This window comes from Pseudomonas sp. E1MeOHC2, assembly GCF_058745025.1.
In genome coordinates this window covers 5645299-5702969 of the sequence record NZ_CP196675.1, presented here as the reverse complement: position 1 = coordinate 5702969, position 57671 = coordinate 5645299, and the positions used below count along the sequence as shown (strand labels likewise).

The 57671-nt window shown below is 63.2% G+C and carries 47 protein-coding genes (2 of these 47 only partly in view); 30 read left to right on the top strand and 17 right to left on the bottom strand.

Features of this window, described 5'->3' with window-relative positions; translation table 11 throughout:
- Nucleotides 1-775, bottom strand: partial view of a YVTN family beta-propeller repeat protein gene (locus ACSSU5_RS25920; RefSeq protein WP_264312969.1) — the 5' portion only. The gene continues 215 nt to the left of window position 1, outside the view; 775 of the gene's 990 nt are visible here — the first part of the coding sequence; the start codon lies at nt 773-775; its stop codon lies beyond the left edge, outside the window.
- A 30-nt stretch (nt 776-805) separates the two neighbouring features.
- Nucleotides 806-2002, bottom strand: coding sequence for an ABC transporter substrate-binding protein (locus tag ACSSU5_RS25915; RefSeq protein WP_492560240.1), 1197 nt, complete (start codon nt 2000-2002; stop codon nt 806-808).
- A 164-nt stretch (nt 2003-2166) separates the two neighbouring features.
- Here ACSSU5_RS25915 and ACSSU5_RS25910 point away from each other — a divergent pair, with 164 nt between their 5' ends.
- Entirely contained in the window at nt 2167-3441 is a 1275-nt protein-coding gene (locus ACSSU5_RS25910) for a HAMP domain-containing sensor histidine kinase (RefSeq protein WP_492560239.1), read from the top strand.
- Nucleotides 3441-4079: a response regulator gene (locus ACSSU5_RS25905; RefSeq protein ID WP_492560238.1), complete on the top strand. Its 639-nt coding sequence runs from the start codon at nt 3441-3443 to the stop codon at nt 4077-4079. The genes ACSSU5_RS25910 and ACSSU5_RS25905 overlap by 1 nt, the downstream gene beginning before the upstream one ends.
- 140 nt (nt 4080-4219) lie before the next feature.
- On the opposite strand, the gene ACSSU5_RS25900 is transcribed toward ACSSU5_RS25905, so the two are convergent.
- Both ACSSU5_RS25900 and exaA read right to left on the bottom strand, forming a co-directional pair.
- Nucleotides 4220-4879: a pentapeptide repeat-containing protein gene (locus tag ACSSU5_RS25900; protein WP_492560237.1), complete on the bottom strand. Its 660-nt coding sequence runs from the start codon at nt 4877-4879 to the stop codon at nt 4220-4222.
- A 65-nt stretch (nt 4880-4944) separates the two neighbouring features.
- Nucleotides 4945-6840 carry a quinoprotein ethanol dehydrogenase gene (gene exaA / locus ACSSU5_RS25895; RefSeq protein ID WP_264312974.1) on the bottom strand — a complete coding sequence of 632 codons (1896 nt, stop codon included), beginning with the start codon at nt 6838-6840 and terminating at the stop codon, nt 4945-4947.
- Nucleotides 6841-7093: 253 nt separating this feature from the next.
- Here exaA and pedF point away from each other — a divergent pair, with 253 nt between their 5' ends.
- The 13 genes from pedF (at nt 7094) to ACSSU5_RS25830 (ending at nt 20316) form a co-directional block, all read left to right on the top strand.
- Nucleotides 7094-7555, top strand: coding sequence for a cytochrome c-550 PedF (pedF, locus tag ACSSU5_RS25890; protein WP_264312975.1), 462 nt, complete (start codon nt 7094-7096; stop codon nt 7553-7555).
- A gap of 5 nt (nt 7556-7560) precedes the next feature.
- Entirely contained in the window at nt 7561-8436 is an 876-nt protein-coding gene (locus ACSSU5_RS25885) for a substrate-binding periplasmic protein (protein ID WP_264312976.1), read from the top strand.
- A complete protein-coding gene (locus ACSSU5_RS25880) occupies nt 8433-9194 on the top strand; it encodes a quinoprotein dehydrogenase-associated SoxYZ-like carrier (protein ID WP_264312977.1) in 762 nt (253 codons plus the stop codon). Before ACSSU5_RS25885 ends, ACSSU5_RS25880 begins: the two co-directional genes overlap by 4 nt.
- Nucleotides 9195-9235: 41 nt before the next feature.
- Nucleotides 9236-10174, top strand: a complete 939-nt coding sequence (locus ACSSU5_RS25875; protein ID WP_492560236.1) for a quinoprotein relay system zinc metallohydrolase 1 — start codon at nt 9236-9238, stop codon at nt 10172-10174.
- Between the two features lie 278 nt (nt 10175-10452).
- Entirely contained in the window at nt 10453-12267 is a 1815-nt protein-coding gene (gene pedH, locus ACSSU5_RS25870; RefSeq protein WP_492560235.1) for a PQQ-dependent alcohol dehydrogenase PedH, read from the top strand.
- A 135-nt stretch (nt 12268-12402) separates the two neighbouring features.
- Nucleotides 12403-13923, top strand: a complete 1521-nt coding sequence (gene exaC / locus ACSSU5_RS25865; RefSeq protein WP_264312980.1) for an acetaldehyde dehydrogenase ExaC — start codon at nt 12403-12405, stop codon at nt 13921-13923.
- 216 nt (nt 13924-14139) lie between these two features.
- Nucleotides 14140-14211: a pyrroloquinoline quinone precursor peptide PqqA gene (gene pqqA, locus ACSSU5_RS25860; RefSeq protein ID WP_003253598.1), complete on the top strand. Its 72-nt coding sequence runs from the start codon at nt 14140-14142 to the stop codon at nt 14209-14211.
- Between the two features lie 53 nt (nt 14212-14264).
- Entirely contained in the window at nt 14265-15179 is a 915-nt protein-coding gene (pqqB, locus tag ACSSU5_RS25855; RefSeq protein WP_492560234.1) for a pyrroloquinoline quinone biosynthesis protein PqqB, read from the top strand.
- A 31-nt stretch (nt 15180-15210) separates the two neighbouring features.
- Entirely contained in the window at nt 15211-15963 is a 753-nt protein-coding gene (gene pqqC / locus ACSSU5_RS25850) for a pyrroloquinoline-quinone synthase PqqC (protein ID WP_264312982.1), read from the top strand.
- On the top strand, nt 15960-16232 hold the full coding sequence (gene pqqD / locus ACSSU5_RS25845) for a pyrroloquinoline quinone biosynthesis peptide chaperone PqqD (RefSeq protein ID WP_264312983.1): 273 nt from the start codon (nt 15960-15962) through the stop codon (nt 16230-16232). The genes pqqC and pqqD overlap by 4 nt, the downstream gene beginning before the upstream one ends.
- The gene (pqqE, locus tag ACSSU5_RS25840) at nt 16210-17352 is read left to right on the top strand and encodes a pyrroloquinoline quinone biosynthesis protein PqqE (RefSeq protein ID WP_492560233.1); all 1143 of its coding nucleotides are present in this window, start codon (nt 16210-16212) and stop codon (nt 17350-17352) included. Before pqqD ends, pqqE begins: the two co-directional genes overlap by 23 nt.
- 89 nt (nt 17353-17441) lie before the next feature.
- The gene (ercA, locus tag ACSSU5_RS25835; protein ID WP_099429598.1) at nt 17442-18605 is read left to right on the top strand and encodes an alcohol dehydrogenase-like regulatory protein ErcA; all 1164 of its coding nucleotides are present in this window, start codon (nt 17442-17444) and stop codon (nt 18603-18605) included.
- Complete coding sequence (locus ACSSU5_RS25830) at nt 18589-20316, top strand: PAS domain-containing hybrid sensor histidine kinase/response regulator (RefSeq protein ID WP_264312985.1); 1728 nt, start codon at nt 18589-18591, stop codon at nt 20314-20316. Before ercA ends, ACSSU5_RS25830 begins: the two co-directional genes overlap by 17 nt.
- An 81-nt stretch (nt 20317-20397) precedes the next feature.
- On the opposite strand, the gene ACSSU5_RS25825 is transcribed toward ACSSU5_RS25830, so the two are convergent.
- Nucleotides 20398-21189, bottom strand: coding sequence for a MipA/OmpV family protein (locus tag ACSSU5_RS25825; RefSeq protein WP_492560232.1), 792 nt, complete (start codon nt 21187-21189; stop codon nt 20398-20400).
- Between the two features lie 501 nt (nt 21190-21690).
- Here ACSSU5_RS25825 and ACSSU5_RS25820 point away from each other — a divergent pair.
- From ACSSU5_RS25820 to bcsC, 9 genes are read left to right on the top strand one after another with little or no spacing between them, the layout of a single operon-like run.
- Nucleotides 21691-23181, top strand: a complete 1491-nt coding sequence (locus ACSSU5_RS25820; RefSeq protein ID WP_492561368.1) for a BcsE family c-di-GMP-binding protein — start codon at nt 21691-21693, stop codon at nt 23179-23181.
- Nucleotides 23178-23363 carry a cellulose biosynthesis protein BcsF gene (bcsF, locus tag ACSSU5_RS25815; RefSeq protein WP_492560231.1) on the top strand — a complete coding sequence of 62 codons (186 nt, stop codon included), beginning with the start codon at nt 23178-23180 and terminating at the stop codon, nt 23361-23363. The genes ACSSU5_RS25820 and bcsF overlap by 4 nt, the downstream gene beginning before the upstream one ends.
- A complete protein-coding gene (gene bcsG / locus ACSSU5_RS25810; RefSeq protein WP_492560230.1) occupies nt 23356-24975 on the top strand; it encodes a cellulose biosynthesis protein BcsG in 1620 nt (539 codons plus the stop codon). The genes bcsF and bcsG overlap by 8 nt, the downstream gene beginning before the upstream one ends.
- The gene (bcsR, locus tag ACSSU5_RS25805; RefSeq protein WP_492560229.1) at nt 24972-25190 is read left to right on the top strand and encodes a cellulose biosynthesis protein BcsR; all 219 of its coding nucleotides are present in this window, start codon (nt 24972-24974) and stop codon (nt 25188-25190) included. Before bcsG ends, bcsR begins: the two co-directional genes overlap by 4 nt.
- Nucleotides 25187-25894: a cellulose biosynthesis protein BcsQ gene (gene bcsQ, locus ACSSU5_RS25800; protein ID WP_492560228.1), complete on the top strand. Its 708-nt coding sequence runs from the start codon at nt 25187-25189 to the stop codon at nt 25892-25894. The genes bcsR and bcsQ overlap by 4 nt, the downstream gene beginning before the upstream one ends.
- Nucleotides 25891-28500, top strand: a complete 2610-nt coding sequence (gene bcsA, locus ACSSU5_RS25795; protein ID WP_492560227.1) for a UDP-forming cellulose synthase catalytic subunit — start codon at nt 25891-25893, stop codon at nt 28498-28500. The genes bcsQ and bcsA overlap by 4 nt, the downstream gene beginning before the upstream one ends.
- Nucleotides 28497-30779, top strand: coding sequence for a cellulose biosynthesis cyclic di-GMP-binding regulatory protein BcsB (gene bcsB, locus ACSSU5_RS25790; RefSeq protein WP_492560226.1), 2283 nt, complete (start codon nt 28497-28499; stop codon nt 30777-30779). The genes bcsA and bcsB overlap by 4 nt, the downstream gene beginning before the upstream one ends.
- Nucleotides 30779-31894, top strand: coding sequence for a cellulose synthase complex periplasmic endoglucanase BcsZ (bcsZ, locus tag ACSSU5_RS25785; RefSeq protein WP_492560225.1), 1116 nt, complete (start codon nt 30779-30781; stop codon nt 31892-31894). Before bcsB ends, bcsZ begins: the two co-directional genes overlap by 1 nt.
- Complete coding sequence (gene bcsC, locus ACSSU5_RS25780; protein WP_492560224.1) at nt 31882-35397, top strand: cellulose synthase complex outer membrane protein BcsC; 3516 nt, start codon at nt 31882-31884, stop codon at nt 35395-35397. The genes bcsZ and bcsC overlap by 13 nt, the downstream gene beginning before the upstream one ends.
- Here the strand turns inward: bcsC and ACSSU5_RS25775 are convergent.
- The 8 genes from ACSSU5_RS25775 to ACSSU5_RS25740 all read right to left on the bottom strand — a co-directional run bounded on the left by ACSSU5_RS25775 (nt 35379) and on the right by ACSSU5_RS25740 (nt 43481).
- Complete coding sequence (locus ACSSU5_RS25775; protein ID WP_492560223.1) at nt 35379-36005, bottom strand: HAD family hydrolase; 627 nt, start codon at nt 36003-36005, stop codon at nt 35379-35381. The genes bcsC and ACSSU5_RS25775 overlap by 19 nt on opposite strands.
- Nucleotides 36002-36790: a UTRA domain-containing protein gene (locus ACSSU5_RS25770; RefSeq protein ID WP_492560222.1), complete on the bottom strand. Its 789-nt coding sequence runs from the start codon at nt 36788-36790 to the stop codon at nt 36002-36004. Before ACSSU5_RS25770 ends, ACSSU5_RS25775 begins: the two co-directional genes overlap by 4 nt.
- Nucleotides 36787-37383: a nicotinamide riboside transporter PnuC gene (gene pnuC, locus ACSSU5_RS25765; protein WP_492560221.1), complete on the bottom strand. Its 597-nt coding sequence runs from the start codon at nt 37381-37383 to the stop codon at nt 36787-36789. The genes ACSSU5_RS25770 and pnuC overlap by 4 nt, the downstream gene beginning before the upstream one ends.
- A gap of 19 nt (nt 37384-37402) precedes the next feature.
- A complete protein-coding gene (locus ACSSU5_RS25760) occupies nt 37403-38236 on the bottom strand; it encodes a 5'-nucleotidase, lipoprotein e(P4) family (protein ID WP_492560220.1) in 834 nt (277 codons plus the stop codon).
- A 9-nt stretch (nt 38237-38245) separates the two neighbouring features.
- Nucleotides 38246-40411, bottom strand: coding sequence for a TonB-dependent siderophore receptor (locus ACSSU5_RS25755; protein ID WP_492560219.1), 2166 nt, complete (start codon nt 40409-40411; stop codon nt 38246-38248).
- A 115-nt stretch (nt 40412-40526) separates the two neighbouring features.
- Nucleotides 40527-41405 (bottom strand): sulfurtransferase, encoded by an 879-nt coding sequence (locus ACSSU5_RS25750; protein WP_492560218.1) that lies wholly within the window; start codon nt 41403-41405, stop codon nt 40527-40529.
- A gap of 10 nt (nt 41406-41415) precedes the next feature.
- Nucleotides 41416-42564: a phosphotransferase enzyme family protein gene (locus tag ACSSU5_RS25745; RefSeq protein WP_492560217.1), complete on the bottom strand. Its 1149-nt coding sequence runs from the start codon at nt 42562-42564 to the stop codon at nt 41416-41418.
- Entirely contained in the window at nt 42561-43481 is a 921-nt protein-coding gene (locus tag ACSSU5_RS25740) for an ABC transporter substrate-binding protein (RefSeq protein ID WP_492560216.1), read from the bottom strand. The genes ACSSU5_RS25745 and ACSSU5_RS25740 overlap by 4 nt, the downstream gene beginning before the upstream one ends.
- Before the next feature lie 250 nt (nt 43482-43731).
- On the opposite strand from ACSSU5_RS25740, the gene ACSSU5_RS25735 reads away from it, so the two are divergent.
- A complete protein-coding gene (locus ACSSU5_RS25735; protein WP_492560215.1) occupies nt 43732-45060 on the top strand; it encodes a cation:proton antiporter in 1329 nt (442 codons plus the stop codon).
- A gap of 31 nt (nt 45061-45091) precedes the next feature.
- On the opposite strand, the gene ACSSU5_RS25730 is transcribed toward ACSSU5_RS25735, so the two are convergent.
- The 3 genes from ACSSU5_RS25730 to ACSSU5_RS25720 form a co-directional block, all read right to left on the bottom strand.
- On the bottom strand, nt 45092-47131 hold the full coding sequence (locus ACSSU5_RS25730; RefSeq protein WP_492560214.1) for a YeeR family protein: 2040 nt from the start codon (nt 47129-47131) through the stop codon (nt 45092-45094).
- A 193-nt stretch (nt 47132-47324) separates the two neighbouring features.
- Nucleotides 47325-47789, bottom strand: coding sequence for a PA2171 family ribosome-binding persister protein (locus ACSSU5_RS25725; RefSeq protein WP_492560213.1), 465 nt, complete (start codon nt 47787-47789; stop codon nt 47325-47327).
- 122 nt (nt 47790-47911) lie between these two features.
- Complete coding sequence (locus tag ACSSU5_RS25720; protein WP_492560212.1) at nt 47912-48769, bottom strand: SDR family oxidoreductase; 858 nt, start codon at nt 48767-48769, stop codon at nt 47912-47914.
- Nucleotides 48770-49020: 251 nt separating this feature from the next.
- Here ACSSU5_RS25720 and ACSSU5_RS25715 point away from each other — a divergent pair, with 251 nt between their 5' ends.
- The 4 genes from ACSSU5_RS25715 (at nt 49021) to ACSSU5_RS25700 (ending at nt 53976) form a co-directional block, all read left to right on the top strand.
- Nucleotides 49021-50424: an ATP-binding protein gene (locus ACSSU5_RS25715; RefSeq protein ID WP_492560211.1), complete on the top strand. Its 1404-nt coding sequence runs from the start codon at nt 49021-49023 to the stop codon at nt 50422-50424.
- On the top strand, nt 50409-51758 hold the full coding sequence (locus ACSSU5_RS25710; protein WP_492560210.1) for a sigma-54-dependent transcriptional regulator: 1350 nt from the start codon (nt 50409-50411) through the stop codon (nt 51756-51758). Before ACSSU5_RS25715 ends, ACSSU5_RS25710 begins: the two co-directional genes overlap by 16 nt.
- A gap of 169 nt (nt 51759-51927) precedes the next feature.
- On the top strand, nt 51928-52614 hold the full coding sequence (locus ACSSU5_RS25705) for a hypothetical protein (RefSeq protein WP_492560209.1): 687 nt from the start codon (nt 51928-51930) through the stop codon (nt 52612-52614).
- Nucleotides 52615-52644: 30 nt separating this feature from the next.
- On the top strand, nt 52645-53976 hold the full coding sequence (locus ACSSU5_RS25700; RefSeq protein WP_492560208.1) for an MFS transporter: 1332 nt from the start codon (nt 52645-52647) through the stop codon (nt 53974-53976).
- A gap of 290 nt (nt 53977-54266) precedes the next feature.
- Here the strand turns inward: ACSSU5_RS25700 and ACSSU5_RS25695 are convergent, their stop codons facing one another.
- Complete coding sequence (locus ACSSU5_RS25695) at nt 54267-55343, bottom strand: hypothetical protein (protein WP_492560207.1); 1077 nt, start codon at nt 55341-55343, stop codon at nt 54267-54269.
- A 635-nt stretch (nt 55344-55978) separates the two neighbouring features.
- Here ACSSU5_RS25695 and ACSSU5_RS25690 point away from each other — a divergent pair.
- A protein-coding gene (locus ACSSU5_RS25690) for a beta strand repeat-containing protein (protein WP_492560206.1) crosses the window boundary here: on the top strand, nt 55979-57671 show its 5' portion. 1028 nt of this gene lie beyond the right edge of the window; 1693 of the gene's 2721 nt are visible here — the first part of the coding sequence; the start codon lies at nt 55979-55981; its stop codon lies beyond the right edge, outside the window.

Genomic DNA, 57671 nt, shown 5'->3' with positions numbered 1-57671 from the left:
GGTTGGCCGGGCCCAGGGCGACGAACGCGTACTGGCCATCGGCGCTGAGCTTGATGCCCACCGGCTGGACCTTGTCCGGGTGCACCCCCTTGATCTGGAAGTTGAGGGTTTTCAGTACCTGGCGCGTGGCCACGTCGAGAACAGTCACCGTACCGCCGATTTCCGCCGAGGCCCAGAGCCGCGAACCCTCCTGGTTAAACTCGACGAAGCGCGGCCGTTGATCCACCAGGGTGCTGTCGGCCAGGGTCTGGGTGCTGGTGTCGATCCAGTGCAGCATGTTGGTGGTTTCGCTGGTATTGACCGCCCACTTGCCATCGGGGCTCACCGCCATGCCCTCGGGTTCGATGCCGACGTTGATCTGCCCGAGCACCTTGTCAGTCTGGGTGTCGATCACGGTCACCAGCGCGTCGTCCTCGTTGGACACGTACAGCCAGCGGTCGTTGGGGTGCAGGGCGAATTGCTCGGGGTCTTTGCCGGAGGGCAGCTCCTTGATGATCTTGCGGGTGGCCACGTCCATCACCTGGACCCGGTCCGAATCACTGGCGCAGATGTACAGCAGCGTGTTGTCGTGGGACAGCAGCAGGCCGCGTGGGCGCTGGCCCACCGGCAGGGTCTCGGTGACTTCCAGGGTTTGCATGTCGATCAGGCTGAGGCTGTTGTCTTTCTCGTTCGAAACCCAGGCGGTGGCGGCACTGGCGTGCCCGGTGGCTAGCGCCAGCGCAGCGGCCAGCAGGGTAGGGAAAAGCACAGGCCGGTAGCAAAGGGGGCGACGCATGGCGGAATCCTTTTTTTGTGATTATCGGTTTCAGGGGTAGCCGCAGGTCACTTCGGGCTTGTCGTAGCCCAGGCTGTCCATTTCGTTGAAGGGGTGCAGGAAGCCCTCCTGGGGCGAAGTGCTGACCAGCGCGCGGGGCTGGACCAGCGGGATGGGTTGGCGAAGTTCACCGTTCCACGGCCGGTAGCTGAGCTTGCGGCCCTTGAAACCGTCCAGCGGCAGTTGGTCGCTGAGCAGCAGGTGCTGCAGGGCGCGTGCCTCGACTTGGCGCAGTTTGCTCACTGCGCTGGCGATGCTGCGCACGGCCATCCAGGCGGCAAAATCGCGGTCGTTCATCCAGCGACCGGCCTGGGCCTCGAAGCGTTTTTGCAACTGCGCGGCGCCGAAGGTTTCCACGGTCTTGTGCCAGCCGGTGGGCGTCAGGCCCTGAGTGCCGGCTACGGGGCGGGGGTACCAGGTTTGGTAGGGCAGGTACTCGCCGAAATCACCGCGCTCGTCGGCCACCAGCACCACGTCGTACTCGGCGGTCTGGGTAAACAGCGGCATGTCGGCCTGGGCGCTGCGGCGCTGGTCGTTGTCGAAGCGCCAGGTTTTTTCGGCAACCAGTTGCATGCCGAAGCGCTTCAGGGACCTGCGCAGGGCTGCGGCATAGGCCTGGTCGTCCTCGGCCTGGCCGACAATGAGCAGGGCCCGCTGCCATTTGCGCAACACCAGAAACTGCACCAGGGCATCGGCCAGCATGGCGCGGCTTGGCAGGCTGTGCAGCACATTGCCCAGGCACTGGCTGCTGCGCAGGCTGTCGTCTGGGCTACCGGCGTTGAACAGCAGGCTGTCGGGCAGGGCGGCAGACAGTACGCGCAGGCTGGCCGCGGGCGCGTTCACCACGAACAGCCGCAGGCCCTGGTCATGCTGGGCCTTGGCGGCTTGCAGCAGGGCCTCGGGGCTGTCGACGTTAGCGCTGGCCAGGCTGAACGCCTGCTTGAGGAAACGCCCGGTGCTGTTGCTGTCGACAATTGCCAGTTCGGCGCCCTGCAGCCCTGCGTCGGCGGGCTCGGGGATGATGTTGGACAGCAACGGGCCGGGGTCGGGGCGATAGCTCAGGTAACCGATACGCACCTGCAACAGCTGCTCTGCGACCGGGGGCTGGTCGGCGGACGCAAAGACCGGGCACAGCGCCGTGGCCAGGGCCAGCAGGCAAGTCAGGGCAACAGAGGCAGGCTGGCGCATAAACGCACTCCACGGCAGATGGCGCCAGCATAGGAAGCCTGCCGGGAGCGGGAAATATGCAGAAAGTAGCGCTCGGCCAGTACCAAGGTAGTAAATCACCACTAAGGCCTCGGTTTTACGATGGACCGCAGCCCTGGCCGCGTTCACCCGGAGGAAACTGCCCAATGCGCCTCATCAATCTGTCGGCCCAGTGGCGGATCAACCTTTGGGTCACGTTTTTTTTCGCCCTGGTGACGTTGGCCTGTGGTGGATTGCTGTTGCACCAGGCGGTGGCCGACGTCGAGCGTGAGTTGCAGTCCGCCGAGGCCGTGGTGGAGTACCTCGCAGACACGGCCGAGCGCGACCCGGCGAGCCTGCAACCGCGGCTAACCCAGAGCCTGCGCCATGTGCGGGTGCATTGGCTGGCGGCGGCGGAAACCGCGCAGATGCCGCTGGATGCAGGCCTTGATGCCTGGCTGGGTCGCCAGCTGTTTGGCGATCGGCGCCACAGCACCCGGCTATTGGACTTGAGTGACGGGCGCCGAGTATCGATCGCCGTGGATGCGCGGGATGAAATCGACGAAGTCCGGGATTCCCTGCAGCAGTTGCTGGGCGTGTGCGGCCTGGCCTTGCTCTTGAGCCTGTTGACCATCCGCTGGGCGGTGCGGCGGGGCCTGGGCTTGCTGGATGAACTGTTGCGGGCCTTGCGTCAGGTCTCCGGTGGGCAACTGACTGCGCGCCTGCGCGAGGCCGGCCTGCCGGAGGCACGCCAGCTGGCGGAGCACTTCAACCACATGGCCGCGACGCTGGAGCAGACCCGCGCCGACAATGCCCAACTGACCCAGGCGCTGCTGGCGGTGCAGGAACAGGAACGCACCCACCTGGCGCAGGCCCTGCACGACGACCTGGGGCAATACCTGGCGGGTATCCGCGCCCAGGTCTGTCTGCTGCGCATGGTGGCGGACCAGCCCACGGTGGTGGAGCAGACCGCGCGGGCCCTGGAACTCAATTGCGAACGCCTGCAGCAAGGCTTTCGTGCCCTGGTACACGACCTGTACCCGGTGGCGTTGCAACACGTGCCGCTGGCCGAAGCGTTCGGCGTGCTGGTAAGCCGCTGGCAGGCCAGCCAAGGCATCGATTGCCGCTTGCGGGTCGGCGAGCGCCTGCCGGCGTTGCCTGGGCAAAGTAGAACGCACTTGTATCGCTTGCTGCAGGAAGCGTTGACCAACGTCGCTCGGCATGCCGGCGCCAGCCAGGTGCGGGTACGCCTGCAACGCAGCGCCAAGGGCTTGCGTCTGCTGGTTCGCGACAACGGCTGCGGCGCGCACCAACCCCAGCGACCTGGAGTAGGCCTGCATTCGATGGCCGAACGCGCCCGCAGCCTGGGGGGCGAATTGCGTATTTTCAGCCGTCCCGGCGCCGGTTGGGCGTTGGCCCTGAACATTCCCATGGAGGTCTGATGAATATCGTATTGGTGGATGACCACGCCGTGGTTCGCCAGGGTTATGCCAGCCTGCTGCGGGCAGTGCTGCCATTGATGCAGGTGCGCGAGGCCGCCAGTGGCGAAGAGGCCCTGATCCGGGTTCAGGAGCAAGTGCCGAACTTGGTGATCATGGACTTCGGCCTGCCCGGCATCAGCGGCCTGGAGACCACCCGCCGCCTGCGCCAGCGCCTGCCACAGCTGCGGGTGCTGTTTTTCAGCATGCACGACGAACTGCCCTTGGTGCGCCAGGCCTTGGACGCGGGCGCTGCGGGTTACCTGACCAAGAACTCGGCGCCTGAGGTGCTGATCGAGGCGGTGCATCGGGTGTTGGCTGGGCATGCCTATATCGAACAGTCCCTGGCCACTCAGCTGGCCTGTGCCTCGCAACAGGGCGCCCGCGACCCGCGCTTGCAGCGCATGACCCAGCGCGAGCTGGAGATCTTCGTGATGCTGGCCAAGGGCACCCCGATGCGGGTGATTGCCGAGCAGCTGTGCATCAGCGCCAAGACGGTGTCCAACCACCTGACCTTGCTCAAGAGCAAGTTGCAGGTGAGTTCCCATGCCGAGTTGGTGCATTTGGGGATTGATCTGGGGGTGGTGAGGGTGGCGGGGTGAGGCCTTTGTAGTTTGAGCATGGAACGGTGGGAGCGGGCTTGCCCGCGAACACCGGCGAAGCCGGTGCCAGGCACCGCGTCGCCTTCTTCGCGGGCAAGCCCGCTCCCACAGATAACTGAGTGGCTGCAGGCTGGCTGCGATCACTTGTCCCACGTTTCAGGGCATCCTTTGCACCCCTCCATATTGGCCTCCTGAAAATTCCCATAATGCTGCCGCGCCCCGCGCAGGTCCGCTTGCGCCAGGTTGCTCTGGCCAAACTTGGCTTCCTGCAGGTTGGCATCGCCGAGGTTGGCCCCTTGCAGGTCGGTCTTGCTCAGCCAGGCCATCTCCAGGTCCGCCGCCCGCAGGTTGGCCTGGTGCATTTTCGCCCCTGAAAGCCTGGCGAACTGCAGGTACGCCGCGCTGAGGTCGGCCTTCTCAAACTGCGCACCCTGGGCAAACAGCCCCCAACCTTGAATGGCAATCAGCATGCTATGGCTCAGGTCCGCCAGCCGCAGGTTGCTCTGCTGCAGGCTGGCGCGGGTCAGGTTGGCGCCCTGCAAGCGGGCTTTTTCCAGGTTGGCCAGGTCCAGACGGGCATGGCGCAGGTCGGCATCGCGCAGGTCGGCGCCGGCCAGGTTCATCTTGCGCAGGTCCTGGTTGGCCAGGTTGGCGCCACGCAGGTTGGCCCCCGGGCACTGGCTGGCTTCGGCGATCACGCAGCCGTTGATGGTCAAGGGCGCATCGTTGCCCGCGTCGTCGGCGGTCACGGCCATGGCAGGGGTAAAGGCCAGCAGCAGGGCAAATGGCAGGTAGTTCATGGCGAAAGACTCCCGGTGAAAGAAGGGCTGTTGCGGGGAGGGCGCTGGCCGCTCCCCGCAGGCGGTCACCGCTGAGCGGTCTTGTTGTCCCAGCTCGGGATCTTGAACACCCAGAACGAGCCGCCCTGAGCCACTGGCTTGGTCAGCTCGGCCATGTCGCCGCCCCACAGCGGCACCGCGCCGCCATAGCCCACGGTCACGCCGATGTACTGCTCGCCGTCCTGCTCCCAGGTGATCGGCGGCGAGACGATGCCGCTGCCGGTCTGGAACTTCCACAGCTCCTTGCCCGTTTTGGCGTCGAAGGCCTTGAAGAAGCCGTCGCCTGTGCCGGTGAACACCAGGTTGCCCTTGGTCGCCAGTACGCCGGCCCACAGCGGCAGTTGCTCCTTGTGCTCCCAGACCAGCTTGCCGGTGGTCGGGTCCATGGCGCGCAAGGTGCCGACGTGGTCGTCGTACATGCGCTTGATACGGAAGCCCATCCCCAGGTAGGCCGAGCCCTTCTTGTAGTTCACTTCCTCGGTCCAGTACTCCTCCTTCCACTGGTTGCCGGGGATGTAGAACAGGCCAGTGTCCTGGCTGTAGGCCATGGGGTTCCAGTTTTTGCCGCCCAGGAACGGTGGTGAGACTTCCACCGGCTTGCCCTTGGTTTCACCCGGCAGCGGCTTGGCCGGACGCTGGCCGGGGTTTTCGACCGGGCGCCCGGTCTTGAGGTCGATATGGCTGGCCCAGGTGATGTTGTCGACGAAGGGGAAGGCGTTCTGCAACTTGCCGTTGTTACGGTCCACCACGTAGAAGAAACCGTTGCGGTCGGCGTGGCCGGTGGCCTTGACCTGTTTGCCGTCCTTGTCCTTGTAGTCGAACAGCACCAGCTCGTTGTTGCCGGAGAAGTCCCAGGCATCGTTCGGCGTGTGCTGGTAGAACCACTTCACCTCGCCGGTGCTCGGATCGACGCCGACCTGGCCTGAGGTGTAGAGGCTGTCGTAGTCGTGAGGGTTGCCATCCTTGGACGTGCGCGCCCAGGTGTTCCAGGGGCCGGGGTTGCCGGCGCCGACGATGATGGTGTTGCTCTCGGGGTCGAAGCTGGCGCTCTGCCAAGGGGCGCCGCCGCCGTGGCTCCAGGCCTCGACCTTGCCGGTCTCGGTGGTGGGGTCGTCTGGCCAGGACGGCGCCTTGACGTCGCCGGTCGGGGTGCTGTCCTTGCCGTTCAGGCGGCCCATGTGGCCTTCGACGAAGGGCCGCATCCACACCTCTTCGCCGGTGTCAGGGTCGCGGGCGAACAACTGGCCGACCACGCCAAACTCATCGCCGGAGCTGCCGTGGATGAGCAATACCTTGCCGCTGGTCTTGTCCTTGATCAGCACCGGGGCGCCGGTCATGGTGTAGCCGGCGCTGTGGTCGCCGAACTTCTTGTTCCACACCACTTTGCCGGTGCGCTTGTCGAGGGCGATGAGGCGGGCGTCGAGGGTGCCGAAGTAGATCTTGTCACCGAAGATCGCCGCCCCGCGGTTGACCACGTCACAGCACGGGCGAATGTTGTCAGGCAGGCGGTGGTTGTAGGTCCACAGGCGTTTGCCGGTCTTGGCATCGAGGGCGAAGACCCGCGAGTAGGAGCCGGTGACGTAGACCACGCCGTCGCTGACGATGGCCTGGGATTCCTGGCCGCGCTGTTTTTCGTCGCCGAAGGAATAGGACCAGGCCGGGGTCAGCTTGAACACGTTCTGGTCGTTGACCTGGGCCAGCGGGCTCCAGCGTTGGGCGTTGGTGCCCATGCCGTACTGCAGCACGTCCTTTGTGGTCAGGTGATCGTTGGCGATGTCTTCCCAGGTCACGTTCTTGCTGGCAGGTGCCGCTGGGGCGGTGGCCGCAGTGGCCGCAGTGCAGAAGGCCAGGCTACCGGCCAGCAGCAGGGCCCGCACGCTCAGGGCCAGAGGGGAAGGGGCGGGTAGCGATCTTATTGTCATGGTTGCAGTTCCCTGTGGAGGTATTGGCCTGCACAGGGTGCGGCGGGACGGTTGCCGGGGATACGGAAAAGTTCCCGCCCTTGCCGGGAATAGTTCCCAGACGGCACCTCATTTGGCCCTTCGCCACACGCCCTACTACCAAGGGAGTACGGCCCGGCCACCAAAGCAGCATACGGCCGCGCGCGGGCAGTTTCTAAGATGGCGGCACGGCCTCTGTGGTTGAGGCCTTGCGTGCAATCTTGAGGGCATAACAATGACAAAAAAACGCAACGTCTTGCTCGCCACAGGCCTGCTGGCCAGTGCTTTGCTGACCGGCACGGTGTGGGCCCATGGCAATGTGGTGCCCCAGGCGGTGGAAACCCAAGGCCTGACCCCGATCAAGGACGCTGGGGTAAGCCTGGACGGCGACGGCTGGGCGGCGGTCAACCCGTACCGTACCTCCCCCGAGCACGACAAGGCCGTGGAAATCGGCGCCTCGGCCTACAACCAGAACTGCGCGGCCTGCCATGGCCTGGAAGCCAAGTCCGGCGGTATTGCCCCGGATCTGCGCATGCTCGATGTCGGCGAGGCCGGCGATGAGTGGTTCGTCGAACGGGTACGCCACGGCGCGGTGCGTGACGGGCGGGTGTACATGCCGAAGATGGCCGACTACCTGAGCCAGGAAGCCTTGTGGGCGGTGCGCACCTATCTGGACAGCGTGCACGTCGAGGAGTGATTGCCATGCGTCTGTCGGCCGTGCTGTTGACTGGCCTGCTACTGTGCTGTGCGGCCGTGCAGGCACAGGTGCGCAACTACGACGCGATCATCGCCGCCGGTGAACTGCAGGTGGCGGTGTACAAGGATTTTGCGCCTTACAGCTTCGAGGATCACGGCCAGCCTCGCGGTGTTGATGTGGAGCTTGCGCAAGCGCTGGCCACGGCCCTGGGTGTACGCCTGCAACTGATCTGGGCGCCGCCGGGGGAAAAGCTCGACGATGATCTGCGCGACTACATCTGGCGCGGCAGCCCGTTGCGCCACCAGCAGTTGGCCGACCTGATGATGCGCGTGCCCTACGACCACGCCTACGCGCAGAAGCGCAACGAACTGGGCGAGCTGGAAAACGCCCAGGTGGTGATGTTTGGCCCCTATCAGCAGGAGCGCTGGCAGGTGGCCTATGATCGCCGCCGCCTGGCGTCGGTGGCCAGTGTCGCGGTGTTCCAGGAGCACCCCATCGGGGTTGAGGTGGACAGCGTGCCGTCGTTCTACCTGACCTCGGTGTTCAACGGCATGCTCAGCGCCAAGACCCACCATTACCCCAGCGTGCAGCAGGCGTTCGGCGCGTTGCAGGCCGGCCAGGTGGACGCTGTGATGGCGATGCGCGGCGAGGTGGACTGGCAGTTGCACCGGGCCGCCGACCCGCAACTGGCCCTGGCAGAAAACGCCTACCCCAACCTTGGCAAGCAGGCCTGGGACATCGGCATGGCGGTGCATGAGAGCAACCGCCAGTTGGCTTATGCGGTGGAAGAAGCCCTTGAGGCGATGATCCGCGATGGTCGGCTGAAGGCGATGTATGCCACGTACGGCCTGCGTTACGAGGTCCCGGAGATGTACCAATGAACTGGCGAGCGACGTTACTGCTGGCCTGCTGGATGCCTTGGGCAGCCCAGGCCAGTGAACCGATCAGCAAGACCGACCCGGTGCCCTCGGTGATGTGGGATTTCTACCACAAGCAATTACTGGGGCAGGCACCTTTCGTTTTCGATGACCGGGTCAAGCTGCTGGCGCCGCCCTTTGCCGAGGACGCCCGCCAGGTGCCGCTGGAGATCGACGCCCGGGCATTTGCCGGCGAGGTGGTACGGATCATCGCCTGGGCCGAGCTCAACCCCCTGCCGCGCATTGTCGACTTCGAGCCTGGCGAGCGTGTGCTGCCGTGGCTGTCGATCCGCATCCGCATCGAGCAGGCCACGCCGCTGCGCGCCGCCGTGCTGACACGTGACGGCCTGTGGCATGTCGGCTCGACCCTGATCGACGCGGCCGGCGGCGGCTGTACCGCGCCCAGCGTGGTGCGCACCCAGCCTGGCTGGGAGGAACACGTCGGTGAGGTACTGGGCGGGCGCTACCCGCGCAGCGATGGCAGCCGCTTGCGTTTGCAGGTGTCCCACCCGATGGACAACGGCCTGGTCAGCGGCATTCCCGAATTCTTCCTTGAGCATGCCGAGTTGCAAGGCGCGGATGGCCAGCGCCTGGCCAGCCTCGCGCTGTATCCGGCGGTCAGCGAGAACCCCAACCTGGGCTTCGATATCCAGGGCCCCGGGCTTACCCGGCTGCTGTTGCGGGACAACAGCGGTAACCGGTTCGAGGCGGCGGTTCCGTGAGCGTGTTGCTCGATTTCACTCCCTGACCAGAGGCGCCCCTCATGCGTTGGATGCTGTTGTTATTGCTGTGCCTGGGCCTGCCGGCCTGGGCTGACCTGGACTATCGACTTACGCCCCGGCAGATAGCGGAAGGCACCTGGCTGCTGGAGGGCAGCACCGACAATTTCGCCAAAGGCAACGGCGGCAATATCGTCAATACCGCGTTCATCGTCACCGACAGCGGCGTGGTGGTGATCGACAGCGGGCCGTCCAAGCGCTACGGCGAGGCCTTGCGCCAAGCCATTGCCGCCACCACCGACAAGCCGGTGGTCGAAGTGCTGCTGACCCATCATCACCCCGACCATGTGCTGGGCAACCAGGCCTTTACCGATGTGCCCATCGGTGCTCTGGCCGGGACTGGCGACCTGTTGCGCCAGCAAGGCGAGGCGATGGCCGAGAATATGTACCGCCTGGTCGGCGACTGGATGCGCGGCACCGAGGTGGTGCTGCCGACCCGGGTGCTGGAGCCCGGCGTGCATGAGGTGGGTGGGCATCGCCTGCGGCTGTTGGCGTTGGGCGGGCATACCGGTGCGGACCTGGCGATTCTCGATGAGAAGACCGGCGTGCTGTTTGCCGGCGACCTGGTGTTTTACGAGCGCGCCCTGACCACCCCCAACAGCCCAGGGTTGGACATCTGGCTCAAGGACCTGGACACCCTGCAGGCCTTGCCCTGGAAACTGCTGGTGCCCGGGCATGGCCCGGTGGCCAGCGATGCCAAGCCGTTTGCGCAGATGCGTGATTACCTGGGTTGGCTGGATGGCCTGATGCGCGACGGCGCGGCGCGCGGGGATGACATGGTCGAGATGATCCGCAGCCCGATCCCTGAGCGGTTTGCCGGTATCAGCCTGACCCGGTACGAGTTGATTCGCAGCGTGAGTCATCTGTATCCGCGGTATGAGCGTTTGCGGTTGCAGCGTATCGACGGCAAGCCGCCTATTTGACCAGCAGAAGCAGCCTACAGGCTGTGGGAGCGGGCTTGTCCCGCGAATGGGGCTACGCGGTGCTTGGCACCGGCTTTGCCGGTGTTCGCGGGACAAGCCCGCTCACACAGGGTCCCTGCTACCTCAACAAGCTATGCGTTGTTCTATGAGAGGCGTTGTACCAAGGAACTAGAAAACTCCACATTGCGGGCAATTGTTGGCAAGCAGGTCGGGCCCAAGAATTCTCGGCACACCGGGAAAATTTCCCGGGGACAACAAAAAAACCAAAGGTAGCCGTCATGACCCGATCCCCACGTCGTCCCTTGTTCGCCGTGAGCCTGGTGCTCAGCGCCATGCTGCTGTCCGGCGCGGCACAGGCCGCTGTCAGCGATGAAGAAATCCTCCAGGACCCCAAGAACCCCCAGCAGATCGTGACCAACGGCCTGGGTGTCCAGGGCCAGCGCTACAGCCCGCTGGACCTGCTCAATGTCGGCAACGTCAAGGAGCTGCGGCCGGTCTGGGCCTTTTCGTTTGGCGGTGAGAAGCAGCGCGGCCAGCAGGCCCAGCCGCTGATCAAGGACGGCGTGATGTACATGACCGGTTCCTATTCGCGGGTGTTCGCTGTCGATGCCCGTACCGGCAAAAAACTCTGGCAATACGATGCGCGCCTGCCGGACGACATCCGCCCCTGCTGTGACGTGATCAACCGCGGCGTCGCGCTGTACGGCGACCTGGTGTTCTTCGGCACCCTGGATGCCAAGCTGGTGGCCCTGAACAAAGACACCGGCAAGGTGGTGTGGAGCAAAAAGGTCGCCGACCACAAAGAAGGCTATTCCATCAGCGCCGCGCCGATGATCGTCAATGGCAAGCTGATCACCGGTGTGGCCGGTGGCGAGTTCGGCGTGGTGGGCAAGATCCAGGCCTACAACCCGGAAAACGGTGAGCTGCTGTGGATGCGCCCGACCGTGGAAGGGCACATGGGCTACGTCTACAAGGACGGCAAGGCGATCGAGAATGGGATTTCTGGCGGCGAGGCGGGCAAGACCTGGCCCGGCGACCTGTGGAAGACCGGCGGTGCAGCGCCGTGGCTGGGCGGTTACTACGACCCAGAAACCAACCTGCTGCTGTTCGGCACCGGCAACCCAGCGCCGTGGAACTCCCACCTGCGCCCCGGCGACAACCTGTATTCCTCGTCGCGCCTGGCCCTGAACCCGGACGACGGCACCATCAAGTGGCACTTCCAGAGCACGCCCCATGACGGCTGGGATTTCGACGGCGTCAACGAACTGATCTCCTTCAACTACAAGGAGGGCGGCAAAGAGATCAAGGCCGCCGCTACCGCTGACCGTAACGGCTTCTTCTACGTGCTGGACCGCACCAACGGCGCATTCATCCGCGGCTTCCCCTTCGTCGACAAGATCACCTGGGCAACGGGCCTGGACAAGCATGGCCGACCTATCTACAACGAGGCCAGCCGGCCAGGGGCACCCGGCAGCGAGGCCAAGGGCAGTTCGGTGTTCGTCGCCCCGGCCTTCCTCGGTGCCAAGAACTGGATGCCGATGGCCTACAACAAGGACACCGGGCTGTTCTACGTGCCGTCCAACGAATGGGGCATGGACATCTGGAACGAAGGCATCGCGTACAAGAAGGGCGCGGCGTTCCTCGGGGCCGGGTTCACCATCAAGCCGCTCAATGAAGACTACATCGGCGTGCTGCGCGCGATTGACCCGGTCAGCGGCAAGGAAGTCTGGCGGCACAAGAACTACGCGCCGCTGTGGGGCGGGGTGCTGACCACCAAGGGCAACCTGGTGTTCACCGGCACGCCAGAAGGCTTCCTGCAGGCGTTCAACGCCAAGACCGGCGAGAAGGTCTGGGAATTCCAGACCGGCTCCGGTGTGCTCGGTTCGCCCGTGACCTGGGAAATGGACGGCGAGCAATACGTCTCGGTGCTTTCCGGCTGGGGCGGCGCGGTGCCGCTGTGGGGCGGAGAAGTGGCCAAGCGGGTCAAGGACTTCAACCAGGGCGGCATGCTCTGGACCTTCAAGCTGCCCAAGCAATTGCAGCAGGCGGCCAGTGTCGAGGCACAAACGCCTAGCGCCAAGCCGCAAAGCTGACAGCGGGCCGCTTGCGGCCCTACTACCAAATGACGAGAGCTCCGCTGCCAACGATGCATTCGTCCGGCAGGCGGGGCTTTTTACCATGGGTTCATCGCCTGTCGTTGGACAGGCATCGACCAGCAGAGGCTCAGCATGATCTACGCACAACCCGGAACCCCAGGCGCCGTCGTGTCCTTCAAGCCACGCTACGGCAACTTTATCGGCGGCGAGTTCGTGCCGCCGTCCGGTGGCCAGTACTTCACCAACAGCTCGCCGGTCAATGGCCAGCCGATTGCCGAATTCCCGCGCTCCACCGCCCAGGACATCGACCTGGCCCTGGACGCTGCGCATGCCGCTGCCGAGGCCTGGGGCAAGACCTCGGTCCAGGACCGTGCCTTGGTACTGCTTAAGATCGCTGACCGCATCGAGCAGAACCTGGAGGTCCTCGCCGTCAGCGAAAGCTGGGACAACGGCAAGGCCGTGCGCGAAACCCTCAATGCCGACGTACCGCTGGCGGCGGATCACTTCCGCTACTTCGCTGGCTGCATCCGGGCCCAGGAAGGTGGCGCGGCAGAGATCAACGAACTGACCACGGCTTATCATTTCCACGAACCCCTGGGGGTGGTCGGGCAGATCATTCCGTGGAACTTCCCGCTGCTGATGGCCGCCTGGAAACTCGCCCCGGCCCTGGCCGCCGGCAACTGCGTGGTGCTCAAACCCGCTGAGCAGACGCCTTTGTCGATCACGATTTTCGCCGAGCTGATCGCCGACCTGCTGCCAGCGGGCGTGTTGAACATCGTCCAGGGCTTCGGCCGTGAAGCTGGCGAGGCCCTGGCCACCAGCAAGCGCATCGCCAAGATCGCCTTCACAGGCTCCACCCCGGTGGGCTCGCACATCATGAAGTGCGCGGCCGAGAACATCATCCCGTCCACCGTCGAGCTGGGCGGCAAGTCGCCGAACATCTTCTTCGAAGACATCATGCAGGCCGAGCCTGCGTTTATCGAAAAGGCTGCCGAAGGCCTGGTGCTGGCGTTTTTCAACCAGGGCGAGGTTTGCACCTGCCCCTCGCGAGCGTTGATCCAGGAATCAATCTACGAGCCGTTCATGGCCGAGGTGATGAAGAAGATCGCCAAGATCACCCGTGGTAACCCGCTGGACACCGAGACCATGGTGGGTGCCCAGGCCTCCGAGCAGCAATACGACAAGATCCTCTCCTACCTGGAGATTGCCAAGGAGGAGGGCGCGCAGTTGCTCACCGGCGGCGGCGCCGAACGGCTCGACGGTGACCTGGCGACCGGTTACTACATCCAGCCGACCCTGCTCAAGGGCCACAACAAGATGCGCGTGTTCCAGGAAGAAATCTTTGGCCCGGTGGTGGGCGTGACCACCTTCAAAGATGAAGCCGAAGCCCTGGCCATCGCCAACGACAGCGAGTTCGGCCTGGGCGCTGGCCTGTGGACCCGCGACATCAACCGTGCCTACCGCATGGGCCGGGCGATCAAGGCCGGGCGCGTGTGGACCAACTGCTACCACCTGTACCCGGCGCATGCGGCGTTTGGTGGTTACAAGAAATCCGGCGTGGGCCGCGAGACCCACAAGATGATGCTCGACCACTACCAGCAGACCAAGAACCTGCTGGTGAGCTATGACATCAATCCGCTGGGCTTCTTCTAAGGGCACACAGGCGCGGCGGTAGGGTGCCGCCGTGCCTGGATGCAACGACGCACGCGGGGAGGGCTCTGGGTGGGCGCCTCCCCGCGTGCGTGAAGGCCCGCGTTACCCCCTACCAACGCACCCCGCAAGCTCGTTCCAAAGTAGCATTCGGCCCCGCCGCCCCCCGTGCATTAATGCCTCTACCGGAATCGCCCGGCACAAGAAGAGGAATGCTCCATGTGGACTAAACCCGCCTTTACCGACCTACGCATTGGCTTCGAAGTGACGATGTACTTCGCCAATCGTTAATGGCTTTGCGGCCATCGCTGCGATGGCCGTTCCTTCTCTGGGGATAGTTGCCCATGCACATTCGTGTTCTCGGCTCCGCCGCTGGCGGTGGTTTTCCGCAGTGGAACTGCAACTGTCGTCAATGCACCGGTGTGCGCAACGGTAGCCTGAGGGCGCAGCGGCGCACGCAGTCTTCGATCGCGGTGAGCGACGACGGCGAGCAGTGGATCCTGTGCAACGCCTCGCCCGACATCCGCGTCCAGCTCGAAAACTTCCCCGCCTTGCAACCGGCGCGCCGCCTGCGCGACACGGCGATTGGCGCGGTGGTGCTGCTGGACAGCCAGATCGACCATTGCACGGGCCTGCTCAGCCTGCGCGAAGGTTGCCCGCATACGGTGTGGTGCACCGAGCGGGTTCATCAAGACCTGAGCAGCGGTTTCCCGCTGTTCACCATGCTCAAGCACTGGAACGGTGGCTTGCAGTGGCAATGCATCGGCCTGGACCGCGAACCATTTCGCATCGCCGCCTGCCCCAACCTGCAATTTCGCGCGATCCCGTTGGTGAGCAACGCACCGCCATACTCGCCCAATCGCGGTAATCCGCAGCCGGGCGACACCATCGGCCTGCTCATCGAGGACCGGCGCAGCGGTGCCTCGGTGTTCTATGCGCCGGGCCTGGGGCAGGTCGATGCCGAGGTGTCGAGCTGGATGCGCCATGCCGACTGCCTGCTGCTGGACGGCACGCTGTGGCGCGACGATGAGATGCGTGTGTGCGAAGTCGGCCAGAGCCTGGGCAGTGAGATGGGCCACCTGGCGCAGAGCGGCCCCGGTGGCATGCTCGACGTGCTGGAGGGCTTCAGCCGTCAGCGCAAGATCCTCATCCATATCAACAACACCAACCCGATCCTCGACGAAGACTCGGCCGAGCGGGCCTTGCTGGATCGGCGGGGGATTGAAGTGGCGTATGACGGCTTGTCTATCGCGCTGTAGTGGCTGGCACCGCGCAACCTGGAGAACCGCAATGACCGACACCCCCATGACACCCGGCGAATTCGAAGCGGCCCTGCGGGCGAAGGGCGCTTACTACCATATTCATCATCCCTTCCATCAGGCGATGTACGCCGGGCGTGCGACCCGGGCGCAGATTCAGGGCTGGGTTGCCAACCGCTTCTATTACCAGGTCAACATCCCGCTCAAGGATGCCGCGATACTTGCCAACTGCCCGGACCGTGAGGTACGCCGGCAATGGCTGCAACGGGTGCTCGACCACGATGGCGCGCCGGGCAGCGAAGGCGGCATCGAGGCCTGGTTGCGCCTTGGCGAAGCGGTCGGGCTGGACCGTGAACGCATCCTGTCCCAGGAGATGGTCCTGCCGGGGGTGCGGTTTGCCGTGGACGCCTACGTCAATTTCGCCCGCCGCGCAGGCTGGCAGGAGGCTGCCAGCAGTTCGCTGACCGAACTGTTCGCGCCACAGATCCATCAGTCGCGCCTGGACAGCTGGCCCCAGCACTACCCGTGGATCGATGCCGCCGGCTATGACTATTTCCGCACACGCCTGGGCCAGGCACGACGCGACGTCGAACATGGCCTGCGCATCACCTTGGCGCACTACGTCACGCGTGCGGGCCAGCAACGGATGCTGGAAATTCTGCAGTTCAAGCTGGACGTGCTGTGGAGCATGCTCGATGCCATGAGCATGGCGTATGAGCTGGAGCGGCCGCCGTACCACAGCGTGACGCAGGAAAGCGTCTGGCATCGGGGGATCGCCCTGTGAAACTGATCGATGGCGAACAGGTGCTGGGTTTGCGCCGCGGGTTCCGCCTGCAATGGGAACCGCGTCAGGACTGCCATGTGCTGCTGTACCCCGAGGGCATGATCAAGCTCAATCCCAGTGCCGGCTGGGTACTTGAATTACTGGACGGCCAGCGTTGCGTGGCGGCGATTATCGACGGCCTGGCGCAACGGTTCCCCGATGTTCAGGGGCTAGACGAGGATGTGCTGGCGTTTCTGGAGGTGGCCCGTGCCAAGCACTGGATTGAATGACCCGCGCCCTGGGCCGCCGCTGTGGCTGCTGGCGGAGCTGACCTACCGCTGCCCGCTGCAATGCCCGTATTGTTCCAACCCGTTGGACTTTGCCCAGCATGGCCAGGAGCTGACCACTGAGGAGTGGATCCGGGTATTCCGCGAGGCACGGGCGATGGGCGCCGCGCAACTGGGTTTTTCCGGCGGCGAACCGCTGGTGCGCCAGGACCTGGCGCAGCTGATCAAGGCTGCGCGGGACATGGGGTACTACACCAACCTGATCACCTCTGGCATCGGCCTGACCGAACAGAAAGTCCGCGACTTCAAGCTCGCCGGGCTCGACCATATCCAGATCAGCTTCCAGGCAGCAGATGAGGCGGTCAACAACATGCTGGCCGGCTCGCGCAAGGCGTTCGCCCAGAAGCTGGCGATGGCCAAGGCGGTCAAGGCCCAGGGGTATCCGATGGTGCTGAACTTCGTGACCCATCGGCACAACATCGACCAGATTGCCGACATTATCGAGCTGTGCCTGGCGTTGCAGGCGGACTTCGTGGAGCTGGCGACCTGCCAGTTCTACGGTTGGGCTGAGCTCAACCGTGTCGGCCTGTTGCCGACACGCGAACAATTGCAGCGTGCGGAGCGCATTACCCAGGGCTATCGACAACGGCTGGAGGCCGAAGGGCATCCGTGCAAGCTGATTTTCGTCACGCCGGATTACTACGAAGAACGCCCAAAGGCCTGCATGAACGGCTGGGCCAACCTGTTCCTCGATATCACCCCAGACGGCACTGCGTTGCCGTGCCACAGCGCCCGCCAGTTGCCGGTGGCCTTCCCCAACGTGCGCGAGCACAGCATCGAGCACATCTGGAACGATTCATTCGGCTTCAACCGCTTCCGTGGCAATGACTGGATGAAGGAGCCCTGTCGCTCGTGCGATGAAAAGCACCAGGATTTCGGTGGCTGCCGCTGCCAGGCATACATGCTCACCGGCGATGCGGCCAATGCAGACCCGGTGTGCAGCAAGTCGCCGCACCACGGCGTGATTCTCAAGGCCCGGCAGGAAGCAGAGACGGCGGGGCAGGGGCTGGCGCAACTGACCTTGCGCAACGAGCAGGCGTCGCGCCTGATTTATCGTGGCTGAGCCGTGGCAACGCTTTGGTCTGATTACTTTCTCGGCGGGATGCATTACGCTGGCGGTCACCTTCCAGAACAATAAGAACAGGCTTTCCAATGAGCCAGAGTTTCAGCCCGCTGCGTAAGTTTGTTTCGCCTGAAATCATCTTCGGTGCCGGCTGCCGGCATAACGTCGCCAATTACGCCAAGACCTTCGGCGCCCGCAAGGTACTGGTGGTCAGCGACCCCGGTGTGATTGCCGCCGGTTGGGTGGCGGATGTCGAGGCCAGCCTGCAGGCGCAGGGCATCGATTACTGCCTGTACACGGCCGTGTCGCCCAACCCTCGGGTCGAAGAGGTCATGCTGGGCGCCGAGATCTACCGGGAGAACCACTGTGACGTGATTGTCGCCGTGGGCGGCGGCAGCCCGATGGATTGTGGCAAGGCGATCGGCATCGTGGTCGCCCACGGGCGCAGCATCCTTGAGTTCGAAGGCGTGGACATGATCCGCGTGCCCAGCCCGCCGCTGATCCTGATCCCCACCACGGCCGGCACCTCGGCGGACGTGTCGCAGTTCGTGATCATTTCCAACCAGCAGGAGCGCATGAAGTTTTCCATCGTCAGCAAGGCCGTGGTGCCCGACGTCTCGCTGATCGACCCGCAAACCACCCTGAGCATGGACCCGTTCCTGTCAGCGTGCACCGGCATCGATGCGCTGGTGCATGCCATCGAAGCGTTCGTCTCCACCGGCCACGGGCCGTTGACCGACCCCCATGCGCTGGAAGCCATGCGCTTGATCAATGGCAACCTGGTGCAGATGATCGCCAACCCGACCGACATCGCCCTGCGCGAGAAGATCATGCTGGGCAGCATGCAGGCCGGGCTGGCGTTCTCTAATGCGATTCTGGGCGCGGTGCACGCCATGTCCCACAGCCTGGGCGGTTTTCTCGACTTGCCCCACGGCCTGTGCAACGCCGTGCTGGTGGAACACGTGGTGGCGTTCAACTACAGCTCGGCGCCGGAGCGTTTCAAGGTGATTGCCGAGGTATTTGGCATTGATTGTCGCGGCCTCAATCACCGGCAGATCTGCGGGCGCCTGGTGGACCACCTGATCGCCCTGAAGCACGCGATCGGCTTCCACGAAACCTTGGGCTTGCACGGGGTGCGTACGTCCGACATCCCGTTTTTGTCGCAGCATGCGATGGATGACCCGTGCATCCTCACCAACCCCCGCGAGTCGAGCCAGCGTGATGTCGAGGTCGTCTATGGCGAGGCCCTCTGACGAGCAGCAGCGGGCGCTGGCCGGGCTGTTGGGGCTGGGTGACCACTCGGCCCGCAAAAGCCATTACCCGGAGCTTGCGGCCCGCCTGGACGAGCTGGAGGCCGAACGCAACCGCTACAAATGGCTGTTCGAAAACGCCGTCCACGGGATTTTCCAGGCCAGCCTGCAAGAGGGCATGCGTGCCGCCAACCCGGCGTTGGCGCGCATGCTGGGCTACGAGAGCCCCCAAGCGGTGCTGTTTTCCCTGACTGACCTGGCCACCAACCTGTTTGTCGGCGGTGCCGAAGAGCTGCACACCATCACCAGGGCCCTCACGCGTGAACACAGCCTGCACGGCTACGAAACCCGCTTGCGGCGCAAGGACGGCAGCCACCTCGATGTGCTGATGAACTTGCTGCTCAAGCCCGGCCAGGAAGGCTTGGTCGAAGGCTTCGTCGCCGACATCACCGAGCGCAAACAGGCCCAGCAGCACCTGCAACAACTCAATGACGAGCTCGAACAACGGGTTGCTGCCCGTACCGATGAACTGCTGGAGGCCAACCGCAACCTGCAACAGCAGATCACCGAGCGTAAAGCGATTGCCCGGGCCCTGCGCGTTGCCCGCGACGCCGCTGAAACTGCTAACCGCAGCAAGGACAAATACCTCGCTGCCGCCAGCCATGACCTGCTGCAACCGCTCAATGCCGCCCGCCTGCTGATTTCGACCCTGCGCGAACGGCAGTTGCCGGAGGCAGAACAGCTGCTGGTGGAGCGTACCCACCAGGCACTGGAGGGCGCCGAAGACCTGCTGACCGACCTGTTGGACATCTCCCGGCTCGATCAGGCGGCGGTCAAGCCTGATGTCGCGTTGTACCGCCTCGACGAACTGTTCGGCCCACTGGTTTCGGAGTTCCGCTCGGTGGCGGATGCCGAAGGCCTGAAACTGCGGGCGCGCGTCGGCGACTATGCCATCAGCACCGACCTGCGGCTGCTGACACGGATTTTGCGCAACTTTCTCAGCAACGCATGCCGTTACACCGATGAGGGCAAGATCTTGCTGGGGGCCAGGCGTTGCGGCGGTTGCTTGCGTCTGGAGGTGTGGGATACCGGGCGGGGCATCGCCGAGGATCGGCTGGAGGCCATTTTCCTTGAGTTCAATCAGCTGGACGTCGGCCGCGCTGCCGATCGCAAAGGCGTAGGCCTGGGCTTGGCCATCGTCGAGCGGATCGCCAAGATTCTTGGTTACCGGGTCCAGGTGCGGTCATGGCCGGGCCGTGGCTCGATGTTCAGCATCGAGGTGCCGATCGGCGAAAAAATCCCCCTGCCTATCCACCCAGCCGCGCCGCAGCCCAGTGCCGGTAACCCGTTGCCGGGCCGGCGGCTGCTGGTGGTCGACAACGAAGTGAGCATCCTCCAGAGCATGGGGGCGCTGCTTGGGCAGTGGGGCTGCGAGGTGGTGACCGCCACCGACGAGGCGGGTGCCTTGGTGGCCTTGCAGGGGCACGCGCCGGAACTGATCCTGGCGGATTTTCACCTGGATCACGGCGTTGTGGGGTGCGAGGTGGTCAGGCACTTGCGCGAACATTTTGCCACCGCCATTCCTGCGGTGATCATCACCGCAGACCGCAGCGATCAGTGCCGACGCGCGTTGCACAAGCTCGGCGCGCCGCTGCTGAACAAGCCGGTCAAACCGGGGAAGTTGCGGGCCGTGTTGAGCCAGTTGCTTGGATAGGCCCGTGACAGGCTTGTGAACGGCATCGGGCAGCCGCCGTTGCCGCCACTGACGCCCGAGGCCTGAGCCCATGGGCCATGCTCAGAAGGTGTAGTCCAGCATGCCTACGACTGCGCTTTGCAGGCGCCGCTCGACAATCGGGCTGTCTGCTGCCTCCTTGGACAAATACTGTACGTCCAGCAGGGTTGTGAATGTGGTGTGTTCGCCCAATGGCACGGCCCACGTCAGATTCATGCCCGTACTGACCAACCCCCCTTTGGCGTCATAGGCCTGGAAGCGGCTTCTTGATGCTTGGCCCGTGGTGACGCCATACCAGGTCTGCATATAGTGCTTGTCGCCAAACAAACTACTGAAGCCGAGGTCGAACGATCCATACTGGCCTACATACAAATTGGTACCCAGCGACAGTTCAAGGGAGGTGTACGCCTTGCCAGCGTCGTCGTCGTCATCTTCTTCCAACGCGTGTTCCAGCGTGGCGCCGAGGATAACTGGGCCAAGGTCATAGTTGCCGCTGATTCCGAACTGAGCGCGGGACTTTATCTCACCCATGCCTTTAAGCCTGCTCGAGCCCGCATGAGTGCTGCTCCGCTTGTCTTTGCGTTTGTCACTGGGGCCGACATAGGCGCTGATGCTGGCCTTGTCCCAATCATGGCGCCAACCCAGACCTTGCTCGGTATTGAGGAACACGCCCCACGGGCTGATGACTTCGCCGGCCAGCACCGGGGTAGTAAACCGCTCATCGCTGCCGCTGTACCGTGGCATGTTCGCCACACCGGCACTCAGGCTGTATTCCCATTCTTCTGCCAATACACTACTGGTGCTACCGAACGCGCACAGGGTAACGAGAGAGATACAAAGTTTTGTTGAACGCATGATAGGGGTCCGTGGGGTTGATCGTACTACCGTGGCGTCAGTGCGCGCGCTGAAGTCAGTGGCCCGAGTTGCTCGGGTGGTATCAACGGTTCGCCGACCGATAGGGGTGTTTTTTCGTAGCGGTTGTAGCGGCCGGAGTGTAAGTCTGCTGGCGTCGGCCCGGCGTCTCGGCTTTACGCTTGTTCACAAACGCTCACAATGATTAGCGCGCTCTTAAACTTCGTTACGCTTTGCATTTCAGGCGTCAATCTGGCGTTTAACCTGCTGGTTAGTGCTCGAAAACGAACGGTTGCAATGCCTCACTGAGCATCCCTTTGCAATTTATTACATTTCAGCTGGCCACCCTTTCGCCTCCGTGCTGTAAAATTGGCGGTCGCGCGTGGATTTCATGCAAATTGTCGATTTGTTGACGCACATCAAAGAGCCTCAGTACCACCTGTGCGATATTCCCGCTTTATCCCGATCATTTTTTGACGTAGAGCCAGTGTTTTGACTAATGGAATGCCGTTGTTGGCGATTTCCGGCTTAGGCGCCGAAGGCAGCCAGCTTCATGCACACGGACTGTATTGGTTGGCCTGTGACACCGCAGAAGACGCCACCGTGCTCTGCCGCCAGGTGCTGGAGGGTTTGTCCGACCGAGCGCGGGCAGCGCTGATCGCCGAGGCACAAGCCATGGCTGATGTGCTGGCTGCACTCGATGCGGCGCATGGCCCGGACGAGCTGGCGTTGTATGAAGCCACCCCACAAGCCACGCTGCGCTTGGTCGATGACCTGCCCCGTATCGATGTGCCCGGGCGTGTGCTCGTTGTGCTGGCGCCTGCCGATGTCTGGGCGGGCGACACGGTCGAGCGCTGGTGCAATGCCCTGCGCCCGGTGTTGTTGGCCGAGGCTGCGTTGCTGCTGGTCATCAGCAGTGGGCCGTGCGCTGGCCTGGTGGCGCGCCTGCGCGCGTTCAACCAGGGCCTCGACGGGCTGGCCCAGGTGTATCGCGGCAAAGGCGGGGTACGTTACCTGCAGCATTTCTGGAGCAACCCGCTTGGTAAAGCGGGCACCCGGGACCTGGAGCTGGTGCGCCTTGACGCAGGTTTTGCCGTTGCCGAGACGCCGCAGGCACCAACCGACACCGGTGGCGATGAGCTGTTGTGCCTGGCCCAGCGCCCGGTACTGGAAGGGGCGCCAGCCTTCTCCGAGCACTGGCAGGTCTGCGAAAGCCTCGACGAACTGGGTGACAAGGCCAGCCGGGCGGTGTCCGCCACGGTCATTTTTGCTATGGACGGCGGGCAGCGCCTGGACAGTCTGGCGCGCCAGCTGCACCGCTTGCGCCAGTTGCGTGGCAATGCCTTGAAGCTGGTAGTGCGCGAGATGGCGCCCACCTTACGCTACCAGGATGAACAACTGTTGCTGGCCTGCGGCGCTACCCAGATCGTGCCTTTCGGCGCCAGCCTGTCGCGCTTTCTGACCATGGTGGAAAGCATCCAGGGTTACGTCTGGCGCCGGCACCTGCCAACCGACTTCGATGCCTTGCTCGCGCGCCTGCGGCCGCTGGCGATCTGCGGGCTGGTGGCGCCTGGTGCGTTCGCCGAGGCGGTGCAGCAAATGTGGCACGGTGTGCGTAACGGCGAAATCGTCCACCAGTTGCTGGTGCTGCGCCCGGCCCCTGGCCTGACCCCGCTGCAGGCATGCTCGCGCACGGTGTTCCGCCGCGACGGCGACATCGCGTGTGTCGTCGGTGATGTGCTGTTCCTGTTCCTCTTCGCCTGCCGTTCCGAAGGTGTCGAGCAGGCGCTTGATCACATCTTCCAGTTGTCGTGGAAGGAGCTGTTCATCAGCCAGGAGGTGCTTGCCGGCGTCGACAGCCTGGCCGCCCCGGCCTTCCTCGATGACAGCCTGCCACGCCCGCCACGGGCCGACGCGGCGGCGCAACTGCCCACGCACAGGCAGGCGGCTCTGGCGCCGCGCCGGGTCGCTTTGGGCAAGCGGGGTACAGCATGAACTTTGTGCAACTGCTGCAAGTGATCGCCCTCACTGCGCTGGTCACGTTGGGCCTGACCCTGTTGGTGGTGCGCTTGCGCGCGGCGCTGCGCGGCTGGCTGCGCCGCCGCCTCTCACCCCGTTACCTGAAACCGATGGGCGTACGCCACCGCGCTGCACGCCAGGAACCCCGTAATGACTAATGCAAGCACCACCCTCCCGGTACCGGCCCGATGGCCTGGACTGGGAGGGTGGAACCTCTATTTTTTGGCCAAGTTCCTACTGGTCGCCCTGGGTATGCTCGACTTCCAGGCGTTGCCGAACCTGTTGTTCGCCGCGTTTTTGCTGATCCCGTTGCCGGGCAAGTGGCTACGCATTGCGCGCCAGGTGGTGGCGTTGCCGATTGGCATCGCGTTGTTCTATCAGGACACCTGGTTGCCACCGTTCAGTCGCTTGCTGGCGCAGCCGGGGGTGCTGGATTTTTCGTGGGACTACCTGCTCGAACTGCTGGGCCGCTTTATCAACTGGAACCTGCTGGGCGCACTGGCGCTGTTGCTGGTGGGGTATCTGTACCTGCGCCATTGGCTGCGCCTGAGTACCCTGAGCCTGTTGGGGCTGGCGTGGCTGGCCGTCGGCGGCCTGCCGTCGCTGGGGCTCAGCGCGGGCCAGGCGCCCAGCAACGCGGCGACCAGCGCCAGCGAGCCGGTGCAGGCCACCGCGATTGCCGACAATGCCACGCTCGACAGCTGGCTTGAGCGGTTCTTCGCCAGTGAGCGTGAACGGGTGACGGCGTTCCCGGCCATGAAAGCCGATGAGCAGCCGTTCGACCTGCTGGTGATCAACATCTGCTCGCTGGCCTGGGATGACCTGTCGGCCGTGGGGCTGCGTGACAACCCGTTGCTCTCGCGCCTGGACGTGGTCTTCGATCAGTTCAACTCAGCCACTTCCTACAGCGGGCCTGCGGCCATCCGTATACTGCGCGCCAGCTGTGGGCAGTCGTCCCACGCGGGCCTGTACCAGGCAGCCCCCGAGCAGTGCCTGCTGTTCCAGAACCTGGCCAGGCTCGGCTTCCAGAGCAATACCTTGCTCAATCACAGCGGGCGGTTCGACAACTTCATCGGCGACATCACCCAGCAGAACATGCCGCAACCCGGCTTGCGCAACACAGATTTCCCACGGGCATTGGTTGGCTTCGACGGCTCCCCGATTGCCAGCGATCTGGAGGTGTTGCGGCGCTGGTGGGCCCAGCGCAAAGGCACGGCGGATGAGCATGTGTCGTTGTTCTACAACAGCATCAGCCTGCATGACGGCAACCGCATCGTCACCGCCGATGGTGGCACCCGCGTAGCCGATTACGCTACCCGCGCCAACCGCCTGTTCGGCGAGCTGGGCACCTTTCTCGATGAACTGGAGCGCAGTGGCCGCCGCGTGGTCGTGGCCATCGTTCCAGAACATGGCGCCGCACTGCATGGCGACCGCATGCAACTGTCGGGCATGCGCGAAATCCCCACGCCGTCGATTACCCATGTGCCGGTTGGCCTGAAGTTCATCGGCATGGGGCAGCCAGCCCGCAACGAACCGCTGCGGGTCTCGGCCCCCACCAGTTACCTGGCGTTGTCCGAGCTGATTTCGCGTGTGTACGCAGGCCTGGGCGAGCAGCAGGTACTGGATGTGCCCAGCCTGCTTTCCGACCTGCCGACCACCGAGCAGGTTGCGGAAACCTCCGGTGCGCAGGTGTTGAACTACCAGGGGCGCGCCTACATGCGCCTGCAAGGCCAGCCTGACTGGCAGCCCATCCCCAAGGAGAGCCCATGAAGCTTGGCAACGCCGACCCGGCCGACCGTAGCGACGACATTGCCCAACTGCGCCAGCACCTGGACATGCCGGGCTTGAACTATCAGGACATCTCCCTGCTGGTAGGGGTGCAGCAGGCGTTGCAGCGCTGGCCGTTGCTGGGTGAAAGCTGCCGGTCCAGCGCCCAGGGCGAGTTGGCCCTGCCTGCACGGCGGCGTGAGGTGGTGTCGCCATGACCAGCCTGGCGTTGCATGGGGTGCGCGGTGGCCTTGGGCGCAGTGCCTTGCTGGCCGCGCTGGGCTATGCGCTGCAGGGGGTGGGTGAGCGGGTGCTGCTGATCGACCTGTGCCCGGACAACCTGCTGGGGCTGCATTTCAACCTGCCCCTGGACACGCGCGAAGGGTGGGCGCTTGCCGAGCGGGAAGGGCGGCCGTACACCGATGCCGTGTACGAGGTGCTGGATGGGCTGTGCCTGATGCCGTTCGGCACTGGACCGGCCGATGCGCTGTACTCGGCGTTCGACGCCGCGGCGTGGGACGCTCGCCAGGTTGAGCTGGCCGAGCACTTTGACTGGTTGCTGTTCGACGTGCCGCAGTTGCCGGCCAATGCCGCTGGCAAGTGCGTCGAGACCGATGTGCGGGTACTGGTGGCCGAAGCCGAAATGGCCAGTCATTTGCTGCTCGGGCGGCGGCAGGTCGAGCACTACGATTTGCTGCTGGTCAATCGTTATGACCCGGCAAGCCGCTTGCAAAGCGACCTGTTGATGGTATGGCGCGATCTGTTCCGTGACCACTTGCCCATCCAGGTGGTGCACCGCGACGAGGCCTTCCTCGAAGCCTTGGCGTGCAAGGCCCCGCTTGGCCATTACGCACCGCAAAGCCTGGCCTGCCGAGATGTGCAGAGCCTGGCGGTGCGTTGCTTGACGAGGCGCCAGTCGTGACCTTGAACCCTTTGTCTGCCTACGCTTGGTTCACCGCCCGTGGTGCGCAGCGGCCGGTCGCCTGGTTGTTTACCTTGGGTGTGTGGCTGGCTTTTCTGTTCTTGCGCCTGGAGGCCCCCGCCTGGCAGGCCCTGTTGGCCGAGCGTCAGCGCTTGTACCCGCAACTCGCGGGTAAGCGCCCGAGCCTTGGCGACCCCCTGCGCGTGTTGATCCAGAGCCTGTGGCTGTTGCTGCGGCGCCCGCCCGTGCCACGCGAGCCTGGGTTCGCCCGCGTCGCCTGGCGTGCCGTGCGGGCGCAGTTGCGCGGCGCGCATCAGGTGGTGCGCCATTGCCGTGGCCTGCTGATCGACAGGCTACAACAACTGCCCGCACGCTATCGGGCCAGTGCCTTCAAAGCGCAGGCCTCGGCGCGCCTGCGCGGCTTGAGCGGGTTCGCCCAACGGGCGTTCTACAGCGTGCTGGCGCTGTGCGCCATCAGCCTGGCTGTGCTGTGCGTGACCGAGCCGTTCGGCTACCTGGCTCAGTTGATGTTCATCTGCCTGCTGTTGGGGATTGCCATGCTGGTGCGGCACATGCCCGGCCGCTTCCCGACACTGATGCTGATTGTGCTGTCGACCATCATCTCTTGTCGCTACCTGTGGTGGCGCTATACCTCGACCCTGAACTGGAACGACACCACCGACCTGGTGTGTGGGGTGATCTTGCTGGCTGCCGAGACCTACTCGTGGTTCGTGCTGATTCTGGGCTACATCCAGACCAGCTGGCCGTTGCAGCGCAAGCCGGCGAACCTACCGGGAAACCCTGCGCACTGGCCGACGGTCGACCTGTTGATCCCCACCTACAACGAAGACTTGTCGGTGGTCCGCACGACGGTGCTGGCGGCCCTGGGCCTGGACTGGCCCCGCGAGCGCCTGCGCATCTACATCCTCGACGATGGCCGGCGCGAAGCGTTCCGCGCGTTCGCCGACGAGGTCGGGGTGGGCTACATCGTGCGTCCGGACAACAAGCACGCCAAGGCCGGTAACCTCAACCATGCGCTGGGCGTGACCGACAGCGAGCTGATCGCCATTTTCGACTGCGATCACGTGCCGGTGCGCTCGTTCCTGCAAGTGACGGTAGGCTGGTTCCTCAAGGACCCGAAGCTTGCGCTGGTGCAGACGCCGCACCATTTCTTCTCGCCAGACCCGTTCGAGCGCAACCTGGGTTCGTTCCGTCGTCGCCCCAATGAAGGGGAGCTGTTCTATGGCTTGATCCAGGACGGTAACGACATGTGGAACGCGGCGTTCTTCTGCGGCTCGTGTGCCGTGCTGCGGCGTACGGCGCTGGAAAGCATCGGCGGCTTTGCCGTAGAAACCGTGACCGAAGATGCCCATACCGCCTTGCGCATGCACCGCCAGGGCTGGTCTTCGGCTTACTTGAGCATCCCGCAGGCGGCGGGCCTTGCCACCGAGAGCTTGTCGGCACACATTGGCCAGCGCATTCGCTGGGCCCGTGGCATGGTGCAGATCTTCCGCACCGACAACCCCCTGTTCGGCCGCGGGCTGAGCCTGTTCCAGCGGGTGTGTTATGCCAACGCCATGCTGCACTTTTTGGCCGGCCTGCCGCGTCTGGTGTTCCTGACCGCGCCGCTGGCGTTCCTGTTGCTGCATGCCTACATCATCTATGCACCCGCCTTGATGATCCTGCTGTACGTGCTGCCGCACATGATCCACGCCAGCCTGACCAACTCGCGCATGCAGGGCAAGTACCGGCAAACGTTCTGGGGCGAGGTCTACGAGACCGTGCTGGCCTGGTACATCGCCCGCCCCACCACGGTCGCGCTGTTCGCGCCGAAGAAGGGCACGTTCAACGTCACCGCCAAGGGCGGCCTGATGGAGCAGGAACAGTTCGACTGGCGTATCGCCCAGCCTTACCTATGGCTCGCGGCCTTCAACGTGGCCGGCCTGGGCTTTGCCGTGTGGCGCCTGTTCACGGGCCCCACGGCGGAAATCGGCACGGTGATCGTCAGCTCGCTGTGGGTTGTCTACAACCTGCTGATTATCGGCGCCGCCGTTGCCGTGGCCGCCGAGGTGCGCCAGGTGCGCCGCGCCCACCGGGTGCAGATGCGCTTGCCGGCGGGGCTGGTGCTGGCCAGCGGTCATGCCTACCCCTGCACCCAGGTGGATTATTCCGATGGCGGTGTTGGCTTGCAGTTGCACCAGGGCCTTGAGCTGAAGCCGGGGGAGCGAGTGCGCCTGCTGCTCAACCGTGGCCAGCGCGAGTTTGCCTTCCAGGCCTGCGTCACCCGTACCGTCGGGCAACACGTGGGGCTGGTGTTCCACGACCTGGACCCGCAACAGCGCATTGACCTGGTTCACTGCACCTTTGCCCGTGCCGATGCCTGGCTTGGCTGGAACGAACAGCATGAAGTCGATCGCCCGCTGCGCAGCCTGGTCGATGTGCTGAAGCTGGGCGGTGTCGGCTACCTGCGACTGGTCGAGCACATGCCGCCGTGGCTGCGGGTGTGGTTACGCCCGCTGCGCGCACTGCTGCACTGGCTGGCCAGCTACAGGCCCCGCACACCGCAGCCTCTCCCTTCCCTGAACATTGTTGATCGAGACGCATGATGACTGGTTATCCCGCGCGTACCTGGGGTCTGACGATGGCGCTGTTTGCCGCCTTGTCGCAGAGCGCCATTGCCGCTTCTGTCGCCCCGCTTGCCGAGCCAGCCGTACCCACGGTGCCAAGCTGGCCGGTTACGAAAACCTTCGAGCAGCTTGGGCATGCGTCCGACAGCCTGCTGCTGGGGGTACGCAACAGCGAACACATCGAGTTCGGCCTGCGTCGCGACCGCCTTGCCACCGACGCCACCTTGCAACTGGACTACACGCCTTCGCCTGCGCTGTTGCCGAACCTGTCGCACTTGCGCGTGTACCTCAATGACGAGCTGATGGGCGTAGTGCCGGTAGAGCAGCAGCAACTTGGCCAGCGCGTGCGCCGTCAACTGCCACTGGACCCCAAGCTGCTCAGCGACTTCAACCGGGTACGCCTGGAGTTCGTTGGGCATTACACCGACATCTGCGAAGACCCGGCGCACAGCGGCCTGTGGCTGAACCTGAACCGCAAGAGCCAGGTGCAGTTGCACGAGCAGGCACTGGCGCTGGACAACGACCTGGCGTATTTCCCGCTGCCGTTCTTTGACGCGCGCGACACCGGTAAGGTCGAGCTGCCGGTGGTGTTCAGCGGCGCGCCGAGCCTGGGTGAGCAGCGTGCGGCGGCTATCCTGGCGTCTTACTTCGGCAGCCAGGCCGGCTGGCGCAAGGCAATCTTCCCGGTGCGGTACGACAGCCTGCCTGCCACGGCCGAGAAACCCACGCCCAGTATCGTGTTTGCCAGCAATGAGCGTCGGCCGGCCTTCCTCAGTGACCTGCAGAAGTTTCCCTTGGTCGACGGCCCGGTGTTGCAGATGATCGACCACCCGGACGACCGCTGGAGCAAAGTGCTGCTGGTACTGGGGCGCAACGACGACGACCTGGTCACGGCGGCCTCGGCGCTGGCGGTGGGCAACAACCTGTTCCGTGGGGCAAGGGTCAAGGTCGAGCAGATGACCGCATTGCAGCCGCGCAAGCCCTATGATGCGCCCAATTGGACGCGCACCGATCGGCCGGTGCGCTTTGCCGAGCTGCTCGATTACCCCGAGCAGTTGCAAGTCAGTGGCCTGCAACCACGGCCGGTGACGCTGGAGCTGAACCTGCCGCCAGACCTGTTTGTCTGGCGTAACCAAGGCATTCCGCTGCGCACGCTGTACCGCTACACGGCACCGGCAGTCACCGACGAGTCGCGCCTGAGCATCAGCGTCAATGATCAGTACATCACCAGCATGCCGCTGGTGGGCAATGACCGGCGTGCCGGCACGCTTGAGCAGGTGCGCCTGGCGGTGTTGTCGGGTGACAGCACTGCATTGACCGAGAAATCGCTGGTACCGGCATTGAAGATCGGCGACCGCAACCGCCTGCGCTTCGATTTCAGCTTTGCCAGCACCCTGGGCAGCGCCCAGCGCGACCGCTGCCAGACGTCGCTGCCGGTGGACGTACGTGCGGCGATCGACGACAACTCGACCATCGACTTGTCCGGCTACCACCATTACATCGCCATGCCCGACCTGCGCGCATTCGCCCGCAGCGGTTTCCCGTTCAGCCGCATGGCAGACCTTTCCGAGACCTTGGTCATCATGCCGGCAAAGCCCACGGCGATGCAGGTTGGTACTTTGCTCGATGCGGTCGGTGGCCTGGCGGGGCAAATCGGTTACCCAGCGCTGGGGCTGAAGCTGGTCGATGACTGGAAGCAGGCCGCTGCGGCAGATGCCGACCTGCTGCTGATCGGCAGCCTGCCTGAGGCATTGAGCGATGCGCCCAACCTGGGCCTGCTGCTCAGTGCCCAACGTGACTGGCTGTTGCAAGGCCGTAGCACAGGGTTGCCAGGCAGCCAGCGGTTCGATACCACGTCGGTGGCAGCGAGCAGCCGCGTGGCAGTCAGCGCGCAGGCGCCGATCGCGGCCATCACCGGGCTGAAGTCGCCGTTCCATGAGCAGCGCAGCGTCGTCGCTCTGCTGGCCAACAGCAACAGCGATTACGCGTTGTTGCGCGAGGTACTGGGTGATGTGGGCAAGCTCGATGCCGTGGCGGGTTCGGTGACCTTGGTGCGCAGCAGCGGCGTTAGCAGCCAGTTCGTCGGCGAGCACTATTTTGTCGGTGCGCTGCCTTGGTGGATGCTGCTGTGGTTCCACTTGTCCGAGCACCCGGTGCTGCTGGCAATGGCCGCAGCCGTTTGCGTGGTGCTGTTCGCCTTCCTGCTGTGGCGCGCATTGCGTTGGGCAGGCCGGCGCCGTCTGGGTGAGGCGGGGTGATGCTGCGTCAGTCTCTGCTAGGGTTGGCCGCCTTGGGCCTGCCCGCTTTCGTCAGTGCCGCACCGGCCTGCCCGTGGCCCGCCTGGGACCGCTTCAAGGCCGAGCTGGTGAGCGTGGATGGCCGGGTCATCGACCCGAGCGATGAACGCCTGATCACCACCTCGGAAGGGCAGAGCTATGCGCTGTTCTTTGCCCTGGTGGGTAATGACCGGGAAGCTTTCGCACAGGTGCTGGGCTGGACCCGCAACAACCTGGCCGAGGGCGACCTGGCCCGGCACCTGCCAGCCTGGCTGTGGGGCCGTAACGGCCAGAACCAGTGGCAGGTGCTGGACGCCAACAACGCCAGCGACGCCGACCTGTGGATCGCCTACAGCCTGCTGGAGGCCGGGCGGCTGTGGGACGAGCCTGGGTATACGCAATTGGGCCAGCGTGTGTTGTGGCGCATCGCCGCCCAGACCGTGCGCAAGCTGCCGGGCCTGGGCGTGATGTTGCTGCCAGGTGACTACGGTTTTGAAGATGCCCACGGCACCCGCTTGAACCCGAGCTACCTGCCGTTGCAATTGTTCGACCGCTTCAGCCTGGTGGACCCGCTGTGGGGCGAGCTGGCAGCCAACACGCGGCGTTTGTGGCTGGCGTCGTCGCCAAAGGGGTTTGCCCCGGACTGGCTGCTGTGGACGCCGGCCGGTGAGCTGGCTGCGGACCCGCAACATGGCAACGCCGGTGACTACGACGCTATCCGGGTGTACCTGTGGGTCGGCATGCTGGCCAAGGACGCGCCGCAGCGTAACGAACTGGTTGCCCACTATGCCCCGATGGCGGTAATGACCGTGCGTCAGGGGCTGCCGCCAGAGCGCGTGGATGCACACAGCGGCAACGCCAGTGGCCATGGCCCGGCGGGTTTCTCCGCAGCGTTGCTGCCCTTGCTGGCAGCGTCGCCCGAACACGTTGCTGGCCTGGCCGCCCAGCGTCAGCGTCTGCACGAACAGCCGGTCGAGGCCAAGGCCTATTACAGCCAGGTCCTGGCGCTGTTCGGCCAGGGCTGGGATGAAGCCCGTTACCGTTTTGACCCACACGGCCGCCTGTTGCCAGCCTGGAGCGCGCCATGCAACGAATGATTGGTGTGCTGATGCTGGCAACGGTGGCATGCCAGGCCGCAGCGCAACCCAAGGATGCCAACGAACAGCGCCAATGGCTGCTGGACCAGGTGCGCCGGGGCGAGGCGTTGCACCGTGACGACTTGGTGCGCGATGCGCTGGGCCGGCTGCAATTGCTGGAGCCGCGTAACCCGGATGTGCTGCTGGCCGCCTTGAACCTGGCGTTGCGCGACAAGAACACCACCGAGGCCCAGCAGTTGCAGGTCCGGATCAGTGCTCTGGCGCCTGGCAGCCTTCAAGCACGCCAGGCCATGCGCTTGCTCGAACTGCAACAGCCAGAGGCCGTGCGGCGCTTGCAACAGGCGCGCTTGCTGGCCGTTACCGGGCGCAATGAAGACGCACTGGCGGCGTATGAGCAATTGTTTGCAGGTGAGCCTCCCAGCCTTGAGCTGGCGTTGGACTACTGGCGCGTGCGCGGCAACTTGCCAGGGCAACGCCCTGAAGCGATCCGCCAGTTGCAACAGCTGGACCGGCAGTACCCTGGCAGCGCCGGGCTGCGCCAGACCCTGGCCGGCTGGCTGTTCGCTGAAAACCGCGACCGCGAAGCGCTGGCGCTGCTCGATCAGCTGTCGCGCGACCCTGGCGCACGCGATGCTGCCGCCCAGCGCGAGTTCGACTACTTGGCCGGGCAGGCGGTGAGCGCCGCCAGTGCGGCTTCCTGGCAAGCCTTCCTGCAGCGCTACCCGGCCTCGCCGTTGCTGGCGCAGGCCAACGAGAACCTGCAACAGCAGCGCAAACTGTTTGCCGACCCGTCCTGGCAGGCGGGCCAACGTGGCAAGGCGTTGCTCGACAAGGGCCGTAACGCTGAAGCCGAAGCACAGCTGCGTCGGGCACTGCGCCAGTACCCGGAGGATGCCCGCCTGCACGGTGCCCTGGGCTATGCGCTGATGCGCCAGAGCCGCTATGCAGACGCCAATGCGGCGTTCCGGGCAGCGAGTGCCAAGGAACAGGACACCTACTGGATCAGCCAATGGAAAGACCTGGAGTCGTCCAGCCAGTATTGGGCGCTGCTCAATAAAGGTGAGCGGGCGTTGCAGGCGAACGATCTACGAGGGGCACGCACGCTGTACCTGCAGGCACGCCAGCAGCGTCCCCAGGAAGAATACGCCTTGCTGGGCCTGGCGGATGTTTCGCTGGCTGAAGGCGATTCCGCTGCGGCCGAGCGGCAGTTCCTGCAAGTACGGCGTATGGCACCGGATAACGAAAGTGCCGTGCGTGGCCTGATGCGTGTGTACCAGGCGCAATCGCCCGACAAGGCGCAAGCGTACCTGGACCGCCTGCCACCCCGGCAGCAAGTGCAGTTCGCCAGCCTGCGCCGTAGCCTGCAGCTGGCGCGTCTGCGCCAACAGGGTGATGAAGCGCTGCAGCGCGAAGACTGGTCGACGGCCAGCCAGGCGCTGGGCCAGGCCTATGCCTTGGCCCCGGATGAGCCCTGGCTGGTCTATCAATTGGCCAACAGCCTGCGCCACTTGGGGCGCACCGGTGAGGCCGACGCGGCATTCGCCAAGCTGGTGCAGCGCCAGCCCGGTGACCCGGCGACCCGCTATGCCCACGGCCTGTTCCTGGAGTCCAGCGACCGAGATGCCTTGGCCCTGGACAGCCTGGGTGCGGTGCCGCAGGGGGCCTGGAACGCTGAAATGCACGGGCTGCAACAGCGTATTCGGCGCCGCATGACCCTGGCCTCGGCGCAGCAGTTGCAGGCGCAAGGCCACAGCGCGCAAGCGTCGGCACTGCTTGAGGCGAGCCTCGCGCGTGGCGAAGGTGGCCCGGACGACCTGCTGCTATTAGCCGACTGGGCAGCGGCACGCGGTGAGCCTGGCAAGGCGCGCGGCTATTACCAGCGCGTGCTGACCGTACAGCCTCAGCAGCCCGAAGCGCGCCTTGGCGTGGTCGAAAGCTGGGTCGCCGAAGGTGACCTGGCCCACGCCAGGCAATTGCTGGCCGCACAGCCGCCACAATTGGCCGCCGATGACAGTAGCGCCCAGCGGCGCATGGCGGCGGTATGGGTCGCCTTGGGCGAGCACGACCAGGCGGCCCGTTTGCTTGAGCGGATCGCTGCACAGCAGCCGCAGCCCGATCCGTTATTGCGTCGCGACGCCGCCCGCCTGGTGGCGCAGGCTGACCCGCAGCGGGCGCTGAGCCTGTACGCCGCCGCCATGGCCGATGCGCAGTTACTCGAGCGTGCCGCTGTGTCGCCACGGGACGACCGCGCGCTGACGCTGGCCAGCCGCGAGCAGGACGCCGATGACTGGCTGGCGCGCAGCTTGCGCAGCGATGTCGATGCCCTGTATCGACAGCGCAATACCCACGTGACCCTGATGCATGACTACGGCTGGCGCGAGGACGACGGTACGCCGGGCACATCCGAACTGAGCACCCAGTCGACCTTGTTGCATGTCGATACCCCGTGGCAAGACGGCACCGCCTTTGCGCGCGTGGAGCGCATCGGCATGGATGCGGGGTCGTTCGAACTGAATCAGGGCCGCAATACCACGGATTTCGGCACCTGCCAGTTTGTTGGCCGCAACGCCGACGGGGCGTCGTTCCCGGCGTGCGGGGGTGGCTCGCAAAGCGCTGACGGCAGTGTGCTGGCGCTGGGTTGGCAAGGCAGCCGCTGGGCCTTCGACCTGGGTACCACCCAGGGCTATGAGGTCAACAACTGGCTGGGTGGCGCCACGCTCAACGGCGACCTGGGCCAGGTCGGCTGGTCGCTGACCGCTTCGCGGCGGCCGATGAGCAACTCGCTGCTGTCGTTTGCGGGGGCGCGTGACCCGGCGACGGGCGTGCGCTGGGGCGGGGTTACGGCCAACGGCGCCACACTTGGCCTGAGCTGGGACCAAGGGGGCGACAACGGGGTCTGGGCCAGCCTGGGGCACCACTGGCTGTATGGCGAGAACGTCGCCGACAACCAGCGCACCCGCGCCATGGCCGGCTACTACCACCGCCTGGTGGAAAAAGCCGACGAGCGCGTGCGCGTTGGCGTGACGCTGATGCACTGGCGCCACGACAAGGACCTGGGCGGCTACAGCCTGGGGCAGGGCGGCTATTACAGCCCGCAGCGCTACACCTCGGTCGGCGTGCCGGTCAGTTATGCGTGGCGCAACTACGATTGGTCGTTGCTGCTCGAAGGCTCCGTCGGTTGGTCCCAGGCCCACAGCGGCCGCAGCCGTCTGTACCCGGACGCGCACGTCAACCACAAGGTGCTGGCGCCGTATGGCGAGCGCTCCAACATCGACGCCATGAGCGACGCCAGCGACAGCAGCGGGCTGGGCTATCGCCTGCGCGGTCTGTTCGAACGCCGTCTGAGCGATCAGTGGGTGGTGGGGGGCGGGTTCGACTGGCAGCACAGCGATGACTACGCACCGAGCCATGGCATGCTCTACCTGCGCTACCTGTTCGAACCGTGGCGGGGCAACCTGGCGCTGCCGGTGACGCCGTTGGAGCCCTACAGCGAGTGGCGTTGAGGCGCGGTCAGCCGTGTAACGTCGACTACCGGCAGCCCACCGCGCCGCGCTGCCTCCAGGCCTTGCTCGCTGTCCTCGAACACCAGGCAGCGGGCAGGCGGCAGCCCCAGTTGCCTAGCGGCCTGTAAATGGATGGCAGGATCGGGCTTGGCCTTGCCGACATCGTCGAAGGTGACGATGGCGTCGAACAGTTTGGCCAAGCCCAGGGCGGCCAGTGAGTTCAGGACAATCTCGCGGGCGCCACTGGACGCCACCGCCATGGGCTTCACGCCGGCAAAGCGCCTGGCGATTGCAGCCACCTGGGTGATCTCGCGCACAGTCTGCGACAGGTTGGCCAGGTAGTGCTGACGCATCGTCGCCACCACCCTGGGGCGGTCCAGCATGACCTGATGGCACTGCTCGAAATGCGCCATCAGTTGCGTCTCGCACAGGCCGCAGCGGGCGGCGTGCCAAGCGCTGGCCATGGCTTTGCCTGACTCAGCGAAGCCTGCGCGCCAGGCACCGGCGTAGGCGGGCAGGCTGTCGATCAGGGTGCCATCGCAGTCGAAGATCAAGCCTTCGGCGGCCAGCAGCCGTGTTTCCAGCGGGGCATCGAGTGAGTGTTTCATGGCGCCTCGACCTGGCCTGGGTAGCGGGTTTGCAGCACCACGGCGAGGGCATCCGGGCGCCAGAATTCCTGGTCGAACTCTACCGGCTGGCCGCGTTCGCCGAAGCTCAGGCGCTCCAGGTAGAAACTGCTCGAACCGGAGGAAACTTGCAGCAGGTCGGCCTGAAAGTCATTCATCGTTTCAGGGTGCATGCAAAGCTCGCTGCGCGACTGCACGCGACCGAAGCGTTCGCGCAGCAGGGCGGTCAGCGAGGTGTTGAGGTCGGCGTCGAGCAAATTCGGGCACCAGTCGGCGACCAGCACATTGCACTCCAGCAGCACCGGGCGCTGGTCGACCCAACGCCGGCGCTGCAGGTAGAACACCTGCTCTTCGGGGTGTTCCAGGCCCATGCGTTTGGCCAGCCAGGCCCCGGCCGGGCGGCGCTCGGCGTGCAGGCATTCGGTGCGTGGCGTGCGGCCCTGGGCGGCGACGTACTCCATGAAGCCGATGATGCCGGTGGGGTCATAGCGGATGCGTGGGGGGCTGACGTACCAGCCGCGGCGGTCTTGGCGGTAGATGATGCCGTCGGTTTCCAGCAGCTGCAGGGCCTGGCGCAGGGTCACGCGGGTACAGCCGAAGCGCTCGGCCATGTCACGCTCTGCGGGCAGTTTGCTGTCGGCGGGCAGACAGCCCTTGGCCAGGTCGCTGGCCAACTGATCGCGGATACGCAAGTAATGCGGTTGGCTGGCACGCCAGGTGGCCTGGGGTTGCGATTCGCTGACGAACGAGGTGCGAAACGGGTTCATGACAACACCTCGGCGCCTGCGGGCACGGGCCGCTGCTGGGCCATCAGTTCATTGCGCCAAGCCAACAGGCCGTAGGCGGCCAGTACCACGAAACCGGCGTACAGCGCTGCGGTGAGGTGCAGGCCCTTGAACAGAAACAGCCCCACGTAGGCGCTGTCGAGCACGATCCACAGGCCCCAGCTGGCGACGTACTTGCGCGCTGCCCAGAAGCTGGCCACCAGGCTGAGGGCGCTCAACAGCGCGTCGATCCAGGGCGCCGAGGCATCGGTGTAGCGCTGCATGAGGGCGCCGAGCAGTACCGCGCCGGCCAGCCCTGCCGCGAGGCTGACGATGGCCTCGCGGCGCGGCAGACGCTGTACGCCGACCTTGCCGGCGACGCTGTAACCCTGGCTCCAACGCCACCAGCCATAACCCTGCAGCACGGCGAAGACCAGTTGCAGCAGCATGTCGCAATACAGCTTCACTTCGAAGAATATCCAGGCGTAGAGCAGCACGGCGACCACGCTCACCGGCCAGCACCAGCGAATACGTTGGGTGGTCAGCCACACGCCGAGGATGTTGAACAGCACGGCGGTGATTTCTAACGTTGACATGGGCGCCTCCTCGGCAGCGTCAGTACTGGGGCTTCAAGACCTGGTGCTTGAGGGCGCGCTTGTGTTGTTCCGACAGCCCTTCTCGCCCCTGGTACGGCGCGCTGTACCAACTGCCATAGGTGGGGTTGGGCAGCAGGAACCAGCGTTCACCCAGCCAGGCGAAGTAGGGGCGGGCTGCGTCGAGCTGCGCCTGCTGGCTGCCGGTGTTGGCCATGAAGTCGCCGAAGCTGTCACCCAGTTGCATCAGCACGCGGGCCTGGGTGCCTACCCAATGACGGCGGCAGGTCTTGTCCGAGCCGCTGGCCTGGCAACCGCCGATGGCAGTGCCGGCGGTGAGGATCTGGGCGCTGCTGTCGATGGGGAAGCCGGCGCGGCGCAGGTTTTCCAAGGTCGCTTGCTCTTGGCCAGGCTCACGGTTGGTCAGGTAGTACGGCGTGACTCCGCGCTGCGCTGCGGTCTGCAGAAAGTCCACGGCACCGGGTAGGGCGGGGGCCTTGGCGCGATCGACCCACTGGTACCAGGCCTCGTAGTCGTAGGGGCGGTCTTTGAGAATCGCGCGGGCGTTGAGCGGGACGTTGTCCAGCAGGGTTTCGTCGATGTCGATGATCAACGCTGGAGGCAAACCTTGTAGCGCTCGCGGTGCTTGCGCCAGCGCATCCCAGGTGGGGTCGGCCAAGGCCGGGGCCAATTGCCGGGTCGCATTGGCGTAGACCTGGCGGAACAGCAGGTCGTGTTCTACCGACGTCTGGGTCCAGAGCACCGCGTCGAGCTGGTCGTTGGCCGGTGGGTTGTGCTGGCAACCGCTGAGTAGCGCTGTCAGCAGGGTGGCAAGGAGCGGGACGGACCGAGTCATGGCGATTCCTTAGAAATTCACGGTGGCGGACAGGCGGGCGGTGCGTGGTGCACCCTGGAACAGGTAGCCGTCGCCCATGTACTCGCCCACATCGCGCCAGTAGCGTTTGTCGAAGAGGTTGTCCACGGTCAGGCGCACTACGGTTTCATAGCCTTCAACATCCAGGGTGTAGCGCGCGCCGGCATCGAACACTGTGTAGCCGTCGACCTTCACGTTGCCGGCCTGGCTGGCATACTTGCTGGCGCTGTAGCGCAGGCCGCCGAGCAGGGCCAGGCCCTTGATGCTGGCGACACTGTAGTCGGCGTGCAGGCTGGCGCGCACGTTTGGCACGTTGATCGCCTGATGCCCTTCGTAGGTATCGGTACCGCTGTCCTCGACCCGGGCGCGGATGGCCGCGGCACTGGCCGACACTTGCAGTCGCTCGGTCAGGTGCCCGCTGGCGGACAGCTCAAGGCCGATGTTCTCCTGGTCGCCTTGTTGCACGTAGGTGAAGCTGCCGTCGCCATTGGGGCGTGAATATTGGTAGGCCTTGCTGATGCGAAACAGCGCCGCGCCGAAGCTTAAGCCCTGCCAGTCACGTTTGGCGCCTACCTCCAGTTGCCGTGAAACCGTTGGCGGCAGGATCTCGTCGGCATTGGTGGTGAACCACGCCGCTTCGCCACCCAGCGACAGGCCTTTGCTGTAGCTGGTGTACAGCGAGATGTCCGGGCGGGGTTTGTAGATCACTGCCACGCTGGGCAGGAACTCCGAGCGCTGGGTGTGGCGTGTGGTATTGCCGTCGATGTCGAAGGTTTTTTCGTCCAGGCGCACCTGGCGGCCGCCCAGAATGGCCTGCCAGTGTTCGCCGTAGCTCAGCCGGTCGCTGAAAAACAGCCCGTACTGGCGGCTGTCCAGGCGGCGATAGGTGTGGCCCAGCGGTTCGCTGGTCGGCGCAAAGTCGGGCACGGGCTGGTAGATGTTGGCGGTGCCCACCCATTCGTTGACCGAGTCGCGGCGGTCGACAATACGGCGCAGGGCGCTGCTGCCGACGGTCAACTCATGCTGCAACGGGCCGCTGTCGAAGCGCCCGCTCAGGGCCGCCTGGAGCTCGTCGTTGCGGCGGGTATCGTCGGGGTTGCGGAAGTCGTAGACATCGTAGTCGCCCTCGGGGCTGAAGTAGTTCGGCACGGCGGAACTGGCGCAGCTCGGGGCGCCATAGCAACCCCAGGCGAAGGCGCTGTAGTCGTCGATCACCACACGGCTGCGCGAAGCGCTCAGGTTGGCGCTCCAGTTGTCGTTGAAGCGGTAATCGAAGCGGCTGCCCAGGTTGAGCGAGTCGATGCCCACCGGTTTCGACCAGCGCTGGTCGGCCAGGCGGTCCTTGGGGTCGATGCCGCTGGGCACCACGCTACCGCCGAGTAGCTGATAGCCCGGGACCGAGCGCTGTTCGCGGGTCTGGTATTCGGCATCCAGTTGCAGCAGGGCGGCGTCGCTGATGTTCCAGTCCACGGCCAGGGAGGCGAAATCGCGTTTGCCGTCGGAATTGTCCACGTAGGAGCGGATGTCTTCATGGGCGAAGTTGGCGCGCACGCCCAGGCGCTGCTCGCTGTCCAGCCAGCCGCCAAGGTCGGTGGCTATGTAACGCTCGCCTGATTCGTTGCTGGCCACGGTGACCGAACGCACGTTCTGGGGGCGCTTGGTGACGTAGTTGACCAGCCCGCCGGGCTCGGAAACGCCGCTTTGCAAGCCGGAGAGGCCTTTGAGCAGCTCGACCTGCTGTTTGTTTTCCAGGGCGACGTTCTGCTCGCCGGTGATGGTGCTGCCGTTGATCTTGTAGCTGTTGGCGGCACTGAGGCTAAACCCACGAACCACGAAGTTTTCGTAGTAGCCAATTGGTGCATAGCTTTCGCCGGTCGAGGCGTCGTTGCTGAGCACTTCGCTGAGCAACCTGGCTTGGCGATCTTTGAGCAGTTGTTCGGTGAACACCGCCACCGAAGCCGGCGTATCGAGCAGCGGCGCTTCGCCAAAGCCGCCTACCGAGGCTGATCTGGCCTGGTAGCTGTTGGCCTGATCGCCCGTCACGGTGATGGCTTCCAGCAGGGTACTGTCTGCCCAGGCCAGGGCCGGGCTCAATGACAGGCTCAGCAGCCCCAGCGCGAAGCCGTGGCGGTGTTGCAAAGACAGGGATGAAGCCATGAACGAACTCCTGGGTGACCAGCGGTGTGGCACCGAAAAACGGGTAAACCTGTACTCGCGATAACGCGCGCGCAGCGTCGGCATCGTTGAGTGGGCGCTTGAAGGGGGTGGAAACTCAGGTCGGAGTTGCTCCGGTGGTCATTGGCAATACAGGGTCGGCGGCCCATTCCTGCAGCGAGCCGTCATAGATCGAAACGTTTAGACGCCCCAGGCGCGTGAGGGCCAGGGCCGTGGCGGCAGCGGAGATGCCGCCGCCACAGTAGAGGATCAGCGGTTGGCTGCCTTCGAGCAGCGCTGGGCCGAGGGCGCGGGCCAAGGCCTCAGGCGCCAGGTAGCGGCCCTGCTCGTCGAACAGCTCTCGCGCCGGCCGGTTGAGGCTGCCGGGGATATGGCCGCGTCGGGCATAGCGGGTTACGGCGCTGCCCTCGAACAGCCCTTTGGACAGCGCACAGAGCAGCGTGCCCGGCGCCTGCCCAGCGAGAACGGCCAGCACCTCCTCGCGGCTTGCCCAATACCCCGCATCAACGGTCAGTGGCGCTGGCGAACCCGACACCTCAGGTTGACCTTGCTCGCCGTGGGCCAGGGGCAGATTGGCCTGGCGCCACGCCTTCAGGCCGCCGTCGAGCACGGAGGCCGCGATGCCCATGCTACGTAACATCCACCACAGGCGCGCCGCCCAGAACCCCTCATGCCGGTCGTAGACCACGATCTGCCGCGCATCGGCGATGCCCAGGCGCGCCAGTGCTGCCCGAGCAGCCGCCGGTGAGGGCAGGGCGAAGCTGTAGCTCGCCGAGGTATCGGCCAGCGCGCACGTCAGGTCGGCATGCCGAGCGGTCGGGATATGTTCAGCCAGCCAGGCCGCATGGCCACTGGCGACACGGTAGTCGCCATCGAACTGTGCGGCGGCCAGTTCCACGCTGGCGTCGAGCACCACCAGCCCCGGCTGTTGCAGGGCGTGGTGCAAGGCGTTGGGTGAAATGAGGATGTCGGGCATAGGGGGCCTGTCAGCGCGCTCGCGCGGTTCGGTGCAGATGATCGAGCAGGCGGATGCCTTCGCTGTCGCCAAACCAGTGGCCATGGCCGATCAAAAAGTGGTGGTAGGCGATGTCGGCGTTGCTCCGGGAGCTGACGATGCTCTGGAAGTAATCGATTTCCGCGAGGGCGAAGTCCACATGCACCAGCGGCAGCAGCGCTTTGAGCGTGAGCAGGTCGACCTGTGTCAGGGGGCGCAGGCTGTGGTAACCGGCCAGCAGTGCATCGACTGCGTCGAGGTCGGCGGCGGCGCGACCGCCGGCATCAAGCTCAAGCCAGGGAATGCAATTGCGCTCTAGCGCAGTGGCCAGGTCGAACAGGGCGAAGGTCAGGTCGCTCAAGCCGAAATCAAGGACGCTGCGGACCTCGGTGGTGTTTGCCGATTCGTCCCAAAGCAGGTTGGACGCGTGCCAGTCGTTGTGGGTCCACAGCGCCGGTTGGTGCTGCAGCAACGGCAGCAGGGCGCGGTGGTGGGGCAGGTAGAGTTCACTCAGGGCCTGCTGCCAGTTTTTGTCCACGAGGTACTGGGTCAGCGCGGGCTGCTGCGCCAAGGCCGTTTCGATAGACGAGATCGGCGCGTTGTTGCTGCAGTGGCGCAGGTTGGCAACCAACACTGGCGTACGCCGGGCGCCTGCGGTGAAGCCCTCGGCGGCCTGGTGCAGGCGAGCGAGGGCGACGCCCGCTGCATAGGCGTGCTGCAGGCTGAGGAACGGTGTCCAAGACAGCGCATCACGGTACAGGTCCTGACCTTGTGCGCGCGGCAGCACCTCGTAGGTCCATTCACCCAGGGCCACCACGCTGTGGCCGTTGCGGTCGAGCAAGGGGGTGACAACCGGGGCGCCTCGCTGTTTCAGGTACTCAACGAAGCGGTGTTCCTCGCGCAGCCAAGCAGGCTGGCGAACACTGCGGTGGTGGCGCTTGACGAACAGCTCCCCTTGCTCTGTGCACACCTGCGCGGCAGCCGAAAAGGGGCGAGGGCTGTGCCACTGCAGCGGGCCCACGGCGCCAATCCCTGCAAAGTGGCTCAGTACCTCGTCTACAGGCTTCTGGGTTAGCGCGGGCCAGTCGGCTTCTACCGGCTGCAAGCCCATGCCATGGGCAATACGCAAGGGCTCGGTCATGCCTGCGGCTCCGTCAGGTAACGGTTGCTGGTGGCGCCACGCCAGGCGTCGGCGTCGGCCAGTACGCCATGGTGGTGCAACCACTGGGCGTAGGGGGCGATGAGCGCTTCGCGTTGCTGCCCCCAGCGTTGTTCATGCAGCCAGGTCGGTGCGATGTGCTGCAGCGATTGGCTGAGCAGCGCCCTCGGAAAGTACGGGGTAGCGGCCTCATAGGCGCCCAGGGCGCTCTGTGGGTCTTCGGCCGCCGCGCGAAAGCCACGCTCGGTGGCCGCGAGGAAGGCGCGGGCAACCTCGGGGTTGTGCTCGAACCAGCGTTGCTGGCCGCCCAGCAGGTAGCTGTGGTAACGCGGTGCGCCGATGTCATCGACCGGCCATACGACACGCCGCTCGGCCGCAATCGGGCTGTCCATCAAGGCTTCCCAGGCCCAGTAACCGCCGAAACTGGCGTCGGCGATGCCTGCGGCCAGGTCTTCCGGGCGCAGCTCGCGCACTTTGCTGTCGACGATGATGACAGCATCCGGGTCGCCGCCGTCTGCGGCCACCAGATGACGGACCATCGCCAGGCCACGGGGCGTAGGGTTGAGTGCCAGACGCTTGCCGGCAAGATCCCGTGGGCGGCGAATGCCGAAGTCGGTGAGGGTCTGGATCGACTCCAGGCCCTGATGGTTGATGGCCGCGACGCCCAGCAGCGGCTGACCGAGGCTGCGCCTGACCAGCAAGCGGTTGCTGGGAAACACACCGACATCCGCGTCGCCTTTGAGCAGGTGCTCCAAGGTGTCGCCATGGAAGGGGTCGGGTACCACCAACTGCACCGACAAGCCTGCATCCTGATACCAGCCGCGCTCCCGCGCGACGTAGAACCCTGCCGAATTTGGCCAGGGGTGGAAATACTCCAGCATTACTCGTACCGCGATCATCCTGTCGTGCTCCTGGGTGCCCTCTGGGCTCATGGAGCAGATTTAACGGGGAGGCATCTGGTATATACCAATATCGATGGGTGCTATTTTTATTCCTTTTAGTAATAAATAACTTTGGTTTAATTTCTTTCTGCCATTTTTGGCTGTCTGTAGCAGCCGACCTGTTGCGCGGATGAAGATGCGGAACGACCCTGACGCCAGGGCAGTCGAAAAAGTGTCGAGGTATCACTTCTCTGGGGCACCTGCGCAGATGACCTTCATCGTCTGGATCGCCATGCTGGGCGCGGTGCTATTACTGCTGGCGCTCTCTTCCTCCTATCTGCGATGGATACCGATCACATCCTCTGTGGTGTGCCTGGGCCTGGGCATTGGTCTGGGCACATCAGGTTTAGGCTTATTGCAGTTGGATATCGCAAAGGCCAGTGGCTGGATGGAGCATCTCACCGAGGTTGCGGTGCTGTTCTCGTTGTTCTTCAGCGGGCTCAAACTGCGCCTGCCGTTGCGAAATCGCCTATGGCGAAGTGCGTTTTATCTAGCCGGCCCGGTCATGCTGGTGTGCATCGGGGGTGTGAGCCTGGTGCTTCATTACGGTTTGAACATGAGCTGGGGGATGGCGGTCTTGATCGGCGCGATCCTTGCCCCGACCGACCCGGTCCTTGCAACCTTGGTACAGGTGGCCGATGCCCGCGACGACGATCCCGTGCGCTTCAGTTTGTCAGGGGAGGCTGGGCTGAATGACGGGGTGGCATTTCCCTTCGTCATTCTGGGCTTGTTGTTGCAGCAAAACGCCGGACAGGAATGGCTTGGCCACTGGCTACTCAAGGATGTGCTATGGGCAGTGACTGCGGGGCTGTTGTGTGGGTACTGGATGGGGCAGGGGTTGGGCAAACTAACGCTTTACCTGCGCCTGCGTAATGATGACAGCACCGTATCGCCCAATGATTACCTCGCGCTTGCGTTGATTGCGCTGGCCTACGTGATTGCCGAGCTGATTCAGGGGTACGGCTTTCTGGCGGTGTTTGCGGCGGGCCTAGGGTTGCGTCAGGCTGAAGTTCAGACTTCATCCAGCCCACATGAGCCGGCAGCCGAGCACCTGGTGCAACCTGTGGTTGGGCACCAGCACGTCGCGCCCGAACTGGCAGTCAAAGGGGATGTCAGGGGCCTGGATGACTCGCAGATTGCCGCCGGGATCATGCTGGGTGACATGCTCGCGTTCGGCAGCTTGGTTGAGCGGGCGATGGAGGTGTTTCTGGTGACGCTTTTGGGGGTTGTTCTGCTGGAGCATTGGGATTGGCGTGCCGTTATCGTTGCGAGTGCACTGTTCTTGGTCATCCGCCCGTTGAGCACCCTGGTCGCACCGGTGGCGGGCCTGTTGACTGCGCCTCAGCGCGGCTTGCTGGGATGGTTTGGCATCCGCGGCATCGGCAGCCTCTACTACCTGTTTTACGCACTCAACCATGGGATGCTTACCGCCGTAGCGGTGGACAGTACCAATCTGATCTTGTCGGTCGTGGCGCTGAGCATACTGGTGCATGGGCTGACTGTGCAGCCGTTGCTGGCGCGTTACGAGTCGCGCTGAGCGCACTTTTATCGACTGATTTGGAGGGGTACTAACGCTGGAAGTGCCCTTTGATCAGACGCAAAATTCTACGCATATCAATCCGAAGCGCTTTGGATGATAAACCAATGGGCGCGTAGCCATTGATCTCCAGGTGTTCATCGCCAACCCGTGTATTCGTCGGCAGTGCGTAATAGTCAATTTTGTAGGCGTCGCTGAACAAGGGTTTTATCCACATGGACGCGTTGGTCAGAATGATTCCGTCGGTTGCGGCGCCCAGTGTCGTTGTATCGATCACGGCGATAACGGCATCTATCGGTGCTCCCTCTTCAATTCGGCCAAACGAATTCAGCGCGTTGCCGAGTTTTTTCAGGCCCCTGGTGGTGACGAGCGCTTCACCCCAAATGACAGAGTCGGATTTGACGCCCTCTACCGTCAAGAAGTCTGTCAGCACCTCAGCGAAGGTGGCTGTCAGTTCAGCGGTTTCCGGCTGTATTGGCAATTCGCCGTTGTATTCCGCCGCACTCAATTCACCGATGATGCGCGCTTGTTGCTGTATCAGCTCATCATCCGACGGAGCGCCAATCGCCGCGCGCAACTTCAAGGCTACTTGCGCGTAACCTTCGAGCCGCTGGCTCATGAATTCGGCTCGGCCTGCATCGCCCATCGCGTGCGCTTGCATGAAGAAGTCTGGCAGGCCGTCTTCATCCAGCAGGCTGACGATGTCTTCGATTTCATCGCTTAACAGCAGGTAGTCTTTGGCAACCTTCACCAACTGCATTTCAAACAAGGCTTGAAGGGCGACTGCGTCGTCGGTGATCAGGTTGTCCATCACCGAGCTGGTCAAGTAGCCTGCGGCCAAACTGCCACCGATGGCGCCAACGATGCCGCCAATAAGCGTACCTGGGCCCGGAAAGCACGCCGTTCCAGCCAGTGCGCCGCTGGTAAAGCCTGCATAGCCACCGCCGACGCCACTGGCGATGCCGGTAACGTTCTTGGCAAATTGCAGCGTGGAAATACGCCCTCGACAGGCTCGGATGATATCGCCTGTCGACAGCACAACAGTCGATACCAGCAGGCTGACCATATTACCGCGCAGCAGTTTGGCGAGCGTGTTGGTCGCGGCCGCGCCGGTAAGCACTTTCCCCGTCATGGACTTGACCAGGGCGGAGACCAATTTGGGGCTCAGTTGCTCAACGAACGCTTTGCTTACTTCGCGAAACGCTTGCTCAAAAGCCGTTCGCCCCAGTTGGCTGGAAATCACGCTGATAGCAAGTGCGCTGCCACCCACTTTAAGGCCAGCCCAGGCGGCGTTTTTCAGGGCAACAGCAGGAGGCTGCCCCGACCAGATGCCTTGGGCGAACGCTACTGCGGCAGAAAGGGAGCCTGCCGCAACGCCGACCTTGATCCCATTGACCGCATCGAAGGTAATGCTTTCGACGGTCCCAAACTTGGCGATGTTAACGGCTTGCTTGTAGGTAAGGTTGCCTTTACGAACAACTTTTTCTGCGTCCTTCGGATCGGTGTATCCGGGGATTTTTCCTGCTTCGATACGCGCCCTGACAGACTTGAGTGCATCTTCGTATTTGTCAGACGGCACTTCTATCTGCATGGCCTTGCCATCGTGGATGTAGCGAAAGTTTCCAGCTTTGTCATAGCAACTGGAGATACACCGGCCACCGGTCGCGCAGTATTTGGATTGGATTTTTACGCCGTCAATGATCCGGTCGGCGCCGTTCAAGGCGTTGTCATCGCCGATGATTCTGGCTTTCTTCAGGTTGATTCTATCGATCAGGTGATTACCTTGCTCTGCTGCAAAGCCATGACCACCGCTGGCGTTGAACCGAACCTGGTCGGAATACAAATTACTGGTTTCGTTTATGCCGAACGCGTTGCCGACGGCAACATCGGGCCTGTACTTTTCACCGGCATTTTCGGGCTTTTCGGATGCGTGATGGGGCCTGTGGTTAATCGGAGCACGGACTTCATCGATCAGCCTGATTCTGGGCAATTTTCGTCGAGCGTGGGCATCGCCACGGTTGTCTTCTGCGCTATTGCTGTGTTCGGTGTCGCCGGGTGTTGTTGAGTTCAATGTGCATCAGCCATCGCGTGGAATGGCTGGATGGTATCAATGCGCCATCATTGCGATCAAGGTGCGTGTCAGCTGTTTTCAGCGTTGAACACACGAACGGCTGCTATCGACACGAAGCAGACACTTGGCTCCCACTCATTAACCCATGACGCCGTTGCCAGATCGAACCCTGATCCGGCAAAGCGCCTTTGATTCAAGCGGCACGCTGCTCGCCCTTCAGTAGTTTTTTCTGGGTTTCCATGGTCTGTCCCAGCGCCTCCAATTGATCTTTACCGAGCAGCTTCTTCGCAGTAGGGAAGAGCTCGCCTTCCTCTTCCTCGATGTGATGCTCAAGCAGCTCCTTCATCACCTTCACTCGACCGGCGAATTCGAGGGTGCCGGTTTCTGTATGAAGCAAATCAGGGAGTACCAGTGAGTCGACTGTCCGGTGTTCTTCCTTGGCTTCGTAATACATCTTGGCTTCCTCTTTACCACCGGCTTCCTTGATCGCCGGGTAGAGAATTTCCTCTTCCAAGGCAGTGTGAATTTGCAGTTCCTGCTCAATGCGGTGCAGCAGTTCAGCGCGTTTTTTTACGGCACGTTCAGTGGTCGATGAGAGTTCTTCCAGCAGTTTCTTGACCACCTTATGGTCTTGAATCAACAGATCGATAGCATTCATGGAGGCACCTCGTCGTGGGCGGATAAGTATTGGCTTCCTAGGAATTGAGTGGTCGTCAATGTCAAGGTTCAACGTCGATGATGATTGGTGCGTGGCCGCTGTTTCAGCGTTCTCGCCCTTGATCAGAGGATGGGTTTGCCGCCGGTTACCCCGTAGCGTGAGCCCGAGATGTAACTCGCTTCATCAGAGCCCAACAACACGTAGATCGGAGCCACTTCCACGGGTTGCCCAGGCCGTCCCATTGGGTAGCTCGAACCGAAGTGCCTGACCGCTTCATCTGGCATGGTGGCAGGAATCAGCGGTGTCCAGATCGGGCCGGGCGCCACGCTGTTGACCCGAATGCCTTGCTTGCCCAGCAGCTGGGCGAGGCCTGCGCTGAAATTGGCAATGGCGCCTTTGGTGGCGGCATACGCCAACAGGCTGGGTGATGGGTCGTCGGAGTTGACCGAGCTGGTATTGATGATCGAACCGCCTTTTGGCATCGAGGGCAACGCGCGCTGGCAAATACGGAAAATAGCGGTGATGTTGGTATCGAAGGTCTTCACCCATTCATCATCGTCAATCTCGTCCAGGCCTTCATGAGCCATCTGGAACGCGGCGTTGTTGACCAGAATGTCGATGCGCCCGAACTGCGCGACGGTCTTGTCGACGATGTCGTAGCACTGCTGCTTTTGCGCCAGGTCGCCCGGCAGTAGCAGGCACTGCCGGCCAGCGGCTTCAACCCAACGCGCCGTTTCCTGGGCATCTTCGTGCTCATTCAGGTAGGAAATGGCAACGTCAGCGCCCTCGCGAGCGTAGGCGATTGCTACCGCACGCCCGATGCCGCTGTCGGCGCCGGTGATCAAGGCGATTTTACCTTCGAGGCGGTTGTTGCCGGCGTAGGTCTGCTCACCGCAGTCCGGATAGGGCTCCATCTTGCGTTGTGAACCGGGAACGCTTTGCGGTTGGGAGGGGAAGGGCGGAGTAGGGTAGTCACTCATGGTGGACGCTCCAGTTGAGAACATTCATTACCCTTCGAGCCGCTCGCGACGCCAGCGTTAAAGTGGATGCTGGGTTTGAACGACGGACGGTTGGTTAGCCATTGCAGTGAATCTTTAGTGAATCGGCTGCTCTACCGCTGGACCGTCTTGCACTGTTTCGGGGCTTGCAGCGGACTCCGGAGTGCATCACTGACCGTGTCCTTGCACGGCAATGTGCCATCTGGCACAGTTGCCACCAAGACGCCCACCGATTGACCCGCGGCGCCTCATATCAAAGGAAATTTGATCTGTCGCTGCAACCACCCGTTCGACGTGATCTGCTAATCCTGTGGCTTTCCATTGCCGCAGTTGCTCTTGTGCTGGGATGGCTGCTGCTAATACTCAGCCGCCAAGGCGCCGGCCCCCAGATTGCGTATGCGCGCCAACTCACCTCAACCAGTTGCCAGGCGCTGCAAGCGGGTGCAGCACGCGTTCGCCAGCAACGCCCGTCTGCGGACAATCAGCCCTATCCCATGACCCCAGCAGCAATGCAGGCGGTGCTCGATTTGGCACTGCGCGATCAGCCGGGCATGGAGGGCGGCTTCTGGCGAGCGGATGCGGGCGTGGTGGCCTACGCGTTCCCAACCTACGACGGTACGGGAATCAAGCGCGATCCCCCGAGTGCCGAGTTGGAGCGCATTTCCTCCACGGCCCAGCGCGCGCAGGATTCCGCAGGCCTCGTGGCGGACGTCCGGCCGGGTTTACGCGAAGCCGTGGCTTTCGCCGCATGCCCTGTGGCGACCCATGACCGGCGCCTGATCGCCTGGACCCTGATGCGCGTGCCCCTTTTGGCCACAGGTACGGTCAACACCTTGATCCTCGCGGTGAGCCTGCTGCTGGCGCTGGTCGTGCTCTCCGGCGCATGGCTGGGCTGGATGATTTCGCGTTGGCAGCGCCAGTCAGCCCATCTGCAAAAGCAATTGGCCCAGTCCGAACGTCTAGCCACGTTGGGGCGCATTTGCGCCGGGCTCGCGCACGAGATCCGCAACCCTTTGGGCACGATGCGCATGAAGGTGGAAAACGCGATGGCTGCGCCGACCGAGCGGCGTGAAGCCCGTGTGGCGGGGGCCTTGGAGGCCGTGCTGTCGCAAACGGCACGCCTGGAAACGCTGGTGTCGAGCCTGTTGGCGTTGACGCAACCGTTTCGCGCCGAGCGCCAGGCGGTTGACCTGCAGGAATGGCTGGAGGCGCGACGCAATGCCCACGCCGAAGCGGCGCAAAATAATGGCGTACGAATCACAATGGCGGTTGAACCGGCGCTGGCCGCGAGCGCGAAGGGGCTTGCGCTGTTCGACCCGACACAAATGGCGCGGGTCTTCGACAACCTGCTGCTCAATGCGCTGGCGCACACCGGAGCACTCGGCGAAATCGAACTCGGTGCGCGTCGCCCGCGCCGTGGCGTATTGCTGTTGTGGGTGGCGGACGATGGTTCCGGCATTCCGGCCGACTTGCGCGATACGCTGTTCGAGCCTTTCGCCACCACCCGCGCAGGAGGTACCGGCCTGGGATTGGCGCTGGTGCGCGAGATCGTGCAGGGCCACGGCGGGCGGGTTGGTCTCGCCGAGTCGGCCAAGGGAACGCGTATAGAAATGGAGCTACCATGGCCCGAATACTGATCGTCGACGATGACGCCGCGTTCCGCGACAGCCTTGCAGAAATGCTGGAGGATCTGGGATATGCGGTCGTGCAGGCTGGAACCACCGATGCAGGCCTGCACAGACTGCGCACCGAGGACGTGGATGCGGCCATCGTCGATCTGCGGCTGCCGGGGGAGGATGGTCTGGTGTTCCTGCGCCGCGCGGCGCGCATCTCGCAGGTGCCTTGCATCATGCTCACTGCCTATGCGAGTGGCGGCAACACCATCGAGGCGATGAGCCTGGGAGCGTTCGACCATCTGACCAAACCTGTGACCAGGGTCGCCCTGGTCGAGACGCTCCAGCGGGCCTTGCGGCGAGCAGCCCACACCTCAGACAAACCTCAGGCGGCCGGGGCATCGCCTGCCGCAAGAGCGCCCGTGGACGGCACCGAACTGGTCAGTAGCAGCGAGGCCATGCGCCAGGTCTTCAAGCGCATCGGGCTGGCCGCAAACTCCGATGCCACCGCCTTGATCCTCGGCGAGACGGGTACAGGCAAGGAACTGGTGGCGCGCGCCTTGCACCGCAACAGCGCTAGAGCCACCGGCCCCTTCGTCGCAGTGAACTGCGCCGCAATCCCGGCCGAACTGATGGAAAGCGAGCTGTTCGGTCATGTTAAAGGCGCGTTCACCGGTGCCATCAATGAACGCGCCGGGCGCTTTCGCGAGGCCGATGGCGGCACCTTGTTCCTCGACGAGATAGGCGACATGCCGCTGTCCACGCAGGCAAAGATCCTGCGGGTGTTGCAGGAACGCGAGATCACGCCCGTCGGCGCCAACCGCGTCCAGCCCGTGGACGTGCGCATCGTCGTGGCCACGCACCGAGACCTGCCCAGCGCGGTCAAGGAGGGGCGCTTCCGGGAAGACTTGTGGTACCGCCTGCAGGTCGTGCCACTGTGGCTGCCGCCGCTGCGTGAGCGCCTGGGCGACGTGCTGCTGCTGGCCGAACACTTTCTACGCCTGCTGGGCGGCGACTCGCCCAAGCGGTTGAGCGCGGCGGCCGCCCGGCTGCTGCTGGCCCATCCCTGGCCTGGCAACGTGCGCGAACTGCGCAATGCCATGCAACGCGCGGCCATCCTCAGCCACGGCCCAGTCATCGACGTCGAACACATCGGGTTGCAGACGGCGGCTGCGCTCACCCCGGGCCTGGACATCGACTGGGAGGGCCCTATGGCACAGGCTGTTGCCCGCCTGGAACGCGAGATGATCGTGCGCGCTCTAGCTGCAACGGCCGACAACCGCGCAGAGGCGGCGCGGCGTCTCGGTCTGTCTCGCCAGCAGCTCTACCGCAAGCTGGCTGAGTTCAATCTGGGCTGACCCCTTCGCACGCAAACCGGTGTCCGATTCTGTGACACCCTGGCGTCACGGAATCGGACGGTGCATCCCCCGATACGCTCATAAGTGATTGATTTAATTGAAAATAATACTTGGCATGGTGCTTGCCACGCAGGTTGGGTGTTTTTACTCAACCTAAGGAGCTTCTCCAATGTCTACGCATTTCATCGCCACGTTTTTTGCGCTGGCATTCGGCCTGTGTAGCCTCAGTGCCCAGGCCATGCCGCCCGACCCGCACCCTTATCTGCCTCTGACACCGTATCACGGGGTGGACGCCCCTGGCCCAATGGGCCAGTACGCGGTGGAAGGCCAGGTCCAGCGCATGCTCATCAATCCCTACGGTGAGGTCGACGGCCTGCGCCTGAGCGACGGAACCATTGCCAAGTTTGCGCCGCACATGGCCGCTGCGCTCACGGCCACGGTCAAGGTGGGGGATGCCGTCCGCATCATCGGGCGGGTGGAAACGCGGGGCACGGTCAAGGCCGACGCCATCATCCACTCCGAGAGCGGGCGCACCGTGTACGACCAGCCGCCGCCGGTTGGCGAAGGCAGAGTCCTGCCGCCACACCTGCGCGCCCAGCGTCTGCAGCCCCAGCAGGTGGAAGGCCAGGTGGATACCGTGCTCACGGGGCCACGGGGCGAGGCCAACGGCGTCATCCTGAGCGATGGCAGCATCGTTCGTTTCCCGCCAGAGAGCCTGCGTCTTTCCGTGCAGAAGGGCGCACCGTTCGCGGCATCCGGGCTGGGCACGCGCAATGCGTTTGGCACTGCTTTGGAAGCCGTCAGCATGGGCACCACATTCTCCACCCTGCAGCCGCTCTACGACCGCGCGCCTTAAGGAAGTGCCTCTGTGCACTAGGAAATGACGATGACAACGACTTCCGAACCCTCAACGCATGCCCGTTCGCGGAGCTGGTTGTCCGGCCTGAACTTCTTCCTGGCTGACGTCCGTGACGGCCTGGGCCCCTTCCTCGGTGTGCTTCTGGCCAGTCACGGCTGGCGAGCCGATGACATCGGCTACGTAATGGCCGCCGGCGGCGTTGCAGGCATGCTGGCGACCACGCCGATGGGGGCCTGGATCGACGCTTCGCGCCATAAGCGGCTTCTCCTGGCAAGTGGCACCGTCGTACTCATGCTCGCCATGGCAGCGCTATGGACGTCGCCGTCGTTCGGCGTCGCTGTCGCCTCTCAGGTGGTGACGGGGGCTGTTGGCGCGTTGATGGGCGCTGGCATCATGGGTATCACCTTGGGCATTGTTGATCAGCGAGACTTGTCTCGCCAGCTCGGCATCAACGAGGCCTGGAACCATGCCGGCAACGTGGTCGCGGCTGCATTGGCCGGGCTGGCAGGCTACCGCTGGGGGCTGTCAGCCGTATTCGTTTTGATGGCCCTTATGGCGTGCGCGGCGCTTGCTTGCTTGCGTAAGATCCAGCCGCAGGACATCAATCATGAGCGGGCCCGCGGTGGTGAGCTCACTTGCAACCAGCCTGCGCAAGGCAGCAGTCCCTCGCCTTCCACATGGCGGGTTTTGACGGATTCGCGTGAGCTGGGCCTGCTCGCGATCACCCTGCTGCTGTTTCACCTGGGCAATGCCGCGATGTTGCCCTTGTTCGCGCAGTCGATCGTCACGCGTGGGCTGGCGGACCCCAGCGTGTTCACGGCATCGACCGTCATCGTGGCGCAGCTAGTCATGATTCCTGTGGCGGTTTGGGCAGGGTGGTATGCCTCTCGGCACGGGTATCGGGCATTGATCATAACCGCGCTGTTGGCCTTACCCTTGCGAGGGCTAATCGCCGGATTCTGGGCGTCCCCGTGGGCATTGATTCCGGTACAAGCCCTGGACGGGATAGGGGCGGGTTTACTGGGGGTCGCCTTGCCTGGGCTGGTCGCTTGCATCCTGCGGGGCACTGGGCACGTCAATGCAGGGCTGGGTGCAGTGATGGCGGTCCAAGGGATAGGTGCGGCCATGAGTCACGCACTCGCCGGTTGGATCGCGCATCATTTCGGCTACAGCGCAGCCTTTGTCGCTTTGGGCGCCGTGGCCGCAATCGGACTACTCATCTACCGCTTTGGCGTCTCCTTCCGAGTGCATCCGCATAACTTGGATAGCAAGACGCAGGGATGCTCTTCTCAAGCATTTGACGGGCTCTCGGACGTAACATCAAAGTCGACAACGGTTGGCTCAGCGAAATCACCATGACAATAAATAGCGTGCTGCCCGCCATCACCCCCATCGGCCAGCGCCTGTTCGACTTGGTGCTCAAAGGTTTTGTACGAAAAGTAGGGTCATCCATCGTTGTGGGAGCGGGCTTGCCCCGCGATGGAGTGCGAAGCGCTCCTGTACCCGATATCAAATAGTATCAAAGACGCCGCGGATTCAGGCTTTGCTGCCGCGTTGCGGCAGATCGCGGGGCAAGCCCGCTCCCACAGCGATGGATGACCATACAGCAAGCTTCGAATGTATTCGAGATTGTTTGTCGGTGAAGGGGGTTACAAGGGTATGGTCAATTTAGGTATTTCAAAACACATGCTTTTATAGTTGGGCGGCATGGCGCACAGTTGGGTCCGGCACCCCCACATGTTATCCTGGTGATTTTTAGCGCCCAACGTATAGCGGGTGACGTATTCGTAGTCTTTCATAAGCAAGAGTAACATCGATCCGTCTTTTATCTTCCAGTACGACCCGCGGGACACCTGCGAATAGGTTGTGCCTAGGCGCTGAGCTTCTTTGTAGTTCGCGCCCTCTTGCGAGCCGTTGGGTGCGCCATATTTTTTTGATATATCACCCACCATCTTATTAAACTGGTCTATGCTGCAAAGCGATTGTGTATGCGCTCTGTCAGGTCCTATCGCCTCGCTCCTGCTTCCGCTATAGGATCCATCTATGCTTTGCCATAGCCTTGCTCGCGACGTTTTACCCTTCTGAAGTATTTGAAAAACCTCAAACTTTGAACCTAGAAAATCTTGCCAGTATTTTATGTATTGGCTTTGCGATGTTGTAACCAGTGCGTCCGTGTTTAATTTTTCAAGCGGAACCCCAAACTTAACGTCGAGTATCGAGTCGGCTGACAGATGAGTGGCGGCGCCACTGTTTTCTTCTGTGGTGGTTTTCTGGGTAATTCGAACGTTTTCTATGTTCTTTATGTTTTCGATATTTTTTATGTTCTTTATATTTATTGTGGTTTGTGTGTTTTTTGATTGCTTTGGAGCGATATAGTTTTCCATTATCTGGTCTTGAAATTTTTCCCAGCGTTTTAATTTTTCGACACTTGAGAGGTCTGTGCTATTTAACCGTTTGCAGTATTCGGCCGACAGCATTTGAAGTACAACAATCTGGTCTAGATTCGGGTAATTTTCATAAAGGCTTTTCACCTCCACTTTGGTTTTCACTGAAAGGTCTACGAGTTTTGCGCCGGCTAACTTCCCTGCGCTTCCCTCGATATTTGAGATGACGTCTGCTCCTATATTTGTGATTGCGGCTGGTGCGGGAGGGCAGTCTGATGCATATAAATTTCCTGCGCCCACGGAGCAAAGGGTCGCTATCACGAATAATATTTTTAGATTCATGGCTTAGGCTCCGTTGACTTGACGTTGTTGCAGGAAATTAGAGTATAGATCTGAAATTTCTTTATGAATCGCCCCGTTGTTCTGTACGCATTGAATGACTACCTTTGGCTATTAGGCGCTGTACGAAATCCCCAATCGACGCAACGGTTTCGGGGCTGGCGAAACCAGGGGGCATTCGTTCAGATGCTCAAACGCTTGCCCACTGCGTCCCTGAGTCGTCGTGATAGGCCGTTTTATGATCGCAGCCTGCTTGCCAGCAAGCAGGCGCGTAATTTGGCGGGTGCCAATGGGCGTGACAGGCGGGTAACGCGGCCTGATTTCGGGTCACATACCACTGACAGCATATCGACAACGATCGGCAATGCCTTGGGCTGCAGGCGGTAGACTTGCTCCAGCAGGGCCAGCAACGCCCGTTGATCCTGGTGATGCAGGTCGCAGAGCACCATTTCAAAGCATTGGCTGCTGCTCAATAGCGCTGACGCCTCGTCGGCAGGTGTCGCGCCCTGTGCTTCGCACCCCCAAGCCTGCAAGAGCTGTACAGTGGACCGCAGTGCCACTGGATCATCTCCGACAACCAGACAGTTCATACCCAGCAACCCCAGCCGCAAAGGGGGTTGCGGCCACCGGGTACATGGGTGATCGATCCGTTTGATATCACGATACGGCACAGCCCTGCTGATGTGTGCTGCGTGCTGGCAGCACCGTTCGATATTGTCACGGAAAATTCGACGATTATGGATGTTGATATCAACTTGGCGCTTGATGCCGGCAGTAATGTGACAATCCATACGGGGCCCGCCACCGCGTCAGATACCGGTGGGAATATCACTATTCAGCCTGGCGTATTTATACGGCGGCGTGCAGGGACGGCACCATTGGAACTTCGATTTGACGCGAACGAGCATATTGTGGGTAGAAATTTCTACATGGTGTCTGAGTCAGGGCCTTTGAATGTTGTATTTAATGCCAATGCCAATGGTTTTCGTCCGGAAGTGGGAGACATAGACTTTGCATTCGTCAGCGGTGGCTTGAATGATGTCGATATCGACGATGACGGTGTTGTGGACACTCGGTCACTCATCAGAACGAATGGCGGTAGTGTGAGTTTTCTGGCGGGCGGAGGGCCAGAAGCAACTACGGTGACCACGGTCGATCCGGCAATTATTCTGAGTGAGTTGAGGCTTGATACACGGGATGGCGCGTTGTCAGGTGGTGGCGGCGTCGTGATGCGTGGGCATACGGCAGGCGACACGGTGGTCAATTTGTTTAATTCGGAAATTCGCACGGCGGACGGCAATATTTTTATTGAAGGGCAACGGCCAAGTGCGAACCATATTGGCATCATTGTAGATAACAGCGTGATCGAATCGGGCCGAGGTACTATTGGCTTGTCGGGGGGGAGTTTTTTTGACAGTGGCATCAGCGTGAGAAACAACAGCCGGATTTTCTCCAGCGCGGGCAGTGTGGCGCTTGCGGGCTCTACAACAGAGGGTCTGTTCGGGTTAGCGGTGCTGGGCAGTACAATCGGTACCGATAGCGGACTAGTGTCGCTTGCAGGGATTTCAACGAATACATTTGGTGTGCAGGTGTCGGCGAGCACCTTAGGTGTCGGCAGTGGAAACATGAGTATCCGTGGCGCGTCGCTCGAGGACACCGGTGTGGCGCTCGCAGGCACTACCCTAAACGTAGGAAGTGGAAATTTTACGCTGAGTGGCAGCTCATTGGATGCGCTCGGCGTGGAGTGGCGTGATACCGTTTTGAATTTAAACAGTGGTGAGGTGGTGGTGAGTGGGCGCTCATCCGACGCTGAGGGCATGTTGCTGTCCGGAAGTGACTTCAACGCGTTGTCTGGGAGTATCTTGATGAGTGCTCATTCCGATGACGCCACTGGGTTGCAAACAGCGGGTGGCCGATTTGATGTGCAAGGGGCTGATTTGACACTGAGCGGTAGTTCAATCAATGCGGTCGCGCTGGGGGTGCTAGGTACTGAATTTGAATCGTCCGCTGGATCAATAACGCTGAGGGCGAGCTCATCCAACGACGTCAGTGTTCACATTGAAGCGGGTGATATTCTTACTGCCAGCGGGGAGGTTCTAATACGCGGTGCTTCCCCGAATGGCACCTTGGGCGTAATGTTGCTCGATAGCCATGTTGAAACGCAAAATGGTAGCATCACCTTGTCGGGGGAGGCAGGGCTATCCGGTAATGAAGTGGATAATCGCTCAGGCCTGCAGGTCATCGGTAGTCGTATCGTGGCAGATGAAGGAAGTATCGACCTTCGAGGACGTATCACTGCCTCTACCCGTGATGCGGCGGTTCAGATCGATT

Excerpts from the sequence above, each read along its gene's own strand:
- ACSSU5_RS25915 (WP_492560240.1), bottom strand. The coding sequence starts at position 2,002 with ATGCGCCAGCCTGCCTCTGTTGCCCTGACTTGCCTGCTGGCCCTGGCC.
- ACSSU5_RS25910 (WP_492560239.1), top strand. The coding sequence starts at position 2,167 with ATGCGCCTCATCAATCTGTCGGCCCAGTGGCGGATCAACCTTTGGGTC.
- ACSSU5_RS25905 (WP_492560238.1), top strand. The coding sequence starts at position 3,441 with ATGAATATCGTATTGGTGGATGACCACGCCGTGGTTCGCCAGGGTTAT.
- ACSSU5_RS25900 (WP_492560237.1), bottom strand. The coding sequence starts at position 4,879 with ATGAACTACCTGCCATTTGCCCTGCTGCTGGCCTTTACCCCTGCCATG.
- exaA (WP_264312974.1), bottom strand. The coding sequence starts at position 6,840 with ATGACAATAAGATCGCTACCCGCCCCTTCCCCTCTGGCCCTGAGCGTG.
- pedF (WP_264312975.1), top strand. The coding sequence starts at position 7,094 with ATGACAAAAAAACGCAACGTCTTGCTCGCCACAGGCCTGCTGGCCAGT.
- ACSSU5_RS25885 (WP_264312976.1), top strand. The coding sequence starts at position 7,561 with ATGCGTCTGTCGGCCGTGCTGTTGACTGGCCTGCTACTGTGCTGTGCG.
- ACSSU5_RS25880 (WP_264312977.1), top strand. The coding sequence starts at position 8,433 with ATGAACTGGCGAGCGACGTTACTGCTGGCCTGCTGGATGCCTTGGGCA.
- ACSSU5_RS25875 (WP_492560236.1), top strand. The coding sequence starts at position 9,236 with ATGCGTTGGATGCTGTTGTTATTGCTGTGCCTGGGCCTGCCGGCCTGG.
- pedH (WP_492560235.1), top strand. The coding sequence starts at position 10,453 with ATGACCCGATCCCCACGTCGTCCCTTGTTCGCCGTGAGCCTGGTGCTC.
- exaC (WP_264312980.1), top strand. The coding sequence starts at position 12,403 with ATGATCTACGCACAACCCGGAACCCCAGGCGCCGTCGTGTCCTTCAAG.
- pqqB (WP_492560234.1), top strand. The coding sequence starts at position 14,265 with ATGCACATTCGTGTTCTCGGCTCCGCCGCTGGCGGTGGTTTTCCGCAG.
- pqqC (WP_264312982.1), top strand. The coding sequence starts at position 15,211 with ATGACCGACACCCCCATGACACCCGGCGAATTCGAAGCGGCCCTGCGG.
- ercA (WP_099429598.1), top strand. The coding sequence starts at position 17,442 with ATGAGCCAGAGTTTCAGCCCGCTGCGTAAGTTTGTTTCGCCTGAAATC.
- ACSSU5_RS25830 (WP_264312985.1), top strand. The coding sequence starts at position 18,589 with ATGGCGAGGCCCTCTGACGAGCAGCAGCGGGCGCTGGCCGGGCTGTTG.
- ACSSU5_RS25825 (WP_492560232.1), bottom strand. The coding sequence starts at position 21,189 with ATGCGTTCAACAAAACTTTGTATCTCTCTCGTTACCCTGTGCGCGTTC.
- ACSSU5_RS25820 (WP_492561368.1), top strand. The coding sequence starts at position 21,691 with ATGCCGTTGTTGGCGATTTCCGGCTTAGGCGCCGAAGGCAGCCAGCTT.
- bcsF (WP_492560231.1), top strand. The coding sequence starts at position 23,178 with ATGAACTTTGTGCAACTGCTGCAAGTGATCGCCCTCACTGCGCTGGTC.
- bcsG (WP_492560230.1), top strand. The coding sequence starts at position 23,356 with ATGACTAATGCAAGCACCACCCTCCCGGTACCGGCCCGATGGCCTGGA.
- bcsR (WP_492560229.1), top strand. The coding sequence starts at position 24,972 with ATGAAGCTTGGCAACGCCGACCCGGCCGACCGTAGCGACGACATTGCC.
- bcsQ (WP_492560228.1), top strand. The coding sequence starts at position 25,187 with ATGACCAGCCTGGCGTTGCATGGGGTGCGCGGTGGCCTTGGGCGCAGT.
- bcsB (WP_492560226.1), top strand. The coding sequence starts at position 28,497 with ATGATGACTGGTTATCCCGCGCGTACCTGGGGTCTGACGATGGCGCTG.
- bcsZ (WP_492560225.1), top strand. The coding sequence starts at position 30,779 with ATGCTGCGTCAGTCTCTGCTAGGGTTGGCCGCCTTGGGCCTGCCCGCT.
- bcsC (WP_492560224.1), top strand. The coding sequence starts at position 31,882 with ATGCAACGAATGATTGGTGTGCTGATGCTGGCAACGGTGGCATGCCAG.
- ACSSU5_RS25775 (WP_492560223.1), bottom strand. The coding sequence starts at position 36,005 with ATGAAACACTCACTCGATGCCCCGCTGGAAACACGGCTGCTGGCCGCC.
- ACSSU5_RS25770 (WP_492560222.1), bottom strand. The coding sequence starts at position 36,790 with ATGAACCCGTTTCGCACCTCGTTCGTCAGCGAATCGCAACCCCAGGCC.
- pnuC (WP_492560221.1), bottom strand. The coding sequence starts at position 37,383 with ATGTCAACGTTAGAAATCACCGCCGTGCTGTTCAACATCCTCGGCGTG.
- ACSSU5_RS25760 (WP_492560220.1), bottom strand. The coding sequence starts at position 38,236 with ATGACTCGGTCCGTCCCGCTCCTTGCCACCCTGCTGACAGCGCTACTC.
- ACSSU5_RS25755 (WP_492560219.1), bottom strand. The coding sequence starts at position 40,411 with ATGGCTTCATCCCTGTCTTTGCAACACCGCCACGGCTTCGCGCTGGGG.
- ACSSU5_RS25750 (WP_492560218.1), bottom strand. The coding sequence starts at position 41,405 with ATGCCCGACATCCTCATTTCACCCAACGCCTTGCACCACGCCCTGCAA.
- ACSSU5_RS25745 (WP_492560217.1), bottom strand. The coding sequence starts at position 42,564 with ATGACCGAGCCCTTGCGTATTGCCCATGGCATGGGCTTGCAGCCGGTA.
- ACSSU5_RS25740 (WP_492560216.1), bottom strand. The coding sequence starts at position 43,481 with ATGATCGCGGTACGAGTAATGCTGGAGTATTTCCACCCCTGGCCAAAT.
- ACSSU5_RS25735 (WP_492560215.1), top strand. The coding sequence starts at position 43,732 with ATGACCTTCATCGTCTGGATCGCCATGCTGGGCGCGGTGCTATTACTG.
- ACSSU5_RS25725 (WP_492560213.1), bottom strand. The coding sequence starts at position 47,789 with ATGAATGCTATCGATCTGTTGATTCAAGACCATAAGGTGGTCAAGAAA.
- ACSSU5_RS25720 (WP_492560212.1), bottom strand. The coding sequence starts at position 48,769 with ATGAGTGACTACCCTACTCCGCCCTTCCCCTCCCAACCGCAAAGCGTT.
- ACSSU5_RS25710 (WP_492560210.1), top strand. The coding sequence starts at position 50,409 with ATGGCCCGAATACTGATCGTCGACGATGACGCCGCGTTCCGCGACAGC.
- ACSSU5_RS25705 (WP_492560209.1), top strand. The coding sequence starts at position 51,928 with ATGTCTACGCATTTCATCGCCACGTTTTTTGCGCTGGCATTCGGCCTG.
- ACSSU5_RS25700 (WP_492560208.1), top strand. The coding sequence starts at position 52,645 with ATGACAACGACTTCCGAACCCTCAACGCATGCCCGTTCGCGGAGCTGG.
- ACSSU5_RS25695 (WP_492560207.1), bottom strand. The coding sequence starts at position 55,343 with ATGAATCTAAAAATATTATTCGTGATAGCGACCCTTTGCTCCGTGGGC.